The 57671-nt window shown below is 34.3% G+C and carries 50 protein-coding genes, 1 tRNA gene and 2 riboswitches; of the genes, 30 read left to right on the top strand and 21 right to left on the bottom strand.

The features are described 5' to 3' along the window. Positions 1-183: 183 nt before the first annotated feature. The 3 genes from Q0998_RS12615 to Q0998_RS12605 all read left to right on the top strand — a co-directional run bounded on the left by Q0998_RS12615 (position 184) and on the right by Q0998_RS12605 (position 3924). Entirely contained in the window at positions 184-2319 is a 2136-nt protein-coding gene (locus Q0998_RS12615) for a histidine kinase (RefSeq protein WP_299670329.1), read from the top strand. Between the two features lie 184 nt (positions 2320-2503). Next, positions 2504-3235, top strand: a complete 732-nt coding sequence (locus Q0998_RS12610; RefSeq protein ID WP_299670328.1) for a LytTR family DNA-binding domain-containing protein — start codon at positions 2504-2506, stop codon at positions 3233-3235. A gap of 173 nt (positions 3236-3408) precedes the next feature. Then, positions 3409-3924, top strand: a complete 516-nt coding sequence (locus Q0998_RS12605) for a gamma carbonic anhydrase family protein (RefSeq protein ID WP_299670327.1) — start codon at positions 3409-3411, stop codon at positions 3922-3924. Positions 3925-4141: 217 nt separating this feature from the next. Here Q0998_RS12605 and Q0998_RS12600 read toward each other — a convergent pair whose 3' ends face one another. Then, positions 4142-5308: a metallophosphoesterase gene (locus tag Q0998_RS12600; protein WP_299670326.1), complete on the bottom strand. Its 1167-nt coding sequence runs from the start codon at positions 5306-5308 to the stop codon at positions 4142-4144. 210 nt (positions 5309-5518) lie between these two features. Between Q0998_RS12600 and Q0998_RS12595 the strand changes: the two genes are divergently transcribed. Together Q0998_RS12595 and Q0998_RS12590 are read left to right on the top strand one after the other, a co-directional pair. Beyond that, positions 5519-6334: a histidine kinase gene (locus tag Q0998_RS12595; protein WP_299670325.1), complete on the top strand. Its 816-nt coding sequence runs from the start codon at positions 5519-5521 to the stop codon at positions 6332-6334. After that, a complete protein-coding gene (locus tag Q0998_RS12590) occupies positions 6331-7026 on the top strand; it encodes a LytTR family DNA-binding domain-containing protein (protein ID WP_299670324.1) in 696 nt (231 codons plus the stop codon). The genes Q0998_RS12595 and Q0998_RS12590 overlap by 4 nt, the downstream gene beginning before the upstream one ends. A 50-nt stretch (positions 7027-7076) precedes the next feature. Here the strand turns inward: Q0998_RS12590 and Q0998_RS12585 are convergent, their stop codons facing one another. Both Q0998_RS12585 and Q0998_RS12580 read right to left on the bottom strand, forming a co-directional pair. Beyond that, positions 7077-7523, bottom strand: a complete 447-nt coding sequence (locus Q0998_RS12585; RefSeq protein ID WP_299670323.1) for a hypothetical protein — start codon at positions 7521-7523, stop codon at positions 7077-7079. A 173-nt stretch (positions 7524-7696) separates the two neighbouring features. Next, complete coding sequence (locus Q0998_RS12580) at positions 7697-8101, bottom strand: hypothetical protein (RefSeq protein ID WP_299670322.1); 405 nt, start codon at positions 8099-8101, stop codon at positions 7697-7699. A gap of 88 nt (positions 8102-8189) precedes the next feature. On the opposite strand from Q0998_RS12580, the gene Q0998_RS12575 reads away from it, so the two are divergent. Next, positions 8190-9830, top strand: coding sequence for a mechanosensitive ion channel family protein (locus Q0998_RS12575; protein WP_299670321.1), 1641 nt, complete (start codon positions 8190-8192; stop codon positions 9828-9830). 13 nt (positions 9831-9843) lie between these two features. Here Q0998_RS12575 and Q0998_RS12570 read toward each other — a convergent pair whose 3' ends face one another. The 4 genes from Q0998_RS12570 to metK all read right to left on the bottom strand — a co-directional run bounded on the left by Q0998_RS12570 (position 9844) and on the right by metK (position 16685). After that, a complete protein-coding gene (locus Q0998_RS12570) occupies positions 9844-10794 on the bottom strand; it encodes a tRNA-dihydrouridine synthase family protein (RefSeq protein WP_299670320.1) in 951 nt (316 codons plus the stop codon). A 305-nt stretch (positions 10795-11099) separates the two neighbouring features. Further along, a complete protein-coding gene (locus Q0998_RS12565) occupies positions 11100-12611 on the bottom strand; it encodes a carboxypeptidase-like regulatory domain-containing protein (RefSeq protein ID WP_299670319.1) in 1512 nt (503 codons plus the stop codon). Positions 12612-12776: 165 nt separating this feature from the next. Continuing rightward, on the bottom strand, positions 12777-15266 hold the full coding sequence (locus tag Q0998_RS12560) for a zinc-dependent metalloprotease (RefSeq protein WP_299670318.1): 2490 nt from the start codon (positions 15264-15266) through the stop codon (positions 12777-12779). 162 nt (positions 15267-15428) lie between these two features. Continuing rightward, positions 15429-16685, bottom strand: a complete 1257-nt coding sequence (gene metK, locus Q0998_RS12555; RefSeq protein ID WP_299670317.1) for a methionine adenosyltransferase — start codon at positions 16683-16685, stop codon at positions 15429-15431. Positions 16686-17178: 493 nt separating this feature from the next. Beyond that, positions 17179-17309: riboswitch (SAM riboswitch) on the top strand. 186 nt (positions 17310-17495) lie between these two features. Here metK and Q0998_RS12550 point away from each other — a divergent pair. The 23 genes from Q0998_RS12550 (at position 17496) to Q0998_RS12440 (ending at position 43477) form a co-directional block, all read left to right on the top strand. Then, a complete protein-coding gene (locus Q0998_RS12550) occupies positions 17496-18770 on the top strand; it encodes an O-acetylhomoserine aminocarboxypropyltransferase/cysteine synthase family protein (RefSeq protein ID WP_299670316.1) in 1275 nt (424 codons plus the stop codon). Between the two features lie 63 nt (positions 18771-18833). Next, the gene (gene thrA, locus Q0998_RS12545; RefSeq protein ID WP_299670315.1) at positions 18834-22235 is read left to right on the top strand and encodes a bifunctional aspartate kinase/homoserine dehydrogenase I; all 3402 of its coding nucleotides are present in this window, start codon (positions 18834-18836) and stop codon (positions 22233-22235) included. Positions 22236-22395: 160 nt separating this feature from the next. Then, complete coding sequence (locus Q0998_RS12540) at positions 22396-23562, top strand: O-succinylhomoserine sulfhydrylase (protein WP_299670314.1); 1167 nt, start codon at positions 22396-22398, stop codon at positions 23560-23562. 174 nt (positions 23563-23736) lie between these two features. Beyond that, positions 23737-24150 carry an Rrf2 family transcriptional regulator gene (locus Q0998_RS12535; protein WP_299670313.1) on the top strand — a complete coding sequence of 138 codons (414 nt, stop codon included), beginning with the start codon at positions 23737-23739 and terminating at the stop codon, positions 24148-24150. A gap of 188 nt (positions 24151-24338) precedes the next feature. Next, positions 24339-24602 (top strand): DUF2061 domain-containing protein, encoded by a 264-nt coding sequence (locus Q0998_RS12530; RefSeq protein ID WP_299670312.1) that lies wholly within the window; start codon positions 24339-24341, stop codon positions 24600-24602. Further along, on the top strand, positions 24590-25216 hold the full coding sequence (locus Q0998_RS12525; protein ID WP_299670311.1) for a phosphoadenosine phosphosulfate reductase family protein: 627 nt from the start codon (positions 24590-24592) through the stop codon (positions 25214-25216). Before Q0998_RS12530 ends, Q0998_RS12525 begins: the two co-directional genes overlap by 13 nt. A gap of 137 nt (positions 25217-25353) precedes the next feature. Then, positions 25354-26259, top strand: a complete 906-nt coding sequence (gene cysD, locus Q0998_RS12520; RefSeq protein ID WP_299670310.1) for a sulfate adenylyltransferase subunit CysD — start codon at positions 25354-25356, stop codon at positions 26257-26259. Between the two features lie 166 nt (positions 26260-26425). Next, the gene (locus tag Q0998_RS12515; protein ID WP_299670309.1) at positions 26426-27757 is read left to right on the top strand and encodes a GTP-binding protein; all 1332 of its coding nucleotides are present in this window, start codon (positions 26426-26428) and stop codon (positions 27755-27757) included. 163 nt (positions 27758-27920) lie between these two features. Continuing rightward, entirely contained in the window at positions 27921-30026 is a 2106-nt protein-coding gene (locus Q0998_RS12510) for a HEPN domain-containing protein (RefSeq protein ID WP_299670308.1), read from the top strand. A 9-nt stretch (positions 30027-30035) separates the two neighbouring features. After that, a complete protein-coding gene (gene cobA / locus Q0998_RS12505) occupies positions 30036-30842 on the top strand; it encodes a uroporphyrinogen-III C-methyltransferase (RefSeq protein WP_299670307.1) in 807 nt (268 codons plus the stop codon). A gap of 106 nt (positions 30843-30948) precedes the next feature. After that, the gene (locus Q0998_RS12500) at positions 30949-31524 is read left to right on the top strand and encodes a bifunctional precorrin-2 dehydrogenase/sirohydrochlorin ferrochelatase (RefSeq protein WP_299670372.1); all 576 of its coding nucleotides are present in this window, start codon (positions 30949-30951) and stop codon (positions 31522-31524) included. Between the two features lie 121 nt (positions 31525-31645). Continuing rightward, entirely contained in the window at positions 31646-32701 is a 1056-nt protein-coding gene (locus tag Q0998_RS12495; protein ID WP_299670306.1) for an NAD(P)/FAD-dependent oxidoreductase, read from the top strand. A 56-nt stretch (positions 32702-32757) separates the two neighbouring features. After that, the gene (locus Q0998_RS12490) at positions 32758-33087 is read left to right on the top strand and encodes a 2Fe-2S iron-sulfur cluster-binding protein (protein WP_299670305.1); all 330 of its coding nucleotides are present in this window, start codon (positions 32758-32760) and stop codon (positions 33085-33087) included. An 8-nt stretch (positions 33088-33095) separates the two neighbouring features. Beyond that, a complete protein-coding gene (gene epsC, locus Q0998_RS12485) occupies positions 33096-33851 on the top strand; it encodes a serine O-acetyltransferase EpsC (protein ID WP_299670304.1) in 756 nt (251 codons plus the stop codon). 4 nt (positions 33852-33855) lie between these two features. Further along, a complete protein-coding gene (gene cysM / locus Q0998_RS12480; RefSeq protein WP_299670303.1) occupies positions 33856-34749 on the top strand; it encodes a cysteine synthase CysM in 894 nt (297 codons plus the stop codon). A 98-nt stretch (positions 34750-34847) separates the two neighbouring features. Then, positions 34848-35040: riboswitch (SAM riboswitch) on the top strand. A 49-nt stretch (positions 35041-35089) separates the two neighbouring features. Next, the gene (locus Q0998_RS12475; RefSeq protein ID WP_299670302.1) at positions 35090-36115 is read left to right on the top strand and encodes a homocysteine S-methyltransferase family protein; all 1026 of its coding nucleotides are present in this window, start codon (positions 35090-35092) and stop codon (positions 36113-36115) included. Between the two features lie 127 nt (positions 36116-36242). Further along, positions 36243-39395 carry a vitamin B12 dependent-methionine synthase activation domain-containing protein gene (locus Q0998_RS12470; protein ID WP_299670371.1) on the top strand — a complete coding sequence of 1051 codons (3153 nt, stop codon included), beginning with the start codon at positions 36243-36245 and terminating at the stop codon, positions 39393-39395. A 119-nt stretch (positions 39396-39514) separates the two neighbouring features. Further along, a complete protein-coding gene (metF, locus tag Q0998_RS12465; protein WP_299670301.1) occupies positions 39515-40468 on the top strand; it encodes a methylenetetrahydrofolate reductase [NAD(P)H] in 954 nt (317 codons plus the stop codon). A gap of 277 nt (positions 40469-40745) precedes the next feature. Next, a complete protein-coding gene (trxA, locus tag Q0998_RS12460; RefSeq protein WP_299670300.1) occupies positions 40746-41063 on the top strand; it encodes a thioredoxin in 318 nt (105 codons plus the stop codon). Between the two features lie 71 nt (positions 41064-41134). Then, positions 41135-42055, top strand: coding sequence for a DUF58 domain-containing protein (locus tag Q0998_RS12455; RefSeq protein WP_299670370.1), 921 nt, complete (start codon positions 41135-41137; stop codon positions 42053-42055). Positions 42056-42118: 63 nt separating this feature from the next. After that, positions 42119-42192: transfer RNA gene (locus Q0998_RS12450), tRNA-Asp, on the top strand. Positions 42193-42422: 230 nt separating this feature from the next. Continuing rightward, the gene (locus Q0998_RS12445; RefSeq protein WP_299670299.1) at positions 42423-42716 is read left to right on the top strand and encodes an Arm DNA-binding domain-containing protein; all 294 of its coding nucleotides are present in this window, start codon (positions 42423-42425) and stop codon (positions 42714-42716) included. A gap of 59 nt (positions 42717-42775) precedes the next feature. Then, a complete protein-coding gene (locus Q0998_RS12440) occupies positions 42776-43477 on the top strand; it encodes an SDR family oxidoreductase (RefSeq protein ID WP_299670298.1) in 702 nt (233 codons plus the stop codon). A 453-nt stretch (positions 43478-43930) separates the two neighbouring features. On the opposite strand, the gene Q0998_RS12435 is transcribed toward Q0998_RS12440, so the two are convergent. The 13 genes from Q0998_RS12435 to Q0998_RS12375 all read right to left on the bottom strand — a co-directional run bounded on the left by Q0998_RS12435 (position 43931) and on the right by Q0998_RS12375 (position 54821). After that, complete coding sequence (locus Q0998_RS12435) at positions 43931-45172, bottom strand: MFS transporter (RefSeq protein ID WP_299670297.1); 1242 nt, start codon at positions 45170-45172, stop codon at positions 43931-43933. A gap of 14 nt (positions 45173-45186) precedes the next feature. After that, entirely contained in the window at positions 45187-45621 is a 435-nt protein-coding gene (locus Q0998_RS12430) for a cupin domain-containing protein (protein WP_299670296.1), read from the bottom strand. Positions 45622-45698: 77 nt separating this feature from the next. Then, positions 45699-45983 carry a GNAT family N-acetyltransferase gene (locus tag Q0998_RS12425; protein WP_299670295.1) on the bottom strand — a complete coding sequence of 95 codons (285 nt, stop codon included), beginning with the start codon at positions 45981-45983 and terminating at the stop codon, positions 45699-45701. A 179-nt stretch (positions 45984-46162) separates the two neighbouring features. After that, entirely contained in the window at positions 46163-47533 is a 1371-nt protein-coding gene (locus Q0998_RS12420; RefSeq protein ID WP_299670294.1) for a porin, read from the bottom strand. Beyond that, positions 47530-47955: an AtaL-like protein gene (locus Q0998_RS12415; protein ID WP_299670293.1), complete on the bottom strand. Its 426-nt coding sequence runs from the start codon at positions 47953-47955 to the stop codon at positions 47530-47532. Before Q0998_RS12415 ends, Q0998_RS12420 begins: the two co-directional genes overlap by 4 nt. A gap of 4 nt (positions 47956-47959) precedes the next feature. Then, positions 47960-48409 carry a DMT family transporter gene (locus Q0998_RS12410; protein ID WP_299670292.1) on the bottom strand — a complete coding sequence of 150 codons (450 nt, stop codon included), beginning with the start codon at positions 48407-48409 and terminating at the stop codon, positions 47960-47962. A gap of 1 nt (position 48410) precedes the next feature. Then, positions 48411-48776 carry a DoxX family protein gene (locus Q0998_RS12405; protein WP_299670291.1) on the bottom strand — a complete coding sequence of 122 codons (366 nt, stop codon included), beginning with the start codon at positions 48774-48776 and terminating at the stop codon, positions 48411-48413. A 65-nt stretch (positions 48777-48841) separates the two neighbouring features. After that, on the bottom strand, positions 48842-49447 hold the full coding sequence (locus tag Q0998_RS12400) for an SCO family protein (RefSeq protein WP_299670290.1): 606 nt from the start codon (positions 49445-49447) through the stop codon (positions 48842-48844). Beyond that, positions 49440-50840: a tyrosinase family protein gene (locus Q0998_RS12395; RefSeq protein ID WP_299670289.1), complete on the bottom strand. Its 1401-nt coding sequence runs from the start codon at positions 50838-50840 to the stop codon at positions 49440-49442. The genes Q0998_RS12400 and Q0998_RS12395 overlap by 8 nt, the downstream gene beginning before the upstream one ends. A gap of 65 nt (positions 50841-50905) precedes the next feature. After that, on the bottom strand, positions 50906-51430 hold the full coding sequence (locus Q0998_RS12390; protein ID WP_299670288.1) for a YceI family protein: 525 nt from the start codon (positions 51428-51430) through the stop codon (positions 50906-50908). Between the two features lie 27 nt (positions 51431-51457). After that, positions 51458-53254: an amidohydrolase gene (locus Q0998_RS12385; protein WP_299670287.1), complete on the bottom strand. Its 1797-nt coding sequence runs from the start codon at positions 53252-53254 to the stop codon at positions 51458-51460. 44 nt (positions 53255-53298) lie between these two features. Continuing rightward, positions 53299-54048: a hydrolase gene (locus Q0998_RS12380; protein ID WP_299670286.1), complete on the bottom strand. Its 750-nt coding sequence runs from the start codon at positions 54046-54048 to the stop codon at positions 53299-53301. Between the two features lie 50 nt (positions 54049-54098). Further along, positions 54099-54821: a pirin family protein gene (locus Q0998_RS12375; protein WP_299670369.1), complete on the bottom strand. Its 723-nt coding sequence runs from the start codon at positions 54819-54821 to the stop codon at positions 54099-54101. 323 nt (positions 54822-55144) lie between these two features. Between Q0998_RS12375 and Q0998_RS12370 the strand changes: the two genes are divergently transcribed. After that, positions 55145-57262 (top strand): sigma 54-interacting transcriptional regulator, encoded by a 2118-nt coding sequence (locus tag Q0998_RS12370; protein ID WP_299670285.1) that lies wholly within the window; start codon positions 55145-55147, stop codon positions 57260-57262. Between the two features lie 172 nt (positions 57263-57434). Here the strand turns inward: Q0998_RS12370 and Q0998_RS12365 are convergent. After that, positions 57435-57671, bottom strand: a 237-nt coding sequence (locus Q0998_RS12365) for a transposase (RefSeq protein ID WP_299670284.1), incomplete at its 5' end; no start/stop codon positions are given.

Genomic DNA, 57671 nt, shown 5'->3' with positions numbered 1-57671 from the left:
TCCTCTTTATTTTGAGTGAACAGCAACAAGTATTTAGCGAACGATGCAAATGAGTAAATGAAAGTCCGTTTTATGTCGAAAGCCTATTTTTTTAGATGATTTTTTGTGTGTATGTTTACAGTAATTATGTTATAAATGAAATTTAAGAAGTACATATATATATTATTTGCATTTTCCCAAATCATGGTATTTGGTCAAGAAAATGAGATAAATACTCAAAATAAAGAGTTTTTTGTTGAAGTAAAGGTTGAATTGAAAGACACAAATGTTCCTGTAAAAAATGCAGTAGTTTCTGTAAATGGAAAATATTTTCGCTACTCAGAAATTTATGGATATTACAAAGTGAGCGCGAAAGTAAATGATCAATTAGTGGTATCACATCCAGATTTTGAAGATGTGTATTACACCATAAAATCTAGCGAAGAAATAAAGATTCTTATAGAAGATGTTTTAGAGAATACTTCAAGGTTTTCAAAAGTAAAAGAGAAAGAATTAGATACCTATCATAGGTATTTAGATTCAGCGAATTTTTACAAGACAAAAGATATAGACAAGAGTTTGTCTTTTATAGAAAGTGCTATTAAAAGCGGAAAAACTAGCGATAGAAACTCCGCTTCTTACAAGACATTAGCAGCTATTTATTTGTATTGGAAACAATATGATTTGGCAGCAAATAATTACAAGCTTTCCCTACAGATTAAAGAAACAATCGCAGCTAAAATGGGTTTAGCCAAAGCACAATTTTTTTTAAAAAATTTTGATGAGAGTAGCAAAACATATCAAGAATTATTAAACAAAAAACTAAGTATTTATCAAAAAATAACCGTTTTTGAAGGTTTAGGAGATGTCTATTTTTCAACTAAAAATTATGTGGAAGCAAAAAAAAATTACCAACAAGCATTTGCCATTGCAAAAGCGAATGCTGTAAAAGCTAAAATTACAGATGTAAGCTCAAAATTAGCGACTGTTTTTTCAGCAGAAGGAAACACAAAACAAGCGAATCTTGGTTTTATGAACTCTTTAAATTTTGCTGAAAAAGAAAATGTAACTCGTGTTTTAGAGGAAGAAGAAAAAGTAGCGAATTTCTTAAACGCTAATAAAAAATACGATGAGGAAATTGTGCTTCGGAAAAAAAGTTTACAAAAAACAGAAAAAGACAGTACATCAAAAATAAATGACAATATAGAAGATGCGATTACTTCACAAAAAATAAATTACAAAATTGGGAATGCATATATCTTAAAAGAAGCTTATGAAGAGGCAATTCCATTTTTAGAAAAAAGTAGAGAAAGTGCAAAAAAGAAGAATGATATTATTGTTGAAAAAGATGCAACTAGAAAAATATCTGAAGTTTTTGCAAATCTTGGGGAATATGATAAAGCACTAAAAAATTATGAAAAATATGTTTCTTTAGTAGATTCTTTGTATTTAAGAAAAGAGCAAGAAATTCAGCAGGCAAAACGTTTTTCAAAAAAAATTGCAGACAATCAAAACCGAATTTTAAGCTTAGAAAAAGACAAAGAACTTACGCAAAGTAAAATTAGTTTAGCTTATGTAGATCAACAATTGTCTAAAGAAAGTAATAAAAGACAACGTTTAATTATTTATTCTTTAACAGGCGGTTTTTTGTTGATGTGTTTGTTAGCATATTTTATGTATAGAACTAATAAACAGCAAAAGCTAGCGAATAATTTATTGGCGTTGAAATCGATGCGTTCTCAGATGAATCCGCATTTTATTTTCAATGCTTTAAATTCGGTAAACAGTTTTATTGCGGTAAATGATGAACGAAATGCAAATCGATATTTGTCTGAATTCTCTGTATTAATGCGTGCTGTTTTAGAAAATTCTGATGAAGATTTCATTCCACTAAATAAAGAAGTAGAGTTGCTAGAATTGTATGTAAAGTTAGAGCACAACAGATTTAAAGACAAGTTCGATTATCAAATACATGTTGATGAAAATATCAATTTAGAACAATTTTCAATTCCGCCAATGTTATTGCAACCTTATATAGAAAATGCAATTTGGCACGGATTAAGATATAAAAAGGAGAAAGGAAATTTAGAAATTGCTGTAACTAAAAAAGATTCAGAAACAATTTCAATTGCTATCATAGATAACGGAATTGGAAGAAAACATTCACAAGAAATAAAAACGAAGCATCAATTAAAACAAAAATCGAAAGGAATGAGTACCATAAAAAATAGAATTGCTATTTTAAATGATATGTACAAAGACCGAATTTCTGTAGAAGTTTCTGATGTTTTAGAAACCGGTGAAGGAACAAAAGTTGAACTATTATTAAAGAAAAAGTAGCATTATTTCACGGAGATTCACAGAGAAAACGCAGAGGTTCACTAAGAAAAATCTTTGTGAGCCTCTGTGAAACAAACAAAGGGTAAGTGACATACATATCTGTGAAATTTGTGTCTTAAAAAATACAACCTTCGTGAATCTCTGTGAAAAAACTCTGAGTAACTCTGCGAAATAACCAAAAACCATGAAACTAAAAGCAATTATTGTAGAAGACGAACAAATAAGCAGAGAAATTCTCCGCAATTATATCAATAAATATTGCCCAAATGTAACTTTATTAGGTGAAGCAAGTAACATTGATGACGGTTATAGCCTAATTCAAAAACACGAATTAGATTTGGTATTTCTAGATGTAGAAATGCCTTTTGGAAATGCTTTTGATTTGTTAGAAAAAGTAGAAAACAGAACCTTTGAAACTGTTTTTGTAACCGCTTATGATCAGTATGCAATGGAAGCCCTAAACAACCACGCAAGTTATTATTTACTAAAACCAATTTCTATAGATGAGTTGATAAAAGCGGTAAATATAGTCTCAGAAATAAAAGAAAAAGAGCACCAATTACAGCATCAAGTTTTAAAACCAAAATCGAATTCTGCGAAAGGTAAAATCACGATTCCGCAACAAGATGGTTTTGAGGTATTAGATATCAATGATATTGTTTTTTGCAAAGCAGACGATAATTATACCGAAATTCATTTAGCAAACTCAAAAAAATTAGTTAGTAAAACATTAAAATATTTTGAACAAGCGCTAAGCGATTATACATTTGCTAGAATTCATAAATCGTATTTGGTGAATGTAAATGCAATTACCAAATACAAAAAAGGAAAGGGCGGAAGCGTACTGGTTTCTAATGGAAAAGAAATTTTGGTTTCTGCCTCACAAAAAGCCAATTTATTGTCTTATTTTAAATAAAAAAGCCCATCTTTAATTCTTCCCAAAGGGAAGAAAACTCATATTCTTTAAAAGTTTAAATTTACAGAATGTCACATCGAGTGAATTTGATTTTTTATCAAATTTGTTTCCGAAACTTCGGAAGAGATGTTTTTTAAAACTTATATATTTAAAAATATCAAAAATCATCATCTATGCCAGTTATAAAATCTGTAAACGGAAAATACCCACAAATACCAGAAGATTGTTATGTTGCCGAAAATGCCACCATTGTTGGCGAAGTTTCTTTCGGAAAAGAGTGTTCCGTTTGGTTTAATGCCGTAATTCGTGGCGATGTTCATTATATAAAAATGGGCAATAAAGTCAACATTCAAGACGGTGCTGTAATTCATGCAACCTATCAAAAATCGCCCACAACTATTGGTAATAATGTTTCCATTGGGCACAATGCAATTGTACACGGTTGCACAATTAAAGACAATGTTTTGGTGGGTATGGGAAGCATTATTATGGACGATTGTATCATAGCATCCAACTCAATTATTGCAGCGGGCGCGGTGGTGACTAAAAACACACATGTAGAAAGTGGTAGTATTTATGCGGGTGTTCCTGCAAAAAAAGTAAAAGACGTTTCACAAGAATTAATTTCTGGAGAAATAGATAGAATTGCCAACAATTATGTAAAATATTCAGGTTGGTTTAAGGAATAAAATTTTAGTCATTTGGGCGTTACTTTATATTTCATTCTTCAATATAAAGTCGGGCTTTACGTTATATCTTTTATTCGTTCCTCATAAAAGGATGTCTCTTCAATCCCTAACGCAATTAATCTAGCTCAAATAAAAAACCCGATTTCAATAAAGAAATAGGGTTAAAGTAAATCAAGTATAATTACCAAACACAGGTAATTAATTTTTCAAATAAATATTATAATTCTTTTCGTTTTCCGTTACTAAGAATTCTATAATATTTTTCATTTTCAATTAGCAAACCTTCAGATTCTTTATTTGGAAAATTCTTATGGTAATCTTTAGGATGCATAACATCAATTCCAAATACTTTTCCTCTATATAATTTTTTGATTTTCCCTTGAACTGTATGACCAACAACTACAGCTTTTACATTAAAAAAATCTAAGCCTTTTTCAATTTTTTCTTGCGTTAAATCATCTTTAAAATAACCTCTATACCAAGAAGGTCCTGTTTGTGTAGAAATTAAAAATTGTTCTAAATTTTTTTCTTTTTTAGGATAGGATGCCGAATGATAATTCGCCCTTACAATTGTATTAATTTCTAATATGTTGGTTTTGAAGTTTGTCAATTCAGGATGAATGCCACCATGAACAAAAAGATGACCGTTTATAATTTCTAAAGTGTTCTTACTTGTCATCCATCTACCCATAAAAGAGTTTTTATTATAAAACTCATATTGCTGTTTTTTTAAAATAGAACCTACATGAAAATATTTTTCAGAAGCAGATTTATAGTTTCCTTGCAAGTTTTTTATTTCATGATTCCCTAAAATAAAGTGGACATTACCGCCAACTTTTTTAGCATCTTGTTCTAATTTATAAATAAACCATAAAACTTGAGTGGTAGAAAAACCTCTATCTACAAAATCGCCTACTAAAACCAAATGACCTTTGCCAAAAATCCAGTGCAGGTTTTTATCGATAACCATATGATGTATAAGAAAATCTCTAAAAGTTCTATAACCACTCTCAATATCAGAAATTGCTATTATTTTTTCTCCATCATTATAGTTCGTTTTAGGAATTTTAATATTGTTGTCTATTGTAAAATCGAACTCTGTTTTATCTAAGTTAAAGTAACTCTTTGCGCTTATCTTAGAATTAAACTCTTGGCTATCAATAGAAAAACCATCAATTTTATTGCCTTTAATATAGTTAAGATTTAAAATAGAATCATTTTTATAAAAAACATACGGACCTTCATTATTCCAGTTCATTCTTTCAATATTATCACCATAATGCATGCTTCCATTTTCATAAAGTAAAATAGAAATTCCTATGGTTAATAATACAATTAACGTTGCAAAAATGTGTTTTAAGTACCGTAAAATTCTTCTCTTCATAATTTTAAATTTTAGATTTATTTCATCAAAAGTATTTGAAGAGAATAGAGGAAATAAATTTTTGTGATAAAGGATGCAATTAGCGTGTTACAAAACCAAAAAGGGTAAAACGGTATATTTATCACTATAAAAACACCTTCTAAACCTATATAATAGTAGTTTGTCACATTATCTTTTATCTTTCAGATTTTAAAGTAGTTTTGTAAAATGATGGAAAAAATAAAAAATAATAATTGGTTTTTAGTAAAAGTACTTATTACACTAACAATAGTAATCCCTATAGGTTTTATCGTTTATGAATTCATTTCTACAGGTCAAGATTCTATTGTTCTTCTAGCAGATTATCCAACTTATTTAAACATTTTTATAATTCTATATTATGTATTGCTTATTTTATTCTTTATAGGTTTGCTACTACTGCAATTAAAATCTGTCTTACGTTTAACGAATGCTAAACGAAAAAATGAATTACTACATTTACAAAGTCAGGTAAATCCTCATTTTTTCTTTAATATGCTAAATAATTTATATGGTTTGGTTGATAAAGATTCAGAAAAAGCAAAAGAATTAATTTTAAAACTTTCTGATTTAATGCGATATAGTATTTATGAAGGCGAGAAAAAAAGAGTTTCTTTAGAAGAAGAAATTGAGTACTTAAAAAACTACATTGATCTTCATAAAATGAGATATCATAAAATTATAAATATTCAATTCGATGTAGATGTAGATAAGAAAGAATACCAAATAACGCCTTTGTTGTTTATTATTTTATTAGAAAATGCCTTTAAACACGGCGTAGAAAACTTAAGAGAAAATGCTTTTGTTTATTTAAAATTAACTGCTAAAAGAAATGTAATTTATTTTGAAATTGAAAATAATTTTGACATTGAAGAAGTTTCTAAAGAAAAAGGAATTGGTTTAAAAAACTTAAAAAGACGTTTAGAATTGGCATACCCTAAAAAACATATGCTAACCTTTAAGAAAGAAAATTTGAATTATAAAGTAAAATTAGTGCTAGAATTATGATTAAATATATCATTGTAGATGATGAGCCTATTGCTCACGATATTGTAAAAAAATATTGTGATTTACTAAACAATTTTCAATTAATGAGAAATTGTTACGATGCAATTGAAGCATTAGAATATTTAAATAGCAATGCTGTAGATGTCATTTTTTTAGATATAAATATGCCAAAATTAAAAGGGTTTGATTTTTTAAAATCACTTCAAAATCCGCCAAAAGTAATTGTTACAACTGCTTATAAAGAGCATGCTATAGAGGGTTTTGAGCTTAACGTAGTAGATTATTTATTAAAACCTTTTAGCTTTGAAAGGTTTTTAAAAGCAATCAATAAAATTCAAACTAAAACGACAACGAATACTCTATTAAATTCAGTAAAAGAAAATAAAAAAACCACTATCTTCTTAAAATCAGCAAAGAAACATTTTCAGGTTAAACTATCAGATATTTTATTTATTGAAGCTTACGGAAACTATTGTAAAGTTGTTACAGAATATGAAACAATAACGGTAAGAGAAAAGATTTCTGAATTTTCACTAAAGCTCTCAGAAAACGATTTTCTTCAAGTGCATAAATCTTTTATTGTTGCAAAAAAACAAATGAACACAATTGAGGGGAATCAAATAAAAATTACATCTTACAGTATTCCAATTGGAAAAACTTTTAAAAGCAATTTAGATTTTTTATTAAAATAAAAAACCCGATTTCAATTAAGAAATCAGGTTTTAAAAACTAACTAACCAAACTATTTTTTCGTTCTTCTTTCATCCTTCTTATCATGCATCATTTTTTTCTTTCCCTTCATTTTTCTTTTCTTTTGCATTTTTTCAAACTTCTCAAATTGTTCTTTGTTTAAGATTTCTCTCATACTATTTTTCATAGCAATTTGTTGGTCTAACATTTTACTTTTTGCAGCATAAATTTCATCAGAAGTAGGTTTTTTCTCTTCTTTTTTATTGGCTTTTCTTTTCTCCATAAAAGCCTTTCTTTCTGCCATTTTTGAAGCGATAAGAGGTTTGATTTTGTTTTGTTGCTTCTCAGACAAATCTAAAGCCAAAGTCATTTTTTTAATAGCTAAATCTGTATGTTGCTCCACAGTAAGTTGCGGTCTTTCTTGTTTTCTGTTTTTTTGTGCTTGTGTAGTAATTGTAAAAGCAAATACAAATACTAAAATAGATGCTAAATTTTTCATTTTGTATAATTTTAAGTGTTATTTTTTTATACTACTAAGACATTAAAATAGCACAAAGGTTTAATCTTAAATTTCTAATTAACAATATTTTAAGGTTTGGTATGAATTAAAAAAACTCAGATTCAATATAGAACCTGAGCATGACCAATAAACTAATAAATCAACCCAAAAAACTAGTTATTGTTTCTTTTTTTGTTTTTTTCTTTGCGCTCTTTTTGCATTTTCTCGAATGCTACATATTGACTTTTACTTAAAATGCTTTTCATTTTTTTATTCATTTCAGCAATTTTATGTTGTCTCTCTGTTCGCATTTTTTGCATCTGCTCTCTAGAAGGTTTTTCTCCAGAATCTTTTAAATCTTTTCTATTTTTAACCATCTCATTTCTATCTGCAATTTGTATTGCTAAAAGAGGTCTTATCTCATTTTGTTGCGCTGTAGATAATTCTAAATCTGCAGACATCTTTTTTAAAGTTCTTTCAACTTGTTTTTCTATCGAAACTTTTTTTCCTTTTCTTTGAGCTTCTGCAGAAAATGAAACAGCTAAAAGGAATACAAATACGTATATTATTTTTTTCATTGGTTTTATTATTTATACTTCTTTGACTGTTAAAAAGTGAAAAGGTTTAAATTTGCATTTCAATTAACAGCAATTTAACAAATTAGTGATGCGTAAAATATTCTTACTTTTATTTTTTATTCCTTTCGCAGTAAGTGCACAAAAAGATTCTACGATTGTAAATTTAAGCAACCCACATGCAACTTTTTTTACACACTTATATTTTTTGCAACCAGATTCGTACCAACCCAAAAAATCTGCAAAGACCATTTTTGGGTTGTCAGAAAAGGAAGCGATAAAAAAAGCAATAAAAATTAAGAAAATTTTAGATGGTAAAGGACTGTATGTAGATTTAGATAAAGTGCCTACAAATCCTAATTTTAAAGATACCATCAAATTTGCCTCTTTTGAAAGATTTACGCCATTTCCTGATAGAATGCCACAAATTTATGTTGAGAAGATAGGTGAAAAGTGGTTTTATTCAAAAGAAACGGTACAGAGAATTGATGGTCTTTATGACGAAGTTTTTCCTTGGTATATTCAAAAAATACAAAATATTGTCCCTGAATTTGGACATAAAAAAATCTTCGAAATAGAATATTGGCAGTTATTTACCTTATTTATATTTGTTTTATTGGCTGTTGTACTGTTCTACCTATTTAGAAAAATTACTTTTTATATTTTACACAGAGTTCAATTAAGGCTAACAAAAACAACCAACATAGGGATTGATGAATATTTAAAAAAATTAGCAAGACCCATAAGTTTATTGATTGCTTTTAGTTTTATCGCCAAATTTTTTCCTTCACTTCAATTTAGTTTAGAGGCCAATACCTGGGTTTTCTTGTTTATTGATATTGCAGAAATTGTTTTTTGGACCTATGTTTTTCTAAGCTTGGTACATGTAGCAATGAAACTGTATGGTGTATTTACACAGAGAACGCACAACAGATTAGACGATCAATTAATGCCTATTTTGCACAATTTCTTTATTGGTTTGGTAATTGTTATTGGTTTTCTAAGACTAATCTCACTTTTTGGTGTAGATACAACCACCATTTTAGCAGGTGCAACCATTGGTGGTTTGGCGGTTGCTTTGGCATCTCAAGACACGGTAAAGAATTTGATAGGAACCATTATGATTTTTCTAGACAAACCTTTTCATATAGAAGATTGGATTGAAGCTGGTGAAGTTGTAGGTACTGTAGAAAAAGTGGGTTTTAGATCTACAAGTGTTAGAGCTGCAGATACTTCTGTATATCAAATACCAAACAGTAAGCTGTCTGAAATTGTTATCAATAACAAAGGTTTGCGTTTATTTAGACGTTACAATACAAGTTTAGGTTTGCGTTATGATACACCACCAGAATTAATTGAAGCTTTTGTACAAGGTGTTAGAGAAATTATTATTGCGCACCCAGAAACACGTTCAGAGTCTTACAATGTAGAGTTTACAGGTTTTGGAGACTCAGCTTTATTGGTCATGGTAAATGTGTATTTTAAAAGTTTGGCTTGGGGAATTGAGCAATCTTCGAAACACAGATTGCATATTGCCATTGTAAAACTAGCTAAAGAATTGGGTGTAGATTTTGCATTTCCATCCACAACAGTTACGATTGAGAATTTTCCAGAGAAAAAGGGTCTAAATCCTAAATACGATACAAATAAAGAACGCATTGATGCTGCCATTGCGAAAACTTTGTTAGATTTTAAAAATGATAAATTAGATAAAAATAGAAGTATAGAGTAATTTATTAGGTAAATTACTTTTTCGCTTCCTTCAAAATTTCCTCTACAGCAATTAAATAGTTTTTTACGTTAGATGCTTTTTTAATTTTTTTATAGGTTTTCTGAGGATTTGAAAAACTTTGAGAAAAGTATTCCCAAAAACCAAGCATTTTCATTTTAATAGGCGTTGGACCAGAAAGGGCAGCGTCATATTCATGAAAAATACGATCATGAAATCCTTTAAAGATTTCAAACCTGTTTTCAGGGTATTCAAGCGTATCATTTTTAATCATACTTGGTAAAAAAGGATCTGCGATTAAGCCTCTACCAATCATCCAATGATCTAAAGATGGAAAACGTGCTTGTAATTTTTTAAATGCTGCAACAGAGGTAATATCACCATTATAATACATTGTATGTTTGCTATTGTCTAGACATTTTTGAAAGGCTTCTAAATTGGTACTGCCTTTATACAATTGTTTTCCTATTCTTGCGTGAATTGCTATGTTTTTTAAAGGATAGGTATCTAAAATAGGCAAAACATCTAATATTTCTTCAGGAGTTTCATAACCCATCCTCATTTTCATAGAAACAATAATGTCAGATTCATTATGAATTTTATGAAGAATGCTGTTTATTTTTTCTGCATCGCTAATCAATCCAGAACCCATTCCTCGTTTGGTAACCATCGGATAAGGACAGCCTAAATTCCAATTTAATTCTTTGTAACCTAATTCTTGTACATATTTAGAAACGAATAAAAACTCATCTACATCATTGGTAATAATCTGCGGAATTACTTCTAATGTTGTATTGTTTTCTGGAAGAATATCTTTTTGATAAGAATTTTTAATGATCAGTTTTCCATTTAGTCTGATGTATGGCGAATAAAATGTATCAATGCCGCCAAAGAAAGTATTGAAAGCATTTCTAAATTTATAATCGGTAAAGCCTTGTAAAGGAGAAGAGAGTAATGTCTGAGTCATAAAAATGATAATCATGCAAATATAGCATACTTTTTAGAGCATTTTACAGTAGGAGAAAGTATCTTGTTTCATCTGTATAATTACTCGATGTCAATACCTTGAGGGTTTTCGAATTCACCTCCCTTTTGGGGAGGTCGGAATTGCATTTTCGCAATTCTGGGTGGGGCAAAATATAAAATTTTGGTTTTTTGTTTTAAGTGTCAAAATGAAGTTAGCGAAATCAGACCAGTTGGTAGGTTCCATTATGACTTTGCCTCGAGTCTGCCCTACCTTTTCTGCAGAGGTAGTCGGTTTTAAGAAATTTTTTATTTTCCTTTTTTTACTTTTAAAGGTGTATTCATCCAGTAACTATTTTCTAATTTCAAAGGAGTAATTAGAGATTTTGATAACGGTAAACTTTTGTCTATAAAGCTTTTATGTATGAGTAGTTTTTTGTTTTCAAAAATTTCTTGTACAAAGAATTCTCTATATTGATTCATTTTAATACTTGCTCTTTCATCAATTGTAAAACCATTACTATCTTTTATATGACTGATATCAAAAGTGAAATTTGTAGCATAATTTTCACCTTTCTGTTCTTTTTCAAGGTTTATTCTATTGATTGATTTTTCATCAATAAAAACAATAAGTGTGTTGTTACTAGTATCAAAAGGACGCACTGCTACTACTTTTAGTTTCTCGTTTTTATAATAAATTTTAAAATTTCTATTAATTGATTCTAAGCTATTTAAGGCTATTTTTCTATTGAAAGAGAGTTTAAAAGTATGCTGTTTTGTATGAAATGAAGTTTTTTTAAGTTGAAAATAATTACCATTAGAAGCTTCAAAGAAATTATTAAAGGTAATGTAGTTTAAATACATTTTATCCTTTTTTGGTTGATATGCTATGGTAACAGTATATTGAGGGTTTTTCTTCCGTTTGTAATAAAGATTGTAATTCAATTTATGAATGGCAAAATCTTGTTTGGCAATATAAATACTTCCAAAAGCTGAATAATCGAAGCTCGTTTTTTCATTTATAGATGTAAAACTGATTTTATATAGCGGCGTTTCATCAGAAAAAACAACTCTTTTCACTTTAAATTTATGATTGCGTAAAAAGTCTCTTTGAAAAATATTAGTAAAAGAAAACGACATCTTATCATAATTTCTAATGGCATTTGTAAGATCTAAAATATTTAATTCATTACCGCCTAAAGGAGTAATATAAACACTTTCTGAATATTTTTTACTTTTATTATCATACGGAACTGTAAGTGTGGAGTCTTGAATAAAATCTTTATTTGTTCTATAATTATATAATAATGTTTGGTTTTTGGTGCTTTTTAATTTATCGCTATCAAAGCCGTCGTCAAAAGATTCTAAAATAGCTTCATGTACGTTTAAGTATTTGATAGGTTCTTGAGAATTGACTGCTTTTTGATAAGAATCTCCCACAGGTTGTTGGTAATCTCTATAATAACCAATATAAGAATGCGCTTCCGTTGGATAGTTTTCTAAGATATTTTCAATTGCTTTTCTAACAATTTGTTTTGCTAAAAGTCGCTTTTTTCTTCTTTTGGAAGTCTTTATAACAATTTCATCTAAAGAACTTTTTGCAATTGCTAAGTAAATGGTATTTGTACTATTTTGTTTTAAATTAGAAAGCTTGATTTCTTTTGTTTTATAACCAATAGAAGAGATTCTAATGATTCCTGTTTTTCTAAAAGCCAAAGGGATTTCAAAATTCCCACTAGAATCCGCATGCGTTCCTCTGTTGATATTTTTCAACATTACCGTTGCATAAACCACAGGTTTTTTTGTTGAAATGTCTAACACTTTACAAGAAATTTTTTCTTGTGAGCATAAGGTTGGACAAACAAAAGTGAAAATAAAAAAAAGAAAGGATAACTTTGTCAAGATGCAAAATTTTATAAATCTATGATAATCAAAAACCACGCCAGATAGACGTGGTTTTATAATTATGATACTACTATTTAGAATTTATTGAGGGTCTAAAATCATGTCAATTCTATCAACAACATCTTGTAAATGATAGCGTGTAAGTGTGTCGCCTCTATTCGAAGCAGCTCTTGCATCTCTTTGTAGACGCTTTAGCTCTCCTCTAACAACAGACTTTACATCAGATTGGTTGATATTGATTCCACTTCTTTTTAAATAGCCGTCATTAAACCCTCTTTGGTCTTTTGCTTCATTTAATAAGTAATTTAATCTTTCTAAATGGGCTCTTTGCAAGTTTCTTCTATAGGTATCTATAGAACGACCTGAATAAATTTCACTCCAAACACCTTTGCGTAAATCGCTCATCATGTCTATTAAAGTATAGGCTTTAGAAGATCCGTTTAAAGTTTCGTTTTCAATCATTCTAGCCATTCTACCAGCATCTAAAATAGTGTTTAATGTTCTTGCTTGTAAACCTCTAACTCTTTCTACTGAGCCAGAAAATTCAGTTTTGCTAAAAATGTTTTCATCTAACATCCATTCAGGAGTTTTAAACAATTCATCAATAACAAACTGTAAAGCTTCTTCTTGCTTTTCTTTAGTTACATAAGAGTAAACAGCACCCTTTTGGTCTGATGTTTTATAGTATTCATAAACCCCACCAATATTTGCAGATACATGCCCCATATATCTATTAAACTGACTTAATAATTGTCCGTACATGGTAGATAACTCATCATAATTTTCACCTTTTTCAGAAGTCCATTCTTCTAATCTCGGTAAAATTCTTTTTAAATTTTTAATTCCGTACATAGAAGCTTTCATGGCGTCATCTCCTAAATCTTCTGTTTGAGAACTTGGGTCTACAACACCACCAGCTTGTTGATGTCCGAATCGATACATTGGGTCTCCAGCATGTTTTAAAATCCAAGCATCTAAAATTGGTTTTTCAGCTTTTGCATCTGTATCTAAAATAGGTCTATATCCCCAAGAAATTGCATACTTGTCATAAACACCAATATTTGGCATTAGCGCAACGCCTGCATCTTCTGGTTGCGCCACATAATTAAAACGCGCATAATCCATAATGGAAGGTGCGGTTCCAAACTTCTTAGTAAAAGTTGCAGAACGTAAAGAATCTACTGGAAAAGCAACAGAACTTCCCATATTATGTGGTAAACCTAAGGTATGACCAACTTCATGAGAAGAGACAAACTTAATGAGTTCTCCCATGGTTTCTGTTTTAAAATTCTTTCCACGAGCATCTGGATTGATGGCTGCAGTTTGAATAAAATACCAGTTGTGTAACAAAGACATTACGTTATGATACCAGTTAATATCAGATTCTAAAATTTCTCCAGATCTGGGATCACTTACATGAGGTCCGTTGGCATTTGGAATTGGAGATGCCAAATAACGTACTACAGAATACCGAACATCTTCTGGAGACCAATCTGGATCTTCTTCTTTTGATGGAGGATCTTTTGCAATAATGGCATTTTTAAAACCAGCTGCTTCAAAAGCCACTTGCCAATCATTAATTCCTTGTTTGATATAAGGAACCCATTCTTTTGGCGTTGCTCTGTCTACATAATAGACAATTTGCTTTTTTGGCTCTACCAATTCGCCTCTTTTAAATTTTGCTACATCTTCCTCTTTAACTTCTAGTCTCCAGCGATCTAAATAAGTTACCGTTTTACTTTTTTGATCTCCCAAACCATAATCTGTTTGTCCTCTTGCAAACCAACCCACACGCTCATCAAAATAACGACGTTTCATAGGTACTTTAGGTAATAAAACCATCGAATTACTCATTTCTAAAGTAATAGAGCCAACAGCACTATTAGACGGAGCTTTATTCGCAAAATAGGTTTTTACATGTCTTATTTCTATATTTCTAGGATAGCTACTTACTCTATCTATATAAGAGCGACTTTTGTCCATCCTTGTAGCTTGGTATCTTTTTCTATAAAAATCAGGAAATCCTAAAGGTTTTACATCTGTAGAAAATAACTCAGTGGCATCAATTACAGTGGCAGTAGAATCTTTGCTAAATGCTTTTATAGGAAAAGAAAATAAGATGGGTTCTAAATTCGAATTCATTACGGCTTCATGCACAGGTAAAAGTGTATCAGCAACCACATTATGAGAAACAATTCTTAATAGAATTTGTTTGTTTTTTTTCTCCCAACGCAACACTTGCGTGTTTGCTTTTCCACCACCGAAACCAATTCCGCTAGCAGTTTTAGCGATTCTAGTAACCATTAACATTTCTCTTCTTAAAAGAGAATCTGGTATTTCGAATAAATAAGTATCTTCTTTTCTATGAACTTTAAACAAACCTTCATCTGTTGTATGTTCTTTCGTGACGACTTTACCATAAGGCTGAATTCCTCCTTTTTTAGGTTTTGGCTTTGGCGCTACCTTGGCAGTTTCTTTTTTCTTTTTCTTCCAAAATTGAGCATCTGTTTCAGCGGAAAATCCAAAAACAAAAGCAACTAGCAGTAGTCTAGTGAGTATTTTTTTCGTCATAATAAATTTGATTAAAATTTTAATCACCGAAGTTAAGCAAACCCTTATTTATTGCCTCTTAAATATTTGTTAAGGCATCAACTAGATTCTGTTAAATTTTAAACCTAAAAAAGCCTTTAGATTAATTTCTAAAGGCTTAAAATATCAATTTGTTGTGATTCTTTATATGCGAAAAGCTTCTTTTATAGTATCCACATAATCTAACTTTTCCCAAGTAAAGGTTTCTACTTCTTCAGAAACCGTTTCTCCCATTGGGTTTGTAAAAGTAACTGTCTTCATCTCAGGAGTTCTTCCCATATGACCATAAGCAGCAGTTTCTGAATATATGGGTGTTCTTAATTTTAAACGTTTTTCTATAAAATACGGACGCATATCAAAGATAGATTCTACTATTTTGCTGATTTCTCCGTCTTTCAAATCTACAGTTGCGGTTCCGTAGGTTTCTACGTTGATACTTGTTGGTTTTGCAACACCAATAGCGTAAGAAACTTGTACTAGAACTTCTTTACAAACGCCTGCAGCAACTAAGTTTTTAGCAATATGTCTTGTTGCGTACGCGCCAGATCTATCTACTTTAGAAGGATCTTTTCCAGAAAAAGCACCACCACCATGAGCACCTTTTCCACCATAGGTATCTACAATAATTTTTCTTCCTGTTAAACCGGTATCTCCATGAGGTCCACCAATAACAAAAATTCCTGTGGGATTGATGTGATAGGTAATATCATCTGTAAATAATTTCTGTATATGAGTTGGCAATTTTGCAACCACTCTAGGGATTAAAATTTCAACGATGTCTTTTTTAATTTTCGTCAACATTACGTTTTCAGAAGTATCAAAATCATCATGTTGTGTAGAAATTACAATAGCATCTATTCTTTGTGGTACATTATCATCAGAATACTCTATGGTCACTTGAGATTTTGCATCGGGTCTTAAATAATCAATAGCACTATTTTCTCTTCTTAAAAGAGCCAATTCAATTAATAATCGATGAGATAATTCTAATGCCAAAGGCATGTAGTTTTCTGTTTCATCAGTAGCATAACCAAACATCATTCCTTGATCTCCAGCACCTTGGTCTTCAGGGTTTGCTCTGTCAACACCTTGATTTATATCAGGAGATTGTTCATGGATTGCAGACAGAACGCCACAAGAATTTCCATCGAACATATATGCTCCTTTGGTATAACCAATTTTGTTAATGACATCTCTAGCAATTTTTTGAACGTCTAAATATGTATTCGATTTTACTTCACCCGCTAAAAATACTTGGCCTGTGGTAACCAAGGTTTCACAAGCAACTTTACTGCTTTTGTCAAAGGCTAAAAAATTATCAATTAAAGCATCAGAAATTTGATCTGCAACCTTGTCTGGATGGCCTTCAGAGACACTTTCTGAAGTAAATAAATATGACATAAATTCTTCTTTATATATTAAAAAATGATTCCTCGATCTAAAAAATGAGGTTTCGTTAAAAATTTAATCCTCTTAAAAGGACATGGATAAAAAATAAAAATTGATTGCGTAGTCGCTAAAAGAAGTAGATACTTACTGCTTTAGCATTTTATTCTAAACTTGTTTTATCATTTCGAAATAGAAATTTTTCAAGTTAGGCACAGAAACTAGTTCGGCGCGAGAGGTTGCAATCAGTTCAAATTTTTCCTCTAAATTAGAGTGCAAAAGTACACTATAAAATTAAAAGACTTCCTTTTTTTACCATAATTATTTGTGATGGCATCATCAATAAATCAATTTTAAGACATAAAAACTACAGTTTTTAAAGAATGATGAAAACAACGTTGATTAAAATGCGAAATCTATATTAAATAGAAAATAAATGCTGTTTTATTTGGATACTAAGTTTTTCTATTGCAATATTTGCACTCACAAAGTTCAATAACTTATTGAAATGTTATCAAGAAAGGTGGAGGGATTAGACCCTGTGAAGCCTTAGCAACCCTTTAGAAATAAAGAAGGTGCTAAATTCTACCCTGTGCTGAACCAGTTTCAGCATCTCAAATGAGAAAGGATAGATAACCAAAAAGAAATTTCCTTTTCTGGAAACGTCTATTTTTCTTCATAACATTTTTCTAGTAAGTACATCAATAAAAATTGATGCATTTGACTTAATCGCAAAAAGATTCGCAATATGCACTATTGTGTTTCATTTAAAAATGTCAATCCTGTGAAAACAGGAATCTATATTAACTCAAAAAAAATAGAAAAATGAGTACACACCAATTAGCAACCAACGCGTTGCACGCAGGACACGATGTTTCACAAAACGGAGGCACAAGAGCCGTACCAATTTACCAAACAACATCGTATGTTTTTAAAAACTCAGAACATGCAGCAAACCTCTTTTCTCTAAAAGAATTAGGGTTTATTTACACACGTTTAAACAATCCAACCAATCAAATTTTACAAGATCGTTTGGCGGCTGTAGAAGGCGGTATTGGAGCGGTAGTTTTTGCTTCAGGAACGGCAGCAATTGCCACAGGGCTGTTAACGCTTTTAAAGGCTGGAGACCACATTGTAGCGTCTAGTAGTTTGTACGGAGGGACCTACAATTTATTAAGCGTAACCTTACCAAGATTCGGAATTACAACAACATTTGTAGATGCATCTGAACCTGACAATTTTGGAGAAGCTGTTCAAGAAAATACAAGAGCCTTTTTTGTAGAGTCTTTAGGGAATCCGAAATTAGATGTATTAGATTTAGAAGCAATTTCTACACATGCTAAGCAGGCAGAAGTACCTTTTATTGTAGATAATACCGTCGCAACACCAGCATTGTTAAATCCAATTAAATACGGTGCAAACATTGTAATTCATTCATTGACAAAATATATTGGCGGACAAGGAACTTCTTTAGGAGGTGCCATTGTTGATGCTGGAACTTTCAATTGGGCAAATGGAAAATTTCCAGAATTTACAGAACCTTCTGCAGGGTATCACGGGTTAAAATATCATGAAGCTTTAGGTGCTGCATCCTACACTTTTAAATTAATTTTAGAAGGATTGCGTGATTTTGGTGGCGCATTAAGTCCTACAAATGCTTTTAATATCATTCAAGGTTTAGAAACATTGCCCGTAAGAATTCAAAAACATTCTGAAAATGCATTGGCATTGGCAAAATGGTTAGAAAAGCAAGAGGAAGTTGCTTGGGTAAATTACCCTGGTTTAGAAAGTAACAAATACAAAACTTTAGCAGATAAATACTTGCCAAAAGGGCAAAGTGGCATTGTAACTTTCGGTCCTAAAAAAGGTTTTGAAGCAGCAAAAGCAATTGCAGATAAAACAAAAATATTCTCTTTATTGGCAAATATTGGAGATACAAAATCTTTAATAATTCATCCAGCAAGTACAACACATCAACAATTAGATGAAGATGCTCAAGCAGGAGCAGGAGTAAGTCAAGATTTAATTAGATTGTCTGTGGGTATTGAAGATTTAGAGGATTTAAAAGCAGATTTAAAAGCCGCTTTTTCAGGAATTTAACATGGCAAGGGTTTTAAACCCCTTGCTGAATAGCAACGGACTTCAGTCCGTTGAAATAAAAAAATGAAAAACAACCTACAACATATCAAAATCTATGATTTCACCACAGAATTGGGTGCAAATATTCCTGAATTGAATTTAAGCTATCAAGTTTTTGGTCAAGATTTAGGAACGGCACCTGTTGTTTTGGTGAATCACGCACTTACAGGAAATAGTGATGTTGCTGGGGAAAATGGTTGGTGGCAAGATATTGTTGGAGTTGAAAAAGCGATTGATACCAATACCTACACCATTTTGTCTTTTAACATTCCAGGAAACGGTTTTGATGGTTTTTTAATCGAAAATTATAAAGATTTTATTGCGAGAGACATTGCTAGAATTTTTCTAGAAGGATTAGATCAGTTAAAAATTGATCAATTATTTGCTTTGATTGGAGGTTCTTTGGGTGGCGGAATTGCGTGGGAAATGGTAGTTTTAAACACCAAAATTACCCAACATTTTTTACCCATTGCTACCGATTGGAAGTCTACAGACTGGTTGATTGCCAATTGTCAAATTCAAGAACAATTTTTGGTAAATTCTAGCAATCCTGTGCATGATGCAAGAATGCATGCCATGTTGTGCTACAGAACACCCGCCTCTTTTAAAGCGCGTTTTCAACGTTCTAAAAACGAAAACTCAGATATTTTTAATGTAGAAAGTTGGTTGTTACACCATGGAGAAAAGTTACAAGAACGCTATCAATTATCTTCGTATAAATTGATGAATCAATTGCTAAAAAGTATTGATGTTACTAAAAATGGTGAGAAAAGTATAGAAATTTTAGACAAGATTCAGGCAAATATTCACATTATTGGTGTGGATTCTGATTTATTTTTTACTGCGGAAGAAAATAGAGAAACGCATAAGAAGTTGGCTTTAACAAAAGAAAATGTGACTTATAATGAAATAAATTCGGTGCATGGTCACGATGCCTTTTTAATGGAATATGACCAGCTTGAAAAAATTATAGCACCTATTTTCAACAAAGCATACAGAGCAAAGAAAATGAAAGTAATAAAATTTGGCGGAAAATCTTTGGCCAACGGAAAAGGAATTGAGAATGCGGTTGAAATTATTTGCAATACCTATAAAAATGGAGAAAGAATTACTGTGGTGGCTTCTGCACGAGGAAATACAACGGACGATTTAGAAGCAATTTTACAAAAAGCAGCTCAAAAAAAAGAATATCAAACGAAATTCAAAAAGTTTAAGGAATATCAATTAGCACCGAATCAAACGGTTGATTTATCGGAAGAATTTTTAAAATTAGAAACTATTTTTGAGGGCGTTTCTTTGTTAGGAGATTATAGCGATAAAATCAAAGATGAAGTTTTAGCACAAGGTGAATTAGTATCTGTAAAACTGTTGGCAAGTGTATTACAAAAAGAAGAAATTCCTGCAAAGTCAACAGATGCAAGAAAATTGATTATTACAGATGACAACTTTGGAAATGCACAGCCAATCTCTACAATTTCTTCAGAAAATGTCATATCCTATTTTAAGGAAAATTCTAATAAAATAAATATTGTAAGTGGTTTTATTGCTTCCAATAAAAAAGGAGAAACCACTACTTTAGGAAGAAACGGAAGTAATTATACAGCCGCTTTATTAGCCAATTATTTAGATGCAGAAGAGTTGCAAAATTATACACATGTTAGTGGAATTTTTACGGCAAATCCTGATTTGGTTGCAGATGCAAAAAAAATCGAAAAATTGTCTTTCTCTGAGGCAAACGAACTGGCCAATTTTGGCGCCACCATTTTACATGCAAAAACCATTATTCCGTTATTAGAAAAGAATATCAATTTACGAATTTTAAATACATTCCAAAAAGAAGATAAAGGAACGTTAATCACATCTGAATCTTCAGAAAAAGGAATCAAATCTATTTCTACGATTGATAATGTTTCTCTGGTAAATTTCGAAGGCAGAGGTTTGTTGGGTAAAGTGGGTGTAGATGCACGGATTTTTAAAGCTTTAAGTGATCAAAATATCAGTGTAAGTATCATTTCTCAAGGTTCTTCAGAAAGGGGTATTGGTTTAATAATCGATTCAAAAAAGGCACAAAAAGCTGTTTTAGCATTAGAAAAGGAGTTTGAAAGTGATTTTTATTCCCAAGACGTGCATCAGATTTCTATTGTAGATCATGTGGCTGTCATTTCTATTATTGGTCAAGATCTAAGTGCATTTCACCATCCGTATAATGCGCTGATTAAAAATCAAATTGTACCACTTTTATTTAACAATACAATTTCAGGAAAAAATGTAAGTTTAGTAGTTAAAAAGCAAGACCTTTATAAAGCGGTAAACGTAATTCACGGTCAGGTTTTTGGGGTGGCTAAAAAAGTAAATATTGTTGTTTTTGGGAAAGGTTTGGTGGGAGGTACTTTGATCAATCAAATTTTAGAGAATGCTGCATCTGTATTAGAAAGAAGAAAAATTCAATTGCATATTTTTGCCGTGGCAAACTCTAAAAAAGTTTTACTAGCTAAAAACGGAGTTTCTAAAAATTGGGCACAAGATTTGGAAATTAGTACACAAGAAAATACATCAATATTAGCTATTATAGCGTTTGCGAAAAAGCACCACTTAGAAAATTTAATTGCTGTAGACAATACCGCAAGCGTCTCTTTTGTGGAGAATTACATTCCTTTAATTGAAGCGGGTTTCGATTTGGTTTCTAGTAATAAAATAGCAAACACCTTGTCTTTTAATTTCTATAAACAATTAAGAAGAAAATTAAAAGCATATAAAAAACAATATTTATATGAAACCAATGTGGGTGCAGGTTTGCCTTTAATAGATACCATTAGATTATTGCATGAATCTGGAGAAAACATCACGAAGATTAGAGGTGTTTTTTCAGGAAGTTTAAGCTATTTATTCAATACCTTTTCTGCGGAAGAAGTGCCCTTTTCAAAAGTATTACAAAATGCAATTGATGCAGGTTTTACAGAACCAGATCCAAGAGAAGATTTGGGCGGAAATGATGTTGCTAGAAAATTACTAATTTTAGCTAGAGAATTAGATTTAGAAAACGAGTTTGTAGATGTAAATATTCAAAATTTAATTCCTGAAAAATTAAGAGAAGGAACTGTTAAAGATTTCTTATCGAATTTAGCATTGATGAACGCTGAATATCAGCAATTAAAGCAGAACCAAAAAGAAAACCACGTTTTGCGGTATATTGGAGAATTGGGCGGAGATTTATCGCAAGAAAAAGGAAATTTAGCCGTAAAGTTAGTATCTGTTTCTAAAAATTCGCCTTTGGGTTCTTTAAAAGGCTCCGATGCTATTTTTGAAATTTATACAGAGTCGTATGGTGAGCAACCGATTGTTATTCAAGGAGCAGGAGCAGGTTCTAAGGTAACCGCAAGAGGTGTTTTTGGAGATATTTTAAGATTGGCAAAACATAATAATTGACACGCAGTGTCATTCTGAATGTATTTCAGAATCTATATTAAGGAAGAAAATTAAGAAAAGAGACAAGAAATTAGAAGCTAGAAAATAGACAAAAAAGATCTAGTTCTTTAGTCTTGGTTCTTGTTTCTAAAAGCGAAAGCGGTCTCATAATCTATTATAAATGAAGAAACATTTCGAAACAGTAGCAATTAGAAATCAGACAGAAAGAACACAGTTTTCTGAACATTCTACACCGTTATATTTAACATCTAGTTTTGTTTTTGAAGATGCTGAAGAAATGCGGGCTTCCTTCGCAGAAGAAAGACAACGCAATTTATACAGCAGATTTACAAATCCGAATACGACAGAATTTACAGATAAAATTGTAGCGATGGAAGGTGCAGAAGCAGGGTACGCTTTTGCCACGGGCATGTCTGCAATTTTTTCAACATTTGCGGCATTGCTAAATGCTGGCGATCATGTGGTTTCTTGTAGATCTGTTTTTGGGTCAACACATAGCATGTTTACCAAATTCTTACCAAAATGGAATATTGAAACTTCTTATTTTAAAGTGAATGAAGTTGATTTGGTAGAAAGTTTAATTCAACCCAACACAAAGATTTTATATATTGAAACACCTACAAATCCTGCAGTAGATATTTTAGATTTAGAGGCAATTGGTAAAATTGCAAAAAAACACAAGCTGATTTATATTGTAGACAATTGTTTTGCAACACCTTATGTGCAACAGCCTATAAAATTTGGTGCAGATTTGGTGATTCATTCAGCAACAAAATTAATTGATGGACAAGGAAGGGTTTTGGGTGGAGTTACCGTTGGAAATAAGGAATTAATGCGCGAAATCTACTTATTTGCTAGAAATACAGGGCCAGCAATGTCGCCATTTAATGCTTGGGTGTTGTCTAAAAGTTTAGAAACTCTGGCAATCAGGGTAGAAAAACATGCCGAAAATGCACTACAATTAGCGGAATATCTAGAAAAGAATGAACATGTAGAATTCGTTAAATACCCTTTTTTAAAGTCGCATCCACAATACAATATTGCAAAAAAGCAAATGAAGTTGGGTGGAAATATTGTTGCCTTTGAAATGAAAGGTGGTATTGAAGCTGGAAGAAAATTTTTAGACAATATTAACATGTGTTCTCTCTCAGCAAATTTAGGAGATACAAGAACAATTGTGACACATCCATCCTCTACAACTCACGGAAGACTTTCTGAAGAAGACAGGTTAGAAGTGGGCATTACAAAAGGTTTGGTAAGAGTTTCTGTTGGTTTAGAGAATATTGTAGATATTATTGCAGATTTAGAACAAGCTTTAAACGCTTAAACTATAAGGTTTATTTTTATACAAAGTATTAATAAAATAATTAAAAGATTCCACCAAAAAACGGGATTCGCTTTCCTGTCGAAAAGGTATGTTTACAAGCAATTTTTAATACGTTACTTCGCTTCGGAAGTAAAAATTGGATTTCACTAACTTAAAAATCCGTAATTTTGTTTTATGCTTTCTAAGAAAACAAAATACGGTATTAAGGCGCTTACTTATTTGGGTAGACAGGGAAATAAAATTCCTGTGCAAATTGCTACGATTTCTAAAAGTGAAAATATTTCCTTAAAATTTTTAGAAAGTATACTTTTAACACTCCGTAAAAACGGAATTTTAGCTTCCAAAAAAGGAAAAGGAGGTGGTTATTATTTATTGAAAGAACCCTCCGAAATACCCATGACTTCTATCATGAGAATTCTAGAAGGTCCTATTTCTATGGTGCCTTGTGTAAGTTTAAATTTTTATGAAAAATGTGATGATTGTCCAGATGAAACCGCCTGTGCTGTTCATAAATTAATGATTCAAGTAAGAGACAATACTCTTAAAATTTTTAGAAATACTTCTTTAGCAGATCTTTGTAAAAACTAGTTTTCTCTTCAATACCACCTTTATTTTCAAATTAACAAATTCGTAACATTATCATTGTTTTTTTATTAATCTATTAAATCTATAGGATAATTGTAATTTAACTTCACTTTCTTTATTCTAATATCAAAAATTAATGTACGTTTGTTTATCCTATTAAATAAGTAGGGTAATAAATTGAATTATTTTTTATGATTTTAGACCAAATCATTTTTACCAAAAAAGCAGCAAATAGCCGTTTTTCAGAAGACAAAAATTCTGAAAAACCGTTTCGCAGTATTGTAAAAGCTTTTAGTTGGAGACTTGTAGGAACGCTAGACACATTAGTTGTTTCCTATCTTTTAACAGATGAAATAGCATTGGCAACCTCAATTGCATCAATCGACTTTATAACAAAATTACTATTATACTTCTTTCACGAAAGAATTTGGAACAACATCAAATGGGGAAAATAGAAAACATAGACTTAGCACAAGTCAACAGAGAAATGGCTAAGAAAAGTCCGTCAGAAATTATAGAGTGGGCAATATCAATTTCAAATAATGTGGTGGTTACCACAAACTTTAGGCCTTATGAAGTAGTTATTTTACATGCTGTAACGCAAGTAGATAAATATTGTAAAGTAATTTGGTGCGATACAGGTTACAATACTGTTCAAACCTATAAACATGCAGAAGAATTAAAGAAAATGTTAGATTTAAACATCTACGCTTATGTACCAAAACAAACAGTGGCACATAGAAATATAGTGTTGGGGATTCCTAATATAGAAGACCCAAATCATGCTGTATTTACCAAACAAGTAAAATTAGAACCTTTTCAAAGAGCCATGAGAGATCATCAACCAGATGTTTGGTTTACAAATTTAAGAAAAGGGCAAACTGCTTTTAGAAATGGTATTGATGTGGTTTCAAAAAGTAAAGATGGAGTTCTAAAAGTGAGTCCTTTTTACCATTGGACAGATCAAGATTTAGACGCGTATTTAGTTGAGAAAAATTTACCAAATGAATTTGCATATTTTGACCCAACAAAAGTAGAGAGCAATAGAGAGTGTGGATTACACATTTAATAAAAATATTATTAAGATAAACTCTAGAAAAAACGCCCCAGTAAGAGTTCCTTCCTAAAGCCTGCATTGAGTGCAGTCGAAATGGGAAGGTTAGGGGCTCATAGAGAATGTGGTTTGCATATCTAAAAGACATGATTATGAATCAAAGAACAATACAAGTAGATGCTTTAGAGAGTGAAGCAATTTATATATTTAGAGAAGTAGTGGCGCAGTTTGAAAAACCTGTATTACTTTTTTCTGGTGGAAAAGACAGTATTACGTTAGTGCGTTTAGCACAAAAAGCTTTTTTTCCTGCAAAAATTCCCTTTCCTTTAATGCATATAGATACAGGTCATAATTTTCCTGAAACGATCAAATTTAGAGATCAATTGGTCAAAGAATTAGGAGTCAATTTAATTATTAGAAACGTACAAGACAATATAGATAGTGGACGCGTAAAAGAAGAAACCGGAAGGTATTCTAGTAGAAATATTTTGCAAACAGAAACACTTTTAGATGCTATTGAAGAGTTTGGTTTTGATGCCTGTATTGGCGGCGCAAGAAGAGATGAAGAAAAAGCAAGAGCAAAAGAAAGAATTTTTTCTGTAAGAGATGATTTTGGACAATGGGATGAGAAAAACCAACGCCCTGAAGTTTTTGATATGCTAAATGGCAGAATTGATTTAGGTCAAAATGTGCGTGTTTTTCCGATTTCAAACTGGACAGAACTAGACGTTTGGTCATATATTAAAAAAGAGGATATCGAAATTCCTTCTATTTATTTCGCACACAAAAGAAATACTTTTTTAAGAGATGGCCTTATTTGGTCTGCAGACGATGCTGTGGTTTTTAGAGATAAAGAAGAAAAAGTGGTAGAAAGAATGGTGCGTTTTAGAACCGTTGGCGATATGAGTTGTACCGCAGCAGTTTTATCTGATGCAATAGATATTACCAAAGTAGTAGAAGAAATCAGAGATTCCTCCATTTCAGAGAGAGGCGCAAGAATTGATGACAAACGTTCTGAAGCCGCGATGGAAAAGAGAAAGCAGCAGGGATATTTTTAGAAAGCACCCTTTCCCCCGAAGGGGGGAACACTGGAATCGATTCTAAAATAAAAAGTAAAAAAGTACCTAAGTTTCATGTGTTGAACTTGTTTCAGCATCAAAAAATTTAAAAATTAAGCAATACTCGGCATGAGTTCCTTCCCTTTGGGAAGGTTAGGATAGGATTATGATAAAAACAAAAACACATATCAAATCAAATTTTTCTCCTTTAAAGAAAAATAATCTCGGGCATCTAAAAATAGCAACAGCAGGAAGTGTAGATGACGGTAAAAGTACCTTAATTGGACGTTTGTTGTATGATACAAAATCATTAACAGATGATAAATTAGAAGCGATAGAAGAAAAAAGTAGACAACGTGGTTTTGACTATTTAGATTTTTCTTTGGCTACAGATGGTTTGGTTGCAGAAAGAGAACAAGGAATTACCATTGATGTGGCTCATATTTATTTTTCAACAAGAAAAAAGAGTTTTATTATTGCAGATACTCCAGGTCATATAGAATATACCAGAAACATGGTAACAGGGGCTTCTACAGCGCAAGCTTCCATTGTTTTAATTGATGCTAGAAATGGTGTGGTAGAACAAACATACCGTCACTTTTTTATCAATAATTTACTGCGAATCAAAAATGTTGTCATTGCTGTTAATAAGATGGATTTGGTTGATTTTTCAGAAGAAAAATACAAGATCATTAAAGGTGAAATTGAATATTTAGCAAGTAAAAGTGAGTACAAAGACCAGCAATTAACCTTTATTCCTTTGTCTGCTTTACAAGGAGATAATGTGGTTTCAGTATCAGAAAATATGCCTTGGTACCAAGGGGAAACCTTATTACAGCATTTAGAAAAATTAGATACAGAAGATATTAGTGATGATTCTCAAGTACGTTTTCCTGTGCAAACAGTAATCAGACCAAAAATAGCTACATATCACGATTTTAGAGGATATGCAGGTAAAATTTATGGTGGTGATTTTGAAGTTGGAGACAAAGTAACCGTATTACCATCTTTAACAAAATCAACTATAAAAAGCATTCATTTTTTTGATAAAGAATACGCAAGAGCAAAAAGCGGCAGTTCTGTAACCATCACTTTAAATGACAATGTAAACGTAAGTAGAGGAGATATGTTGGTAAAAGTAGATGAAGAACCTACAATTACAAAACAGTTAGATGCCACTATTTGTTGGATGGATTCCGCCCCTTTACAAGTCTCTCAAAAATATTATATAAAGCATGGTGTAAATGATGCACAAGCAAAAATTACACAACTAAATAGTATTATAAAGACAGATTTTTCTGGAAAAACGGAAAATCCATCAGAATTAGCATTGAATCAAATAGGAGACATTCAATTAAAATTAAGCAAACCAATGTTGGTAGATGCTTACAATCAAAATAAATCAAATGGCGCGTTTATTTTAATCAACCCAAAAACAAACAATACAGTAGGGGTTGGTTTTATAAATCCCCCTTTAATCCCCCGAAGGGGGAATTAGCAAATTTGAAAGAATTGTGTTTGCTAATTTATAAGTTAATTCCTGCAAGATTCTTATACTAGATTTTTTTAGTATAAATAACCTTTTAGGTATGAATAAAAGTATTAATTAAAAAGACAACCGTAAATAACTCCCTCTCCTTTGGAGAGGGTTGGGGAGAGGAATGAAAAGTTTTGAGACAGAAATAGAAAATCCAGTTGTAGAAAAAGATATTATTGAATTGGCTGATAAGATTCAGCAATTTAAAAATCTACAAATAGACGAAGAAAAATTTAGAAGTTTACGTTTGGCAAGAGGAGTTTATGGTCAACGTCAGCAAGGCGTTCAAATGATTCGTATAAAAATTCCTTATGGAAAATTAAAGAGCAATCAACTACGAAGAATTGCTGAAGTTTCTGATGAATATTCTAGAGGAAGATTGCACATTACTACACGTCAGGATATTCAAATTCATCATGTGAGTTTAGATAGAACTCCAGAATTGTGGGCGCAATTAGAAAAAGATGCCATTACCTTACGTGAAGCTTGTGGAAATGTTGTAAGAAATGTAACCGCTTCTGAAACAGCAGGAATAGATGTTAACGAACCTTTTGATGTGTCTCCTTATGCAGATGCATTGTATAAATTCTTTTTAAGAAACCCAATCTGTCAAGAAATGGGACGTAAGTTTAAAGTATCTTTTTCATCTACAGATGAAGATACTGGACTGTCTTACTTACATGATTTGGGGTATATCGCTAAAATAGAAAATGGCATTCGCGGGTTTAAAGTGATGGTTGGCGGCGGATTAGGATCTCAGCCACGTCATGCAGAAGTACTATATGATTTTTTACCGTCAGATAAAATGATTCCAGTTATGGAAGGTGTTTTAAGAATTTTTGATCGTTATGGCGAACGTAAAAGTAGGGCCAAAGCAAGAATGAAATTCCTTCTAAAAGACATTGGCTTAGAGGCTTTTAAAGAATTAATTACAGAAGAACAAAAAGCCATTGCCTTTCAAACGGTTGCTATTGACGCAGATGCATATGTACCATCAAAACCGGTTAAAATTTCAGACATTCCAAAAGCAACAATAAAAGATCAACTTGCTTTTAATCGTTGGAAAAGCACCAACATTATCCCCCAAAAGCAGGTTGGTTATGTTGCCATAGGGATTAAAGTTTTGTTAGGTGACTTTTACACAGACAAAGCACGTTTGTTAGCTAACTTGATTGATACCTATGCTGCTGGAGAAATCCGTTTAACCCTGCGTCAGAACATTGTAATTCCTTTTGTAAAACAAGAGTTAGTTCCTTTGTTTTATTCAGAATTAGAAAAATTAGGGTTTGCTGAAGAGGGTTATAATAAAGCCGTAGATATTACTGCTTGTCCAGGAACAGACACTTGTAATTTAGGCATTGCTAGCAGTACAGGAATTGCGGTAGAATTAGAACGTGTTATTACTGCAGAATATCCACAATATTTACAGAACAAAGATCTTGTGATTAAAATTAGTGGTTGTATGAATGCCTGTGGGCAGCACAATATGGCACATATTGGTTTTCAAGGAATGTCTGTACGCACACCAAATAAATTAGTAGCACCAGCATTACAAGTATTGCTAGGTGGTGGAAATTTAGGAGATGGGAACGGCGTTTTTGCAGATAAAGTAGTAAAAGTACCCAGTAAAAGAGGGCCTGAAGCATTGCGTAGAATCTTAAACGATTTTGAAGCCAATGCGAATGGAAAGCAATTTGAAACATATTATAGAGAAACAGGAGAAAAATATTTTTATAACCTCCTCAACGATTTACAAGATGTTACCAATTTAACACAAGAAGATTTTATTGATTGGGGAGAAAAAGACAAATATCTTAAAGCAATAGGAATTGGAGAGTGTGCAGGAGTTGTTATCGATTTAATTGCAACTTTATTTCTTGAAAGCAAAGAAAAAATTGAGAATGCCAAAGAAGCTTTTGAAAACGGAGTCTATTCAGGAGCTATCTATTATGCATACCAATCTTTAGTAAATACTGCAAAAGCGATGTTATTGGCAGAAAACAAAAAGACAAATACTCATGCTGGTATCATTTCTCAATTTGATGCCCATTTTGTAGAAACAAATACAATTGAGTTAAACACATCTTTTAGTGAGTTAATTTATCAAATTAATAAATATTCACCTAATAAAGAGTTCTGTTCACAATATATCAATGATTCTGAATATTTCTTACAAAAAGTGAAAACATTTAGAGAATTATCTAATACTTTTGTAGAAACGGCTATTTAAAATTAAAGAATGAAAAATGCTAATACTTATAAAGAGAATGGTTTTCCCCCTTCGGCTAGGGGGCTCTTAACAGTTGTTGGTGCAGGGCCAGGAGATGTAGATTTAATCACGTTGAAAGCAATAAAAGTTTTAAAAGTTGCAGATGTGGTTTTATACGATGCTTTGGTAAATGAAGCATTATTAGCATTTGTAAATCCAAATGCTGAATTAATTTTTGTAGGAAAAAGAAGAGGTTGCTACAGGTATCAACAAGAACAAATTAATGAATTAATTGTTGAAAGAGCCAACATGCACCAACATGTAGTTCGCTTAAAAGGGGGGGATCCATTTATTTTTGGCAGAGGTGCAGAAGAAATGGAATTTGCAGCTAATTTTGGAATCGAAACGGCAATGGTTCCAGGCATTTCATCTTCATTGGCAGTTCCTGCATCTCAAAATATTCCAGTTACAAAACGTGGGTATGCAGAAAGTTTTTGGGTAATTACAGGAACTACAAAAGAACACAAACTCTCAAATGATATTGCACTGGCTGCAAAGTCAAATGCAACAGTTGTAGTGTTAATGGGAATGGGGAAACTCTCCGAAATCATACAATTATTTCAGCAAGAAAATAAAAACAACTTACCAGTTGCCATCATACAAAACGGAACAAGAACAAACGAAAAAGTAGGAATTGGTACGGTAGATACCATATTAGAAATTGTTAGAGAGAAAGAATTAAGCAATCCTGCCATCATAGTTTTAGGTGAAGTAGTAAATCACAGAAATATTATTGGAACTATTCAATATAAATATTCAAAAGAACTAAACGTCTAATTTAACAATCATTATTAAAAAATGTTTATTATAAATAATGAAGGAAGAAACAGGAGATCATAAAATTCCAGTAAATTTATTTCCCCCTTTGGGCGATAAAAGGAGAATGGAAAGAAACAACTTATACCCTATCTTTTTAAAAACAAAAAGCTTAAACATTCTTATTGTTGGAGGTGGTCATGTAGCCGAAGAGAAATTGACCTTTTTATTAAAGTCAAGTCCAGATGCGCATGTTACTATGGTATCGCCCATGTTTAGAGAAGGTACCATCGCTTTGGCAAAAAAAGGCTGTGTTACTTTAGTAAAAGATAGCTATAAAAAAAGCTATTTAAAAGGAAAACACATGGTAGTTGCCACTACAGATATACCCGATGTAAATGTTCAAGTTTGGAAAGACTGTAGAGCAGCATCAAAATTGGTAAATGTGGCTGATAACCCGCCATATTGTGATTTTTATATGGGCGGAATTGTCACCAAAGGAAATGTAAAAGTTGCGATTTCAACGAATGGAAAATCACCAACAACAGCCAAAAGATTACGTCAGTTTTTTGAAGACGTAATTCCAGAAAATATAGATGACTTGGTGAAAAATTTAAATGAATATAGAAAAACCATCAAAGGAAATTTCGAAGAAAAAGTAGAAAAACTAAACGAGTTTACAAAAAGTTTGGTTCATAAATAAGAATAGAATAAAGAGGATTGTCTTATCGAGCGAAGTTGAGATATGATTGAAACAGCACTAAAGAGTGCTCTTCCGAGGCTTCGGAACGTTCAAACGGACAAACATTATCAGAAAAAAGAATATGATTACAACAGATATCCTAATTATAGGAGCAGGACCCACAGGTTTATTTACAGTTTTTGAAGCAGGTTTATTAAAACTAAAATGTCATTTAATTGATGCTTTACCACAACCCGGAGGGCAATGTTCAGAGATTTACCCGAAGAAACCAATTTATGATATTCCTGGATTTCCAGAAATTTTAGCGGGAGATTTAACAAAGAATTTATTAGAACAAAGCAAACAGTTTGAACCTGGTTTTACCTTGGGAGAAAGAGCTGAAACTATTGAAAAACTAGGGGATGGTACTTTTATTGTCATGACCAATAAGGGAACAAAACACCATGCAAAAATTGTGGCAATTGCTGGCGGTTTGGGATCTTTTGAACCAAGAAAACCACTGATTCCTACTATTTTAGATTTTGAGGATAAAGGTGTGGAATACATTATTAAAGAACCAGAATTGTACAGAAATAAAAAAGTGGTGATTTCAGGAGGTGGAGACTCTGCTTTAGATTGGGCAATTTTCTTATCTAATGTGGCTTCAGAAGTAACGTTAATACATCGAAGAAACGAATTTAGAGGTGCTTTAGATTCTGTTGAAAAAGTTCAAGAATTAAAAAATTTAGGAAAAATAAATTTAATTACTCCTGCTGAAGTGAAAGGTATTTTAGGCACAGATAAAGTAACAGGAGTTGCAGTACAGAAAAAAGGAGAAGACGCTTTTATCATAGATGCAGATCATTTTATTCCGCTTTTCGGCTTGTCACCAAAGTTAGGACCCATTGGAAACTGGGGTTTAGAAATCGAGAAAAATGCTATTAAAGTCAACAATTCTTTAGATTATCAAACAAACATACCTGGAATTTATGCAATAGGAGACGTAAACACCTATCCAGGAAAATTAAAATTGATTTTATGTGGTTTTCACGAAGCCACTTTAATGTGTCAAAGTGCTTATAAAAGAATCTTTCCCAATAAAAAATATGTGATGAAATATACAACCGTAGGTGGTGTAGATGGTTTTGATGGAACAAGAAAAGAAGCACCAAAAGCTGTTGTAAAAGCAATTCAATAATAAATTGTTGTTAGGTTTGTGTAACTTTGCAGACAATACAATAAAAGAAAGATTAGATGCAAGACATCAATATAAAAATAACAGACAGAAATGGTGTAACCCATAATGTTGTTGCGCCAACAGATATGGCAATGAATTTGATGGAGGTTGTACGTTCTTACGAGCTAGCAGAAGAAGGAACTATTGGTATTTGCGGAGGTATGGCTATGTGTGCTTCCTGCCAATGTTATGTAAAGTCAAATCACGAATTACCAGAAATATCAGATGATGAAGATGCCATGTTAGCAGAAGCATTTCATGTAGAAGACAATAGCAGATTAGGTTGTCAAATTCAAATGACACCAGAAATTAACGGTTTAGAAGTAGAATTAGCACCTGAATCTTAAAATCAAAAATGAAAGAAGTAGCACAAAAAGTTCAAGTTAAAAATTACAGTATGTGTCTAAGAGATGCTGTAGAGATTTTTACAAAAGAACTGATTAATTGTTTGTTTGATGAAAATTATCAACAAGAAAAAGGCGTGCATACTAAAAATAAATTTTTTAAAATATTAGAAAGGTTAACGATAAAAAATGAAGAATGTTATTGGACAAATTTTGAAAATTCTTTTCTAGAAATTAGAAGAAAGCTAGATCTAGATGCATTGGCAGCTTTAAAAAGTGATCCTGCTGCAAAAAGTCTACGCGAAGTTTATTTGGCATATCCTGGATTTTATGCAATTGCGGTGTATCGATTGAGCAATCAGTTATTAAAACAAGAAATTCCTGTCTTACCAAGAATGATGAGCGAATTTGCACACAGTACCACAGGTACAGATATTCATCCAGGAGCAGAAATTGGGGATTCATTTTTTATTGATCACGCAACTGGAATTGTAATTGGTGAAACCACCATTATAAGAGATAACGTAACCATTTTTCAAGGGGTTACTTTAGGCGGAATTCAGGTCAAAAAAAGTATGGCCTCCACAAAAAGACATCCAACCATAGAAAGTAATGTAATTATTTATGCAAATGCAACTATTTTAGGAGGTGATGTTGTTATTGGAGAAAATTCTGTAATTGGCGCAAATGTTTGTATTACAGCATCTATATCAGAAAATTCTGTAGTTACGGTACACTCAGAAAATAAAATTTTTCAAAGAAGTTAATCATATGAAAACCAAAAGTATCATAGATTTTGTTGGAAATACACCATTGGTGGAGGCGCAACAAATTTTTAAAAAAGAAGGCGTTACTTTATTACTGAAATTAGAAGGAAACAACCCCGGTGGAAGTGTAAAAGATAGAGCCGCTTATAATATGATTTCTGAAGCACTAAGAAGAAAAAATATTAAAAAAGGAGATACTTTGGTAGAAGCTACCAGTGGAAACACGGGTATTGCTTTGGCATTAATGGCGAAGGTTCTAGGCGTACATATGGTGTTGGTTTTACCAGAAAATTCAACAATAGAAAGGGTAAAAACAATGCGTGCTTATGGTGCTGAAGTAATTTTAACTCCACAAGAATTAGGAATTGAAGGTTCTAGAGATCATGCCTTAAAATTGAAATATAAAAAAGGATATTTTAGACTGAATCAATTTGACAATCCAGACAATTCAAAAGCACACTATAAAACAACAGGTCCAGAAATTTGGAGAGATACAGAAGGAGAAGTAACCCATTTTGTAGCTGCCATGGGAACCACAGGAACTATTATGGGAGTTTCAGATTTTTTAAAAGAAAAAAATAAAGACATTAGAATCATAGGTGCGCAACCTAAAGATGATGCTAAAATTCCCGGAATTAGAAAATGGCCAGAAGAATATTTGCCAGCAATTTTTACCCGATCAAAAGTAGATCAAGTGATAGAAGTTAGTGAAGAAGAAGCAAAAGAAATGACACAAAGGTTAGCGGAAGAAGAAGGCATTTTTGCAGGAATGAGTAGTGGAGGTTCTATAGCAACCGCCATAAAAGTTGCAGAGAAATTAGAAAAAGGCGTTGTGGTGGCAATTGTTTGCGATAGAGGAGACCGATATTTATCATCTACGCTTTTCGAAAAGGATTAGCAAAATCTATACTTCCCTATTTAAATTTAATCCCATTAATTCTACAAATAAAAAAATAATCCGTTTATTTGTAGTTCAGTTCATAAACTTATTGATTTACGTTATCACGAAAGGCAGAGGGATTAGACCCATTGAAGCCTTGGCAACCCTTGCCCTGAAGTATTTCAGGGTCTTTATAATTAAATTTTAGAAATAAATTTAAAATATTTATAATTTATATAAAGACAAAGAAGGTGCTACATTCTACAAGTTTATCTGAATTATTTCAGTAGCTAACTTGACAGATAACAGCGAAAAAATTACCTTTCCTGATGACATATATTGATAATAATATCAAAAAATGTCAAACATTTACAAAGCATTACAAAAACGAATTTTAATCTTAGATGGCGCTATGGGCACCATGTTACAAGCCTATAAATTCACCGAAGAAGACTTTAGAGGCGAACGCTTTAAAGACTATCCAACACCGCTTCAAGGAAATAACGACTTGTTGTCGATTACCCAGCCAGAAGCCATCAAAACCATACACGGAAAATATTTTGAAGCAGGTGCAGACATTATAGAAACCAATACTTTTTCGGGAACTACCATTGCCATGGCAGATTACCAAATGGAAGATTTGGTCTACGAACTCAATTATCAATCTGCAAAAATTGCGAAAGAAGTTGCTGAAGAATTTACAGCAAAAGAACCACACAAACCACGTTTTGTAGCGGGTTCAATTGGCCCAACCAATAGAACAGCGAGTATGTCTCCAGACGTAAACGACCCTGGTTATAGAGCGGTAACTTTTAATGATTTGAGAATTGCCTACAAACAACAAACAGAAGCTTTATTAGATGGCGGAGTTGATATGTTATTGGTGGAGACTGTCTTTGACACCTTAAATGCAAAAGCGGCTTTGTTTGCTATTGAAGAGGTGAAAGAAGAACGTCAAATCGATATTCCTATCATGTTAAGCGGTACCATAACAGATGCTTCAGGAAGAACATTGTCTGGGCAAACCGCAGAGGCTTTTTTAATTTCTGTTTCTCATATTCCATTATTATCTATCGGTTTTAATTGTGCTTTGGGAGCCAATTTACTACAACCACATTTAGAAGCCATTGCTAATAAAACAGATTTTGCCATTTCTGCGCATCCAAACGCAGGATTGCCAAATGCTTTCGGTGAATATGATGAAACGCCTGAAGAAATGGGCGAGCAAATTGAAGAATATTTAAAGAAAGGCTTAATAAATATTATTGGAGGTTGCTGTGGAACAGCACCTGAACATATTAGAGAAATTGCAAATATTGCAAAGAAATATAAACCAAGAGCCCATGCCTCAATCCCTTCCCAAAGGGAAGGGAAGCTGGTTTAGAAAAAAATTATCTAGAGTTCTTATTTAATAGAAAAGAATTAGCCCGAAAATGAACAAGAAAAATGAAGATAAACAGTTCCAAAAAGCCTCTTCTGTTTGGGTAGAGGTTGGAGAGGCGCGCAAATATATGAAATTGTCTGGTTTAGAGCCTTTGGTTTTAAACGAAAACAGCAATTTCATCAATGTTGGAGAACGTACAAATGTAGCGGGCTCTAAAAAATTCTTACGTTTAATTAAAGAAGAAAAATACGATGAAGCTTTAGAGGTTGCAAGGCATCAAGTAGATGGTGGCGCACAAATTATAGATATTAATTTCGATGATGGCTTAATTGACGGAAAAGAAGCCATGGTTCGTTTCCTAAATTTAATTGCAGCCGAACCAGATATTTGTAGAGTTCCAATTATGATTGATAGTTCCAAATGGGAAATTATCGAGGCGGGTTTACAGGTAGTACAAGGCAAATGTGTGGTCAATTCAATTTCCTTAAAAGAAGGTGAAGAGAAATTTATTTGGGAAGCGAAACAGATAAAGCGCTACGGAGCCGCTGTAATTATTATGGCGTTTGATGAAGTTGGACAAGCAGATAATTACCAAAGAAGAATAGAAATTGCCAAACGTTCTTATGACGTTTTAGTAAATATCGTCAACTTTCCATCTGAAGATATCATTTTCGATTTAAATATTTTTCCTGTAGCAACAGGAATGGATGAACACAAAAGAAATGCCATCGATTTTATTGAAGCAACCCGTTGGGTACGGCAAAATTTACCAAATGTTTCTGTAAGTGGCGGTGTAAGTAATGTATCATTTTCTTTTAGAGGAAATAACGGCGTTCGTGAAGCCATGCATTCGGTGTTTTTATACCATGCCATTCAAGCAGGTATGAATATTGGGATTGTAAATCCTGCAATGTTAGAAATATATGATGATATTCCTAAAGATTTATTAGAGCGCGTAGAAGATGTTATTTTAAATAGGAGAGAAGATGCTACCGAGCGTTTGTTAGATTTTGCTGAAACAGTAAAAGGATCTAAAGTAGGGAAAACCGTTGATGTATCTTGGAGAGAAAAACCATTACAAGATAGAATTACACATGCTTTGGTAAAAGGAATTGATGCTTTTATTATTGAAGATGTAGAAACGGCAAGACAAGAAGCAGCAAAACCAATCGAAGTTATTGAAGGCCATTTAATGATTGGCATGAACGTAGTTGGAGATCTATTTGGCGCAGGAAAAATGTTTTTGCCGCAAGTAGTAAAATCGGCACGTGTGATGAAAAAAGCGGTTGCATATCTGAACCCTTATATTGAGGAGGCAAAGAAAAAAGCTCCCTCCGCCCCCAATGGGGGAACTACTCAGCAGACCGAACAAATAGATTATAGAAAACTAGCAGACCCAGTGTTGTATGGTCGTTTAAAAGAGTTTGCTAAAGAAATGAGAAACAAACCAACAGAAGCTGAAAAAATGCTATGGAGTGTTTTAAGTAATAAGCAACTAGATAATCATAAGTTTAGACAGCAACATATAATAGGTCAATATATTACAGATTTTATTTGTTTAAAACTGAAATTAGTAATTGAAATAGATGGATTAATCCATCAGTTACCAGAAAATAGAGAAAGTGATAAAAATCGAACGGAATGGTTAGAAAGTAAAGGACTTTCAGTTGTTCGTTTTACAAATGAAGATGTTTTATTTAATTTAGACAAAGTCATAGAAGTTATCAGAAAAGTAGCTCAAGTTCCCTCTTCGGAGGCGGAGGGGGCTGGCAAGATTTTAATGGCAACTGTAAAAGGCGATGTACATGATATTGGTAAAAATATAGTGAGTGTTGTTTTAGGTTGTAATAATTATGAAATTGTCGATTTAGGTGTGATGGTTCCACCAGAAAAAATTATCGAAACTGCTAAAAAAGAGAATGTAGATGTCATTGGTTTAAGTGGATTAATTACACCTTCTTTAGATGAAATGGTGTATTTAGCGAAAGAAATGGAACGTCAAGATTTTAAAGTTCCGTTGTTAATTGGTGGCGCAACAACCTCAAAAGCGCATACGGCAGTAAAAATTGATACACAATATAAAAATGCAGTTGTACATGTAAATGACGCCTCTAGAGCAGTAACCGTTGTGGGAGATTTATTAAATAAGAAAACGTCTCATCTGTATACAGCAAAACTAAAAAAAGAGTATGATGAATTCAGAACCAAGTTTTTAAAACGAGGAAAAGAAAAAGCATACATTTCAATAAAAGAAGCACGAAAAAGAAAATATAAAATTGATTGGGAAACGTCTGAAATTGTAAAACCAAAAGAACTAGGAATCCAAGTTTTAGAACAATTAAGTTTAAAAGAATTAATACCATTTATAGATTGGAGTCCGTTTTTTAGAAGTTGGGATTTACATGGGAAATATCCAGCTATTTTAACAGATGAAGTTGTGGGTGAACAAGCTACCATAATGTATGACGAAGCACAGATAATGATTAAAGAAATTATTGCAAAGCAATTGTTAAAACCGAAAGCTATTTTTGGTTTGTTTGAAGCAAATACAATGAATGATGATGATATTGAAGTGCAGACAAAACCACGTCACTTCGAGCGCAGTCGAGAGGTTAAAGAAGGTCTCGACTGCGCTCGACCAGACATATCGCAAAAAAGAAAAACAGTAGTTTTTAGAACTTTACGTCAGCAATTAAAAAAGCGTGAAGGCATTCCTAATTTAGCCTTAGCAGATTTTATTGCACCAAAAGAAACAAGTAGAACGGATTATATGGGTGCTTTTTGTGTGGCTATTTATGGTGCGCAAGAACTAGCAGATCGTTACAAAGCCAAAGAAGACGATTACAATGCAATTATGGCGCAAGCCATTGCAGATAGATTTGCAGAAGCTTTGGCAGAATATCTACACAAACAAGTACGTACAAAACATTGGGGGTATGATGCTGATGAAGGATTGACGAATGACGATTTAATAAAAGAAAGTTATAAAGGAATCAGGCCCGCGCCAGGTTATCCTGCCTGTCCAGATCATTTAGAAAAAGAAACCATTTGGGAGTTGCTAAACGTGGAAGAAAAAATTGGTGTTACATTGACAGAAAGTTTAGCCATGTGGCCAGCAGCAGCGGTATCGGGTTATTATTTTGCCAACAAAGAAGCCAAATATTTTGGATTGGGTAAAATTACAGAGGACCAAGTAACTGATTTTGCAGAAAGAAAAGGAATTACAAAAGAGAAAGCTAGAAAATGGTTGCATCCTAATTTAGCAGAAAGTCCATCTTAATCTTCCCGAATGGAAGAAACACTCTTGTGAAAGATTGGAAAAAACATTAAAATAAATAATTATAATTCTTATTTCGCCCAAGTAAGAATTCCCCTTTTGGGGATTAGGGGGCTGGTTTTATGAAAATTACAGAACACATTAAAAAAGCAGACGGAAAAACATTATTTTCTTTTGAAATTATTCCACCAAAAAAAGGAAATAGCATTCAGGAATTGTACAATAATATAGATCCGTTGATGGAATTTAATCCGCCTTTTATAGACGTTACAACGTCTAGAGAAGAATACGTGTACATAGAGAAAGAAGGTTTGTTAGACCGAAAAGTAACAAGAATGAGACCTGGAACAGTAGGTATTTGTGCGGCAATTAAGCATAAATATGACGTAGATACGGTTCCACATGTACTTTGTGGAGGTTTTTCTAAAGAAGAAACAGAATATTTGTTAGTAGATTGTCATTACTTAGGAATTGACAATGTGATGGCATTGAGAGGAGATGCAATGAGTCATCAAAAATATTTTTCTGCATCTGAAGGCGGACATGAATATGCGACTCAATTGGTGGATCAAATTAAGAACTTGAATTGCGGAAAGTATTTGCATGATGTAATTGAATCGAATGATTGTACAAGTTTTTGTATTGGTGTTGCAGGATATCCAGAAAAACATTTAGAAGCTCCTTCTTTACAAACCGATTTAAAACGACTGAAAGAAAAAGTAGATGCTGGTGCAGATTATATAGTAACACAAATGTTTTTCGATAATAACAAATATTTCGAGTTTGTGGAAGCAGCAAAAGAAATAGGGATTCATGTACCAATTATACCAGGAATAAAACCTATTGCGATTAAAAAACACATGCAGTTATTGCCACAGGTTTTTAAAATAGATTTGCCAGAACAATTAATTAATGAAATACAAAATTGCAAGACAAATAAAGAGGTTCGTCAGGTTGGTGTTGAATGGGCAATTCAGCAATCGAGAGAATTATTAGCAGCAAATGTACCAGTTTTACACTATTATTCTATGGGTAAAAGTGATAATGTGCATGCGATTGCATCACAATTGTTTTAAAATTATAGGTTTTTGTGAACTTTATTATAATGCATAAATGGAATTCATTAGCGATTTCCATACCAATAAGAATCTATTTTTTAGATTGATGTACTTATTTATTCTTCAAATAAATTAAGCATAAATTCTTTAGAAGTAACACCTCTTATTTTCTTCTAAGCATAAGAACTATTGATAGACAAATAGTAAAAAGCAATTTTTTAGAAATATTGAACCTAAATAAATTGATTACTTTTGATTATTAAAACCAAAATAACAATCAAAAAACAAAAATAAAATGGCTTTAGAAATAACAGACGCAAATTTTGAGGAAGTAGTATTAAAATCAGACAAACCAGTATTGGTAGACTTTTGGGCTGCTTGGTGTGGACCCTGTAGAATGGTAGGGCCAATTGTTGATGAAATTCATACAGAATACGACGGGAAAGCTATTGTTGGAAAAGTTGATGTGGATGCAAACCAAGAATTTGCAGCTAAATATGGTGTACGTAATATACCCACTGTTTTAATCTTTAAAAACGGAGAAGTAGTAGATAAACAGGTAGGTGTTGCTCCTAAAAATGTATATACAGGTAAAATTGATGCTGCTTTGTAGGAACATTTTACAATTTATATTATAGAAAAGGTTTGGCTAACGTCAAACCTTTTTTTATTTTCGGGAGTATGATAAACCTATCTCAAATACAATCATCTGAAATTAAAAACTTAGACATACTTGCAAAACAAGTAGTAGAGGGTTTTATAACAGGAATGCATAAAAGTCCGTTTCATGGTTTTTCGGTAGAGTTCTCTGAACACAAATTATACAATACTGGTGAAAGCACACGTCATATCGATTGGAAATTGTTTGCAAAAACAGAGAAACTATATACGAAGAAGTATGAAGAAGAAACCAATTTACGGTGTCATATCATTATAGACAATTCTGCTTCTATGCATTACCCAATCGTAAAAAAACAAACGGTAGAGAATTTAAATAAAGTTGGTTTTTCTGCAGTTGCAGCAGCTTCTCTAATGGAGATTTTAAAGAGACAAAGAGATGCTGTAGGTTTGAGTATTTATGCTGACTCTTATGAATATTATGCCCCAGAAAAAGGCAGTGAGCGTCACCGAAAAATGTTGTTGCATCAATTAGAGCAATTAATGGTTTCAGACTCAAATGCAACCACAGAAACTTATCAATATTTGCATGAAATTGCAGAGAAAATTCATAGACGGTCTTTAATTTTCGTTTTTACAGACATGTTTCAAACAACTAAAGACAACGAATCTCTTTTTGAAGCGCTAAGACATCTAAAATTTAACAAACATGAGGTAGTTTTATTTCATACATGTGATGGAAAAACCGAAATAAACTTCAATTTTGACAATGCACCCAAAAAATTTGTAGATGTAGAGACGGGAGAAGAGATCAATATTTATGCAGAAAATGTAAGAGAAAAGTACATGGAAATTGTAGAAGATTATTTTAAAGAATTGAAAAATAAATGTTTACAGTATCAAATAGATTATGTTCCTGTAGATATTCATTCTGGATTTAATGATGTACTCACAAAATATTTAATAAGCAGAAAAAAATTTAAATAAAAAGACGTTTTTTTGTTTGCAGATATTAAAATCTGTTATATATTTGCATCCGCTAATAGCAACGGTTTGGTAGTTCAGTTGGTTAGAATACCTGCCTGTCACGCAGGGGGTCGCGGGTTCGAGTCCCGTCCAGACCGCTAAAGGGGTTATCAAAAACCCTCAAAACCTTGTAAATCTTATGATTTACAAGGTTTTATAATTTTAGGCCAATCATATAATTTCATATCATTTGCATCTAAAAGGTCACAAATCGTCAACATATTTTTTTATCTGCGATTATGTTGACAGATTGATGTAACTTACTGGTGTTAGTATAGTTGATTTGACTTTCGTCTCACTAAATGTTTAATCATTAAAGACGACAATTATGCGAACTTCATCAACATTTTCAATTTTGTTTTGGGTGTATGGAAAACGTGCTGTAAACAACAAAGCAAACATCTACATTCGGGTTACCTTAAACGGTAAACGTGTCAACATTAGTCTCAAGAAGAAAATCAATATTTCTACTTGGGATGAAAAACTACAAAGAGCAAGTGGTACAGATAAGGATTCCCGTATTCTCAATCTTTACTTGAACGAGTACAATCAGCAGCAACTTTATTTTGAGGAAAATGCCGTGAATGCCGCGATGAGCGAAGTCGTGAATTATTTGAAATAATTTTAGTGTTTAAATTGAAAGCCGTTGGATATTCCATCGGTTTTCTTATTTTTAGAATTATGGAAACAAAGAAAATAGCATTGGTCACAGGTGCCAACCGAGGCATCGGGTTTGCCGTGGCAAAGAAATTACTTAAAAAGGATATCACGGTCATCGTCACAAGTCGTTCTGAAAAAGATGGTCAACAAGCAACAGAAAAATTATCACAATTTGGAAAAGCGGTCTATTATCAACTGGATGTTACCGATGAAAAGAGTATTGCTGCTTGTTACGCTTTCGCGAAAGCGGAATTCGGCAAACTTGATATCCTCATCAACAATGCAGGTATCAACTATGATACCCACCAAAACATTGAAAATGCAGACCTTGATGAAGTACTGACCACGTTCAAGACAAATACACTCGCACCCCTTAAGATAATACAAACTTTTCTTCCCTTACTGAGAAATAGTGACAAGGCAAGAATAGTCAATGTATCCAGTGGTTCGGGCGCATTGGCCAGTCAAGATGGTACGACGCCAGGATACAGTCTTTCGAAACTTGGATTGAACGGCGTCACTTTGGCCTTTTCCAATCAATTAAAAGGTGAAGGAATTCTAGTAAATTCGGTCTGCCCTGGTTGGGTGCGCACCGATATGGGTGGCAGCAATGCCGACAGAAGTCCCGAAAAAGGCGCGGAAACCATTGTCTGGACAGCTTTGTTGGAAGATAAATCCATGACAGGAAAATTCTTCAGAGATAGAAAGGAAATTGACTGGTAATCAACGTTATTAAAATTCAGAAAAACTATAAAAATAGCTATTTAAGCAATTAGCCCGATGCTGTTTAGAATTTGGTATTGGCATCGGGTAATGAGATAGAATGATTCTTGCTTAGCAGAATATAAGGCGGACTTGACTTTGAAGCTGTGCTTAAAATGCAGTTTGACGCTTCCTGATATTTCTCGGGAATGAGCGGGCAAATATATTGGGAAACAGAAGCTTTAAAGTTGTGTCCAAGATTTTTGTAGTGAAGCGCCTTTCCCAAAATGTAGCCCTTCGACTGCGCTCAGGACAGGCCTTTTTGCGAAATACAAGGGGATGGGCTGAGCGGATTACGAATCAGTTAATTCGTGGCAAATGAAGCCTTAGCCTTATCTAATTGACTTTTTTTCTGGTTTCTATAACGATGAATTAGCATTAAGACCGTTATGATACAAAAAAGGAAGCCACCTATTATGAATACAAATGTCGTAATATTCTCAAAAAGTATTCCGCCCAATACAAGTCCGAACATACTGGCGAGCTACCCATAGATGTTCCGTAGCCTTGAATAGCACCTTGCGATTGTTTTGAGCCTGTACTGGATAATAACGCTAAAAAACTGGGCCACATCAGACCATTGCCGACGGATAAAAGTGTGTTGGCAACGTACAATAAAATAATAGATTCCTTCGACAATAAAAAGAAACTGCACGCTAAAAGAAGAGAGCCTATCAAGACCAGTGTGTGACTTGACAATAGATTTGAGAGCTTATTAAGTATTGGGCCTTGAACGATTACCATTATAAGACTTGAATATGCCAAGAAAATACCTAAATCTATCGCAGACCAATCTAAAATCGTATTGGCATAAATTGGCAGCCCTGCATAGAAAAGGCTAAAGCCTAGAAACGTGAGGAAATAAATACTGTACAAGAGCAATACGCCCTTGATTTGTAATATTTGTTTCCATCCCTTTTTAGTTTCGGTTTCGTGGGTTTCGCTGCCTTCGGTAAAACAATCTTTATGCTCAACTTGAAAAAAACGACGTATGTTTTTAATGGATAACTTTCCGGTATCGACCACACAGGGAATACTTTCCTTTAGCCTGAATTTGATTACAAAAATGGCAATCAATGATATAAGAGCCGCCAATATAAGCGGTAAGACTTCTCTCAAAATTGTACTCGCGAGTAATCCAGCGAATGCGGGACCAATTACAAACCCTAAACTTGTGGATGCACCCATTTTTCCGAAATTCTTGTTTCTATCGGCATCAGTAGAAATATCGGACATATAAGCATTGGCCACAGAAACATTGCCACCTGTAAAGCCATCGAACATACGGGCTATAAAGATGACGAGCAGTGGAAGCGTCATCATATAGCTGCCCGTGAATTCAGCATTTTGTTCCCATAATTTCGTTTCGGGAAGTATGAATGCCAACAAGAATAATAACCAAGCAAGAAAAGTACCGGCCTGTGAGATAATCAAAACTTTTCTTCTTCCAATCTTATCTGAAAGTTTGCCTAAGATTGGTGCACCTGTAAATTGAAAGAAAGGATAGGTCGCACCAAGGATTCCATAGATAAAACCGTTTCCTCCAAAATCTGTTACGATGAATATCAAGATAGGAATGACCAAGCTATAGCCCAGAATTCCTATAAAATTGACTAATAATATCGGGAAGATTTTAGATTTGATGAATGCTATCAATTTGCCTTTACTTATTATAGAAACTTAATTTTGTGTTCAATTGCGATTTTAGCTTTTTCTGCTGTTGATGCATCTAAACCAATCTTGTTCATTTTATTAAAAAACTCCTCAAAATTTTTACCGGGAATTACGTAATTCAAGACTTTAGCAGTTTCCTCACCATACGTTTTAATGGCATGTTTGATGCCACGTGGTAGATATATAATATCGCCTTTTTTTCCTTGAATGATTTCATCCCCTAACATCAGCTCAACTTTTCCTTCCATGACGTGAAATATTTCATCCTCCAATTCGTGAACGTGAAGCGGTACGGCACTTCCTTTCGGCATAATGCCTTGCACAAGATATACATCGCCATCCGTTTCTTTAGAATTAAGGATTACATTTCTTAATCCCCCTAAGAAGGTGCCAGGTCGATTCTCGATTGAAGCTATTTTTGGTGTTTTCATATTTCTAGACGCTTTGAAAATAAACTAGAACTTATAATAGCCCACTACTATTTTACAGTGGCTATAATCGTTTGCTGTTATGATTTTAACACGTCTTTGATATCATCTAATTTTTTAAATAGTGCATTGGCAAATGGACATAAAGGTGTGATCTTGATATTTTTTTCCCGTGCCATTTCCACGATTTTGTAGAGTAGTTGTTTCCCGATATTTTTGCCTTTAAACTCAGGATCAACCTCTGTGTGGTCTATAATGATATGGTTTTCTCCCGCGATGGAATAGGTCATCATCCAGGCTCTTTTAGTACCTTCCCTTGCCATTGCAAAGCCTTTGTTGTCTCTTTCCTTTAGCGATATTTCCATGAGTTATTGGGTTTAAATTTTAGTTTTTGAATCATTTCTGAAGTTAGGGGGTCTGCATAAATTTTAATGCTATGCAATCGCCCTGTAGATTTAGGTCTTGTCTTGTTCATAGCCTCGTTCTTGAAGGCCTTTTACTGCCTGTGATAAGGTGTCATAATATCTTTTCATCTCTAATTTAATTAAAATTTTATTTCTGTCGTGAATACAAAATGGTATAAGGTATCACCCAGATTACTTTCTTGCAAAAAAGCGGCAGGAAAAATGACATTTGATTCTAACTCTACATTGATAAAATTGTTGACGGCGTAACTTAAGATGGCCCCGATTTGATGGCCTATAAATCGCCCATTGTTTACCGATGGATAATCGAGAATCAAGGCGGGATTGTAAATACCGTCATTGGTCGAAAAACGCCAGAAGGCAACATAATCCAATTCGAGATGAATCTTTCCTACTGTACTTTTAAAATATGGATGTACATCAATTAAATTGGATGGCCCAAAACGCGCCACACGACCAAAGTAAGCACCTCTTGGATATAAGGCATCAAAGGTATTTAAGGTGTTGTCATTGGCATCGGTATCGCCACTTATGGCTTCCGTTTTGATACCAAACGTAAACGGATACGAAGTCGCAAACTGCTTTTCGATATTGAAGGATACGGTCCACGCTGTAATGTCCTGATTACCGAATGTTCCCAATTGATAGACGAATTCGTTATTGTAATTCAAGCCTTTCCAAGTTCCGAAATGTCTTAATCCAATGGATACCCTTTTGTCATCTGCAGTGCCGGCATTCCATGTTTTGTCGGCTTCTTCTTTGTACAGGACGTAGATATCCGTATTGGTTTTTTCCGTCCAGTTTTGCGTCCAATACAGTGCAGATAGTGTTTCGCTGGTCTCAAAGGCGTCATTGTCAAAAACACCTTCTTGCTGTTGCACAGGGATGGCATAAAATCCTGTTAGCTCTGTATTTTGGTCTTTGTATTGCAATTGTGCCATATCAAAGGACAGGCGCACATTTGGGCCTTCACGGATATCGACCAATCTACCGCTTCCGAAACGCACGTTTTGACGACCCAAAAGGATATTCCAACGGTCATTAAAGTGGTATCGTGCAAAAAATTGATTGATACTCAGCTCATCTTTATCTACTGGAACTATGTTTTGCTTGCTGGTAATAAGACTTGAATTCAGTTCTGTAAATAGGTCAAACTTGGCACCCAACTTTAAGTGTGCATGCAGCATCGCACGTTGCAAAAACCAATAATCGGTCTGGTCTTGGTCCTTATCAAATTGTTCATTGATAAAAGCTTCTGTTTGAAAACGGTAGCTTCCGCCCAGGCTTATGGAATTGTTGTTGCCCAATGGAATCGATTTGAGTTTTTGATACGTATTTTGGGGTTGGGGAATGTTGATGTTATCGTTTTGGCGCAGTAATTTAAAATCTAAGGTGTTGGGCTGTGATTGTGCTGTAGCCTGTGCCGAGCATAGTCGAGGTGCGAAAGCATAACTAAAAACAAGCCATATCCATAGATGCTTTTTTATCATCCTTCCAATATCTGTTTTGTATGCTCGCAGGCATTGGTTATCGTTTTTTGCATCTGTTCTTTTGGTAATGGGGTACCATTCGTAGTACTGCAGTTCATTGTAAAATCAAGGTACATAGCATCTTCGATTCCTAAAATTTGGTTCACTACATAACCATTGATAAAAGGGTCATTTATCATCTTGAAGATTACCGTGCCTGTGACTTCGTTCCAAATGATTAATTCTTCCATATTTTTTTCTTTATCGCCTTGTTGAAGGCGCATTTTGCGATGTACAACGTTGTCTTTATCAGAAATAATTTCAACCTCAAGTACTTCGGCAATATACTTTTCAGGATGTCTTATTTTATCCAGTAATAAAGCCCAGATTTCTTCTTGGGTTGCCTTTACGATTACCTGATGTGATACGATGGTGTTCTTCATTTTTTTAAAATTTACGAATGAGTAATACCCCTGCAACCAAAAATGTGATTCCCAAGATGCGCTGCCAGTTGATTTGCTTTACGGGTAGCCCCAGCAAACCGTAATTGTCCAACACCAAGGACACCACCATTTGCCCTGCTACAATCAAGACAAAAGTCATTGCCGTCCCCAATTTAGGGGCGAGCAAAATAACGGCAGCTACATAAAAAGCCCCAAGAATACCCGCGACCCAAACCACAGGCGACACCGATTTGACTTCGGACATACTCGAAAAGTCAAATTTTAGGAATAGTAAATAGATAAAAAGTGCCACGGTGCCCACTAAAAATGAAGCGAATGCCGCAAATATGGGTTGGTGTACCGCTTTACCCAGTTGTACATTTAAACCAGCTTGTACCGGTAATACTGCACCAGCGAGAATAGCCATTATGAGTAGAAGTATTTGCGATTTCATTTCAGTTATTTTTATACACTTTATAATCGATGGAATATTTTCCTGCACCTAAGAAAAAGATAAACAAATAGGCTAACGAGTACATTAACGGCACATCTCTAACTGCCCAAGAGTCTCCTGCGTGCACTACAAAAAAGCCGATGAGCGTAACGCTCAAAATAGGTAAAATGGCCAATCGTGTCCCTAATCCTAAAATGACAAATATGGGCCCGACGATATTCGCAAGAATGGCGATGATGGCACTCACTTGATCACCCATCCCGAAGGGGTCTGGAATATGTGCTACCGTATCTGAAAAGTTCAGTATTTTTTTAAGACCGTGCGTATTAATCATTGCTAGAGAGACCAAAACCCTAAAGAACAACATGCACAGATCACGAGATACAAACGCCGTATATGGACTCCAAAATTTCCTTAAAACTGCTTTCATACTTATTCTTTTAGTAAGATGGATATATCTTTGATTAATCGTTGGGTATCTTCTACTTGAAGCCCATTGTAATAGCCGCGTAGTCTTTGCTGTCCGTCCACCAACACAAAAGTGCCATCGTGTATCAGGTTGCGTTCTTCATTGCTACTATCGTCAAAAGCCCTTACTTTATAATCTTTTGATAACTCAAAAATGGCCTCGCTATTTCCCGTAAGAAATGTCCATTTGTTAGTGTCGATATTGTGATTTTCAGCATATGCTTGCAGACGTTTTGGTGTATCATTTTTTGGGTCTATACTGTATGAAATGATAGCCACCCTATCCTCATCTTTATAGGCTTCTTCCACCAATTTTAGGTGCTTCGTCATTTGAGGACAAATCGTGGGGCAACTGGTAAAAAAGAAATCTACCACCTTAATTTTATGCTGAAAATCGATAGCTGTTGAAATGCTGTTCAGCTGATTGGTCAATTCAAAATCAGGCGCTTTGTAATAGACAATGTCTCCCGTTATGGCATTTACAGAAGTTTCCCCAAGAATAGGCAGTTTTTCTCGTTTGCAGGAACAAAGGAATACCGCTAATGCGAAAAGAATAACAAGTTTATTCATTTTCATAATGTGTTACCAATGAAATATTTTCCAACTTTAATAGCTCGTCTGGGATGTTTCTATTCGGTAAAGGCACGGGCTGAAAGATGACCTGAATGTCCTTTTTGGCATCAATGGCATCTGCTATTTCCTTTTCGATTTCAATCTGAAGATGCACGCCATTCTGCAACAATACCGAATCTAAATCGAGAATCGGTAAAATGGTAAAGGTGCCTGTGTATTTGCTCTGCTTAGTGCCCTCCTTGTCATATTCAAAAAATACGCGCGCGCAATAGGGCTGGTAGGGCAGTTGTGCTCTTTCAAAATGTAGGATGACGTGCGTCCGTTCCTTATCTATAAAGTCCTTATAAATCGCATCGGTATCTGAAGTTTTGAGGTTGAGCGGTGCAATGCAGTCTTGTTTGGTTTCATTTCGTTTGGGTTTGTCTTCTTCCAGAAATGGATTGCAGTAATTAGGATTCAAGTCCAAATCTGCAAAGCGATAGCCTAAATCTTCCGAATTCAACAGTTCCTTAATTTTAAATTCCACAGGTCGGCCATTGCCATCTGTGGCGTACAATTTCTTTTCCAGCCATTCTTCTTCATCAGGTAGTTTATTATTTGGGCTATAAGTCCACCAAGCGTCCCAAATACGGTCGCAATTGCCGTGATGTCCATAAAAAATAGGATCAAAACCAGATTCGGTAAAGGTTGCCATTTGTCCGCCAATCCAGTTGTGGATGTTATTGTGAAACGACTGCTCCGCCAAACCATCCAATTGCGCATCGCCACGCTTTTTAATAGCAGGATAACCCCCAAAGGTTCTATACCGTGAAGCCCTAAATCCAGCACCTACGTTGATAAAATCTTTTGGGATTTCATCTTGAGGACCGACCAATCGCGTTACGTTGAACAAGGGATTAGTTTCATCGCCCCAATAATGTTCCGGGATAACAGTAGACTTTGTCCAATCCCAATAATGCAAGGCCAATTGTGGTTCGTTTACGGCGTTTTGGATTTTTTGTTCCATAGACCACAAATACAACCTGTGCCAGGGCCATACGTACCAATTGTAATGTACTTGATTGGAATAGATGCTCGTAGCACAAAATGTGGCGTGCAGCATGCCTTGTGCCAGCCAGCCCATTGGGTCTAATGGCGAAATTTCCGAACGCTCCTTTAAGATACGGATGGCGTCTTTGAACAGTTTGATTTCTGGGTCGTCTACAGGAATATCCGCAATATTCTTTCTTGTGACCAACGAAGATGATGCCGTACTTAATGCTGTTTTTTTTGTTGATTTTGTATCCTCACATCCTAAAAGTGCTGATGACAGTATAGGCAGGCTTGATAATCCCAAGGTGGTCATACCTGCTGTTTGAAGAAAAGCTCTTCTTGACGTCTTTTTCTGCATTGGTCGGTGGTTTAACAAAGTTGCTTTTGCTTATGTAAAAGCAACTTTGTTTGGATTAAAAACTGCTATTCCTTAATAAACTGTAGGTCAATCGCCATCTGAACAGTATCGCTTACGACGATGCTACCAGCTTCGGTAACCGCATTCCAGGTAAGGCCAAAATCTTTACGGTTAATTTTTCCTGTAATCTCGAATCCAGCTTTGGTCTGTCCGTAAGGGTCAACCGCTACGCCATTAAAGTCCATTGAAAGGCGTACCTCTTTGGTCACATCTTTTATGGTTAAATTCCCGACTAATTCCTCTCCATCATACGATGTAGATTCAAAGGACATTTGAGGGTATGTTGCTGCATTAAAGAAATCTTCCGATTTTAAATGCGTATCCCGGTCTTTATTCTTTGTATTGATGGATGCTACCTGCGCTGTGAAGCTGAAATTTGCGTTTTTAAAATCTTCGCTCTCAGTTTCTAAAGAAGCATCAAATTCTTCAAAGGCTCCTTTTACAGTGGAAATCATCATATGCTTTGCTTTAAAGCCTATTTCCGAGTGCGCTGCATCTACGTTCCATTTTGTTTTTACTACTGATTCCATTTTGATATAGGTTTACATTATTAAATTTCAGTTTTTTTGATAGCCTCCGTAGTATTTTACGGGCGACCAATCTGGGATTACTGCCGGTAACGGCGGATTCATTGCTGCATACTCTTTGTTTCCATAGACGACGTTCCCGCCTACTACAGTGAGTACCGATTCCAGAGTAGTGATTTCTGTTTCCGGGATGGTAAAATAATCATCGGAAAGGATGGCGAAATCTGCATACATGCCGTTTTCCAAAGTTCCTTTTACATCTTCTTCTTTAGACATCCAAGCACTTCCCTGGGTGTATAGGCGCAAGGCTTCTTCCCTGGTCAATTGATTTTCGGGTGCTGCCAATTGGAAATCGCCAACCGTTTTTCCACTGACCAACCAATACAGTGCTGGCCAAGGATTATAGCTTGCTACACGGGTACCATCTGTTCCGGCACCTATTGGAATTCCCATATCCATTATTTTCTTTACCGGTGGGGCGTGTTTTGCTTTGTCCGCTCCATAGCGTTCTACAAAAAATTCTCCTGCATAGGCCATTCTGGCTTGTATGGCGATGCCACCGTTCAAAGCTTTGATACGTTCCAATTCGGTATCTTTTACCGTTTCAGCGTGGTCGAACAACCAACGTCGTGAAGCCAGTTCCCCATTGGTTTCCGTATTTACTTCTTCGATGACATCCAGCATATTGGCTATGGTTTCGCCATAGGTGGCGTGGATTCTAAATGGCCATCCATTATCTACGTGCAATCGTAAAATCCTTTTTAAATCTTCTCGCCAGGTGGGCCTATCTTCCAATAGTGGTTGTGGTGCCAGAAAGTTTTCAAAATCGCCTGCGCTCCAAGCCAAAAACTCGCCACCGCCCTCCAGTTCATAACCGTGGTCTAAATGAATTGCGTGATTTTTACCCACTTCGTTGTTCGACATCCATTCTTGGAATTCGGCATATTCAGCCCCTTTATTTTGAGGGAATAAATAGTAGGATAATCGTATAGGCATTTCTCCATCATCTGCCAATACTTTGGTGCCCGTATAATCTTTTGGGAATTTATGACCACCGCCCCCAGCATCGATACCACTTGTAATGCCAAAGCTGTTCAACTCCCTATAGAATTGCTTGGTCCCGTTGACCATCTCTTCTTCGGATAATGGTGGTAATGCCCCGATACGGGCATATAGAATTGTTGGGTTGGGTTCTGCGAGAAGCACACCAGTTAATTTCCCGTCGCCCCCTTTTTCAAACGTGCTACCTTCCGGTGCTTTTGTATTCTCATCAATATTTAAGGCTTTCAATCCGGCATCATTCAACCACGCTCTGCTGTATAGAAATAATACGTAGGTTGGCACATTGCCAGTAGCTTCGTTGATTTCTTCGGGTGTCGGGAAACGTTTTTCTTCAAACTGAAAAGGGCTCCAGCCACCGATGACCCTAACCCACTGGCCGTCTGGTGTACGTTCGGCCTGTTCCTTTAGCATTTCCAAAGCCCGCTTCAAAGTCTTTACACCGTCCCAACGTAATTCTGCATTAAAGAACCTTCCACCACGTGTCAAATGTAAGTGCGAGTCGTTAAGACCGGGAATCACTGTTTTGCCTTTGGCATCGATGACTTGGGTGGAATCGCCTTGTAGGATATCGATTTCTTCAATAGTTCCTGTTTTTAAGACTTTCCCGTCTTTGACGGCCATCGCTTTGGCAAAAGCGTTATCGTCATCCATTACTGCGATGTTCGCATTGATAACAATCATATCTGCGACATCCTTTTGGGCTGCTTTTTCTTCACAGGACAGGAAGGCTATCGAAACCATAAGGACTTTGAGTATATTTTTCATATTGCTTAAATTATTTACAGTACCCGAAAAATACCGTGCTGTTGTTAGTTTTTGACATTGTGTTCCGCTTCCCACTTGTCCAGGGTCTTTTTGTAATCAATCCCTAAACCATATGCACCGCCCCATCGTTTTGCTAAATCGTTCATAGCAACATATTTGTCAGAGCGCGCCCAGTCCCTATGGACCTCCAATGCGTATTGAAGTGCTGTAACCATCTTTACACCGGCCTGCATCATTCTTGCAATAGCCATATCGTGTGCCTCCTGCGAGATTCCGCCAGAGGCATCGGTTATCACATACACATCAAAACCATCTTCCAAGGCGGATAAAGCTGCTGATAGGGTACATACCTCTGTCCACAATCCAGCAATCACGAGCTTCTTTTTACCGATTTTATTAACAGCCGCAACCACTCTCTTATCTTCCCAAGAGTTCATCGTGGTTCTGTCTATATAAGATTTTTCGTCGGGAAAGAACTCTCGGATTTCAGGAAAAACGGGGCCGGAAAAGGATCTTTCTGCAACTGTTGTAACTACGGTAGGAACGTTGTAAATAATGGCAAGGTTTGATATTAAGCCGGTATTATTACGCAGTTCCTCAATAGGTTGGGATTCTACCGCAAATGCCATTTGGCTCTCGTGATCGATTAAAAGTAATGTGTGATTTGTAGGATTGAGCAGTTCCTTGGATGCGTTTGCAGGATCGTTGTTGGGGTTCGGGTTGTACATATCCCATTGTGCAAAAGCTAATGTGCTTACTAATAGTATTACGAGTGTTACTGTTGTTTTTTTCATTTTAATTGTTATTTATGTCTTTTAGACGGTTATAATTTGAGTGGTTTTATTTATTTATTCAATTGCATTGGGACTTCCATTAAAAGGAGTTCCGTATCGCTGTCTGCTTTAAAATCCAAAGTTGCTATATCCCAGATTCCTAAGCCATCTCTTTCATTAAGTTTTTGTTCATTTATGGAAACATCTCCTTTTAAAACAAAAACATACACACCATTGTTTTTAGGATTCTTCAATTGATATGTTAGGGTTTTATCTTTATCTAAACGGGTCATATGGAACCAGGCATTTTGATGTACCCAAACACCGGCATCATCTGTATTGGGCGATAGTACCTGTTGCAATTTATTTCTGCGGTCTGCGCTGTTAAGCGTCATCTGGTCGTAACGTGGCTCAACGTTTTGCTTGTTTGGAAAAACCCAAATCTGCAAAAACTTTACGGGCTGGTCCGGATTGTTATTGTATTCAGAATGCATTACACCTGTCCCAGCGCTCATTACCTGAATGTCGCCAGCTTTGATGATGGTCTCGTTTCCCATATTGTCCTTGTGCTTGAGGTCGCCTTCCAAGGGAATGGAAACAATTTCCATATCCTTATGCGGATGCGTTCCGAAACCTTGGCTTTCTGAAACGATATCGTCGTTCAATACTCTTAATGCCCCAAAGTTCATACGCTCTGGATGGTGGTAGTTTGCAAAACTGAAGGTGTGCCTTGATCGTAACCAACCGTGGTTTGCATGTCCTCTTGTGTCTGCTTTGTGAAGTACTGTATTCATGGTTTTTCTTTCTTTATTAGACAAGTGATTATATCCTTTATTTTTGTTTGTGTAACTTTTTAGTGTCCCAGAAGCATTTGCTAAAGCTGAAACTCCTAAGACCGTAAATGCACTTGCTGCAACTGCATTTTTTAAAAAGTCTTTGCGTTTCATTTTATTGTTTTTTATTGCATTAACTCTTAAACTAATCTTATACCGAACTAATAATCAACTGATAGACAATAATATAAACTTATTCATAACATTATTTTTCTTCTCGCTTTTTAGAATTTTCTATTATTTCAGAAAAATTGATTATTTTTAGTCCATAAATTTTAATCAAAATGACAGATGTAAAAGAAGTTGGTTTGGTGAAGGAATGGCTTGTAGATGCCCTACCGTATGAGGTTTTGTGGGCAAATGAAGAGGGTAGTATTTTCTATGGCAACAAAAAATTATGTGAGCGTCTCCAATACAGAAAATCAGAGCTTACCCAACTCACCATCTTTGATATCAACAGCACGGTAACACCTGAAAGCTGGCAACAACACTGGGACACACTCAAAGAGAACAAGACCGAAAATTTCAAAGCGGTGCATCGGGACAAATCGGGAAAGTTTTATGAGGTTGAGGTTTTTGCCCAGTTTTTCTCAAATAATGGAAAAGAAATGGTCTGTTCTATCATGAACGATATCTCTTCGTCTAGTTTCTATAAAAACTTGGTCGATAATGTAGAGTCGATTGCCAAAGTGGGTGGGTGGAAACTCAATCTTCAAGATGGCTCTATCATCGTAACCAAGGAAGCGTTTAAGATTTTTGATACTGATGAGAAAGAGGATTTTCATCCAGGAAAAGTTGTTCATTTTTTTAAGGATACCGAAAAATTCAAGAAGAGCATTAGTGCTACGATCCGAGAAGCGACACCTTTTGATGGTATTTTTGAAACGAAAGAAATTCCGAGTAGATATATACGTGCCATTGTAAAGCCAGTACTTAAGGGCGACAAAATTTTTAAGGTTATAGGTGTATACCAGGATGTCACAGAACAAGTGAAGAAGAAAAGCAGGCTTAACTTCTTCAAGGATGTGATTGATAATGCACAAGATTTAATTTACGTGTATAATGAAGAAGGAGCATTACTGGAATACAGTAACTCCGTCTCCAAAACATTGGGTTTTTCCAAAAAAGAGTTGGACCATTTTTCCATTTTTGATCTAGATGCCGGTATCACACAAGATTGGTGGCAATCGCATTTCAAAGAAATGAAGGAGAAGGGTTCATTACGGATGGAATGGCTGGTTACCAGAAAAGACGGCACTAAGTTCCCCGCGGATATTGTGGCCAACCATATTAAGTATGAGGGTGAGGACATCAATTGTGCGGTGGTACGGGATATAACCAACAGAAAAGAGCATGATCTAAAACTACTTGAAGCACTTGAGGAAATTAAATGCTTAAAAGACAGGTATGAAATTGAAAATGAATATCTACAGGAAGAAATAAGCATCAAATTAAATGCGGATAATATAATAACTAACAGTACTGATTATTTGAAGGTTTTAGAACAGGTACAGCAAGTGGCTTTAACCACAACAACTGTCTTAATAACTGGTGAATCCGGCACGGGAAAAGAATTATTGGCGCGCGCGGTACACAATAATAGCTTAAGAAAAGATAGACCGCTCATAAAAATAAACAGTGCTACTTTACCCAAGGAATTAATTGAGAGTGAGTTGTTTGGCCATAAGAAAGGAGCTTTTACGGGTGCGGTCTCCGATAAAGTCGGGAAATTTTCATTAGCAGACGGGGGTACTATCTTTTTGGATGAAATAGGTGAAATGCCGTTAAACCTGCAACCTAAATTATTGCGCGTGCTTCAAGAGGGTGAATTTGATGAAGTAGGCGGTACAAAAACAAAGAAAGTAGATGTGCGTATTGTTGCTGCAACCAATAGAAATTTGGATGAAATGGTAAAGGAGGGGACTTTTAGGGAAGATTTATATTACCGCCTTAATGTCTTCCCGATCAATAGTCTGCCACTGAGAGATAGAAAAGAGGACATACCGTTTTTAGCACAATACTTTCTAGAAAAATATTCGACCAAGGCAGGTAAATCATTTAAGCGTCTTTCAAAGAAAACCATTACACTATTAATGGCTTACGACTTCCCTGGCAATATACGGGAACTGGAGAATCTTATTGAGCGGGCGGTTATCATAGAAAATGGCACCACCCTATTTCCCGGAAGTTGGTTGCCTACCGAACCAAAAACTATCAAAACGGCCGATGTTCTTACATTTAAGGAGGTTCAAAGGCAGCATATCATTGATGTTTTGAAACGCAGCAACGGGAAAGTAAGCGGCCTAAATGGAGCCGCCGGCATTCTTGATATGAATGCAAAAACCTTGTTTGCCAAGATGAAAAAGCTCGGTATTAGAAAAGAGACAATTTTTAAAGGTTAATAAACCACTATGATTTGAAATCAGTAGTTTTAAAGTAGCGATGAAATTGAGAGTAATGACTTTATCAACGATTGTGTTTAAGAAATTCATGATCCAAATCAATTCTGAAAGTATAATTAGAAAAATGTCCGAAACGTCTGGAGGAATTTAGGGAATTACCTATTTAGTTCAGTTAGTTGATAGATGAGATGAGGGATTTGTTAACAATCATTTCATTATAATTTGCAATAATCTTTGCGTTGAAAGATTCTGCTGACGCATTTGTACTTCGGTTATCAAAGTAGTTTAAGATGTTTTGATAATGAATTGACATTGTTCTGGCGATTGTATTAAAACTTTTAAAACCAGCTTGTCTTACTTTTTCATCCCATTTAGATAGACATATCGCCCTTTCAGGAGCACACAACAA

This window comes from uncultured Polaribacter sp. (assembly GCF_947501385.1).
Classification (GTDB): domain Bacteria; phylum Bacteroidota; class Bacteroidia; order Flavobacteriales; family Flavobacteriaceae; genus Polaribacter.
The sequence above is the reverse complement of the archived record's forward strand: the minus strand, read 5'-3'. Positions and strand labels throughout refer to the sequence as shown.

Bases quoted from the DNA above. Each gene is read 5' to 3' on its own strand.
- Q0998_RS12615 (WP_299670329.1), top strand. From the start codon at position 184: ATGGTATTTGGTCAAGAAAATGAGATAAATACTCAAAATAAAGAGTTT.
- Q0998_RS12610 (WP_299670328.1), top strand. From the start codon at position 2,504: ATGAAACTAAAAGCAATTATTGTAGAAGACGAACAAATAAGCAGAGAA.
- Q0998_RS12605 (WP_299670327.1), top strand. From the start codon at position 3,409: ATGCCAGTTATAAAATCTGTAAACGGAAAATACCCACAAATACCAGAA.
- Q0998_RS12600 (WP_299670326.1), bottom strand. From the start codon at position 5,308: ATGAAGAGAAGAATTTTACGGTACTTAAAACACATTTTTGCAACGTTA.
- Q0998_RS12595 (WP_299670325.1), top strand. From the start codon at position 5,519: ATGGAAAAAATAAAAAATAATAATTGGTTTTTAGTAAAAGTACTTATT.
- Q0998_RS12590 (WP_299670324.1), top strand. From the start codon at position 6,331: ATGATTAAATATATCATTGTAGATGATGAGCCTATTGCTCACGATATT.
- Q0998_RS12585 (WP_299670323.1), bottom strand. From the start codon at position 7,523: ATGAAAAATTTAGCATCTATTTTAGTATTTGTATTTGCTTTTACAATT.
- Q0998_RS12580 (WP_299670322.1), bottom strand. From the start codon at position 8,101: ATGAAAAAAATAATATACGTATTTGTATTCCTTTTAGCTGTTTCATTT.
- Q0998_RS12575 (WP_299670321.1), top strand. From the start codon at position 8,190: ATGCGTAAAATATTCTTACTTTTATTTTTTATTCCTTTCGCAGTAAGT.
- Q0998_RS12570 (WP_299670320.1), bottom strand. From the start codon at position 10,794: ATGACTCAGACATTACTCTCTTCTCCTTTACAAGGCTTTACCGATTAT.
- Q0998_RS12560 (WP_299670318.1), bottom strand. From the start codon at position 15,266: ATGACGAAAAAAATACTCACTAGACTACTGCTAGTTGCTTTTGTTTTT.
- metK (WP_299670317.1), bottom strand. From the start codon at position 16,685: ATGTCATATTTATTTACTTCAGAAAGTGTCTCTGAAGGCCATCCAGAC.
- Q0998_RS12550 (WP_299670316.1), top strand. From the start codon at position 17,496: ATGAGTACACACCAATTAGCAACCAACGCGTTGCACGCAGGACACGAT.
- thrA (WP_299670315.1), top strand. From the start codon at position 18,834: ATGAAAAACAACCTACAACATATCAAAATCTATGATTTCACCACAGAA.
- Q0998_RS12540 (WP_299670314.1), top strand. From the start codon at position 22,396: ATGAAGAAACATTTCGAAACAGTAGCAATTAGAAATCAGACAGAAAGA.
- Q0998_RS12535 (WP_299670313.1), top strand. From the start codon at position 23,737: ATGCTTTCTAAGAAAACAAAATACGGTATTAAGGCGCTTACTTATTTG.
- Q0998_RS12530 (WP_299670312.1), top strand. From the start codon at position 24,339: ATGATTTTAGACCAAATCATTTTTACCAAAAAAGCAGCAAATAGCCGT.
- Q0998_RS12525 (WP_299670311.1), top strand. From the start codon at position 24,590: ATGGGGAAAATAGAAAACATAGACTTAGCACAAGTCAACAGAGAAATG.
- cysD (WP_299670310.1), top strand. From the start codon at position 25,354: ATGAATCAAAGAACAATACAAGTAGATGCTTTAGAGAGTGAAGCAATT.
- Q0998_RS12515 (WP_299670309.1), top strand. From the start codon at position 26,426: ATGATAAAAACAAAAACACATATCAAATCAAATTTTTCTCCTTTAAAG.
- Q0998_RS12510 (WP_299670308.1), top strand. From the start codon at position 27,921: ATGAAAAGTTTTGAGACAGAAATAGAAAATCCAGTTGTAGAAAAAGAT.
- cobA (WP_299670307.1), top strand. From the start codon at position 30,036: ATGAAAAATGCTAATACTTATAAAGAGAATGGTTTTCCCCCTTCGGCT.
- Q0998_RS12500 (WP_299670372.1), top strand. From the start codon at position 30,949: ATGGAAAGAAACAACTTATACCCTATCTTTTTAAAAACAAAAAGCTTA.
- Q0998_RS12495 (WP_299670306.1), top strand. From the start codon at position 31,646: ATGATTACAACAGATATCCTAATTATAGGAGCAGGACCCACAGGTTTA.
- Q0998_RS12490 (WP_299670305.1), top strand. From the start codon at position 32,758: ATGCAAGACATCAATATAAAAATAACAGACAGAAATGGTGTAACCCAT.
- epsC (WP_299670304.1), top strand. From the start codon at position 33,096: ATGAAAGAAGTAGCACAAAAAGTTCAAGTTAAAAATTACAGTATGTGT.
- cysM (WP_299670303.1), top strand. From the start codon at position 33,856: ATGAAAACCAAAAGTATCATAGATTTTGTTGGAAATACACCATTGGTG.
- Q0998_RS12475 (WP_299670302.1), top strand. From the start codon at position 35,090: ATGTCAAACATTTACAAAGCATTACAAAAACGAATTTTAATCTTAGAT.
- Q0998_RS12470 (WP_299670371.1), top strand. From the start codon at position 36,243: ATGAAATTGTCTGGTTTAGAGCCTTTGGTTTTAAACGAAAACAGCAAT.
- metF (WP_299670301.1), top strand. From the start codon at position 39,515: ATGAAAATTACAGAACACATTAAAAAAGCAGACGGAAAAACATTATTT.
- trxA (WP_299670300.1), top strand. From the start codon at position 40,746: ATGGCTTTAGAAATAACAGACGCAAATTTTGAGGAAGTAGTATTAAAA.
- Q0998_RS12445 (WP_299670299.1), top strand. From the start codon at position 42,423: ATGCGAACTTCATCAACATTTTCAATTTTGTTTTGGGTGTATGGAAAA.
- Q0998_RS12440 (WP_299670298.1), top strand. From the start codon at position 42,776: ATGGAAACAAAGAAAATAGCATTGGTCACAGGTGCCAACCGAGGCATC.
- Q0998_RS12430 (WP_299670296.1), bottom strand. From the start codon at position 45,621: ATGAAAACACCAAAAATAGCTTCAATCGAGAATCGACCTGGCACCTTC.
- Q0998_RS12425 (WP_299670295.1), bottom strand. From the start codon at position 45,983: ATGGAAATATCGCTAAAGGAAAGAGACAACAAAGGCTTTGCAATGGCA.
- Q0998_RS12420 (WP_299670294.1), bottom strand. From the start codon at position 47,533: ATGATAAAAAAGCATCTATGGATATGGCTTGTTTTTAGTTATGCTTTC.
- Q0998_RS12415 (WP_299670293.1), bottom strand. From the start codon at position 47,955: ATGAAGAACACCATCGTATCACATCAGGTAATCGTAAAGGCAACCCAA.
- Q0998_RS12410 (WP_299670292.1), bottom strand. From the start codon at position 48,409: ATGAAATCGCAAATACTTCTACTCATAATGGCTATTCTCGCTGGTGCA.
- Q0998_RS12405 (WP_299670291.1), bottom strand. From the start codon at position 48,776: ATGTTGTTCTTTAGGGTTTTGGTCTCTCTAGCAATGATTAATACGCAC.
- Q0998_RS12400 (WP_299670290.1), bottom strand. From the start codon at position 49,447: ATGAATAAACTTGTTATTCTTTTCGCATTAGCGGTATTCCTTTGTTCC.
- Q0998_RS12395 (WP_299670289.1), bottom strand. From the start codon at position 50,840: ATGCAGAAAAAGACGTCAAGAAGAGCTTTTCTTCAAACAGCAGGTATG.
- Q0998_RS12390 (WP_299670288.1), bottom strand. From the start codon at position 51,430: ATGGAATCAGTAGTAAAAACAAAATGGAACGTAGATGCAGCGCACTCG.
- Q0998_RS12385 (WP_299670287.1), bottom strand. From the start codon at position 53,254: ATGAAAAATATACTCAAAGTCCTTATGGTTTCGATAGCCTTCCTGTCC.
- Q0998_RS12380 (WP_299670286.1), bottom strand. From the start codon at position 54,048: ATGAAAAAAACAACAGTAACACTCGTAATACTATTAGTAAGCACATTA.
- Q0998_RS12375 (WP_299670369.1), bottom strand. From the start codon at position 54,821: ATGAATACAGTACTTCACAAAGCAGACACAAGAGGACATGCAAACCAC.
- Q0998_RS12370 (WP_299670285.1), top strand. From the start codon at position 55,145: ATGACAGATGTAAAAGAAGTTGGTTTGGTGAAGGAATGGCTTGTAGAT.